The sequence below is a fragment of the Polyangium fumosum genome (genome assembly GCF_005144585.1).
GTDB classification, from domain to species: domain Bacteria; phylum Myxococcota_A; class Polyangia; order Polyangiales; family Polyangiaceae; genus Polyangium; species Polyangium fumosum.
Window position 1 is genome coordinate 57,672 of sequence record NZ_SSMQ01000037.1, and the last position, 57,671, is coordinate 115,342.

The following is a 57,671-nucleotide window of genomic DNA, read 5'->3' on the forward strand; positions in this document are numbered from 1 at the left end:
GGGAACACGACGGCGCCGGAGAGCCCGTCCGCGATGTTCTGGCCGGCCGGGCTCTTCGGCAGGTGCGTCGAGAGGTGCCCGAAATGCCGCCCCATGCGCGCGAGCCCGTCGCCCGCGACGAGCTTCGGCACGTAGCCCTCGATGCTGATCGGGATCAGATCCAGCCGCGCGACGTCGAAGCCGCCGCCCGCGAGCACGTCGACGTCCGCGATCGCGAGGATCGACTGGAAGGTTTCGTGGACGTCCTGATCGAAGACGAAGTTGCCGAGGGACATCAGCACGAAGCGCGGCGTCCCGCCCACGTTCACGAGGCCGATGCCCTGCGCGGTGTGCGTGTGGTGGGCGACGACCATCCCGGCGCCCCGGTTCGCGAGCGAGATGAACTTCGAGCGCATCGAGTTCGAGGGGAACTCGCTGTACTCCACGCCGCCGTGGATCATGGGGATCGCGAAGCGCTCGGGCGTCTCGTCGTCGATGAACGCGTTCATGTTCGCGCTCGACGCCTCGAGCGCGCCCGCCTTGTCCGGATCACGGGCGACGAGCAGGTAGTCGAGCTCCGACGAGCCGTCGGAGACGAGCTCGCTGAAGCCGAGCAGCGAGAGCGGCACGCTGTTCAGCGTGCGGAAGATCGTGGTGCCCTCGGCGTTCGTATCGTTCGAGCCCACGCCGCACCAGTCGAGCCCCGCGTTCGAGACGTGGAGCATCGAGTCGGTCACGCCGGTCGTGAGGTAGTCGAAGATGTGGTTGTTCGCGAGGTCGACGCCGTCGATGCCCGCGTACGTGATGCCCGCGAGCGTCTCGGGGTACGAGAAGAACGTGTAGTCCTTGTACGGATGCGGCGTGCTCGTGTCCGAGGTGATCGGGGACTCGAGGTTCACGATCGTGTAGTCCGCCGAGGAGAGGGCGTCGCGCACGTAGGAGAAGATCGCCTGCGCGTCGGCGGCGCGCGTCGCAGGGCGGATGAGGTCGCCCGCCTCGCCTTCGATGCCGTCTGCGTCGAGGTCGGTGAAGCGGCGGCCGAGCATGGTGTCGCCGCCGAAGATCAGGCGCACGCGGCCCGCCTTCGTCGGGTTCATGGAGATCGTGCCGGTGCTCGTGATCGTCTCGCTCGTCGGCCGGTGCAGGTCGACGGGGATGATCTCGCTGTAGTGGCCGGAGGCGGTGATCTTGAGCAGCACGTTCCGGCGCTTGAGGCCCGTGATCGTGAAGCCCCCGGACGCGTTCGTGGTCGCCGTCTTGCCCGCGTTCGTCACGCCGTCGCCCCAGGCGAGGACGGTCACCGTGGCGCCCGTGAGGGCCTGGCCCGCGCGGTTCTTGATCGTGCCGCTCAGGCTGATGGTGGTCTGCGCGTACGTCGTGTCGAACGTCGCTTCGCTCGTGTCGAACTGGTAGGGCTGCGCGTGCGCGACCGTCGGCGCGAAGGCGCTCGTGATGCCGAGGCACACGAGCCCAGCCCGAAGGTGTTTCCCAGTGATGTGGGTCTCCGCCATGGTCCTCCGTCCCGTCCTTGAGGGGTCGACAGGGGACCAGAGAGCGCTCGCGAGGGTGGAAAGGCCAGGTTCGACGCGAGCGCTCGCGGGCCCCGATAGCAAATTTCAGTGTTTTCCGGGTGGACCGAGCCCGTCAATCGTTGCCGGCGAGAACTCTCGTTCAGGGGGCGCCCACGCTACGGCCGCACGCGAAAAGGCATCCGTCCGCACAACGCGGTAGGAATTTTGTGGACGTGCTGCGAGGAGGAGGGACGGAGCTCAGGCGCGGAGCGTGGCGCCGAAGCGGGCGTGGACGGTCTCGAGGACGGACTTGTGTCGCCGGTCGACCTCCTCGTCCGTGAGGGTGCGCGCCTTCTCGGGATCGGTCGCGGCGCGCGGGTCGCGGTAGACGACGTGGAAGGCGAGGGAGCGATGGCCCGCGGGGATGCTACCGCCGCGGAAGAGGTCGAAGACCTCCACGGACTCGCAGAGCTCGCCGCCGGCCTCGCGGATGGCCGTGCCGACCGCGCCCGCCTCGACCTCGTCCGAGACGACGAGCGCGACGTCGCGCGTCGCGGCGGGCAGCGTCGGGATCGGGCGGTACTGCGGCCGCGCCGCGCCGACCTCGCCGAGGGCGCGGAGATCGAGCTCCACGAGGACCGCGGAGCCATCGAGGTCGAGCTTGTCGACGACGTCGGGGTGCAGGACGCCGAACGCGCCGACGACACGCCCCTTCACGAGGATCTGTCCCGCCGCGCGCGGGTGCAGGTACGGCGCGCGCGTCGCCTCGGGCTGGTGCGCGACGTCGGCCTTTTCGTGGGTGACGCGCTCGACGATCTCGAGGGCCACGCCCTTCGCGTCGTACACGTCGACCTCGACCGGTTTTTGCAGCGGCGAGCGACGGTAGCCGGCGAGCACCGCGGCGAACGAGGGGACCTCGTCGGCGAGCGGCGCGCGCGTGGGATCGGCGAGGAAACGTGCGCCGACCGTGAAGATCCGGATGTCGGGGACGCCGTGCCTGCGGGCGCGCCGCACGGCTTCGAGCAGGCCCGGGAGCAGCGACGTGCGCATCACGGAGCGATCCTGCGTGAGCGGGTTCAAGAGGCGGAACGGCGCCGGCGGCAGGCCGAGCGCTTCGATCTCCTCGGCCGAGACGAAGCCGTACGTGATCGCCTCCGAGAGCCCCACGGAGACGGCCGCGCCGCGCACGCGGAGCGAGAGATCAAACGTGTGGCGCGGAGGCTGCGGCCGCAGGGCCGGGAGCACCGTGGGCACGGTGCCGAGGCCACGCACGCGGACGACCTCCTCGACGAGATCCGCCTCGCCAGCGATGTCGGGCCGGTGCGAGGGCGGGATGACGTCGGCGTACGCTTGCTCGCCTTCGCCGTGCGTGCCGCGGACCTCGAACCCGAGGCGCGTCAGGATGTCGGTCGCCTCGGGGAGCGGGACGTCCGTGCCGAGCAGCGCGTTCATGCGCGCGGCGCGCAGGCGCACGGGCTCGCGGGCCGGGATCTTCGCGCCGGCGAGGATCGGCTCGCGCGCCGCCGCGCCGCCCGCGAGCTCCGTGAGAAGCGTGGTCGCATAGGCGAGCGCGTCTTCGAGCGAGCCGTGATCGACGCCGCGCTCGAAGCGGTGGCTCGACTCGGTGTGCATGCCGTGCCTGCGCGCGGTGCGCCGCACGCCGCGCGGCGCGAAGTAGGCGCATTCGAGGAGCACGCGCGTGGTGTTCGCGTGGATCTCGCTGTTCGCGCCGCCCATGATGCCCGCGAGCGCGGTCGGCCCCTCGGCGTCTGCGATGACGAGATCATCCGCGTCGAGCTTGCGACTTTCGCCGTCGAGCGTCTTCAAGGGCTCGCCCGGCGTGGCGCGGCGCACGAGGATCTGGCTGCCGCGCACGTCGTTCAGATCAAACGCGTGCATCGGCTGCCCGTACTCGAGCAGCACGAGGTTCGTCACGTCGACGACGTTCGAGATCGAACGAACGCCGAGGCTCTCCAGCCGGTAGCGCAGCCACGTGGGCGAGGGGCCGATCGTCACGCCGAGCACGAGGCCCGCGCCGTACTGCGGGCAACGCTCGGTGTCGTCGATCCGCACGGACACGTGGCGCGACACGGTCTCGCCCTCGGCGAAACGCGGGGGTTCGGGGGCGGAGCTCCGCTCGCCGGAGCGAAGCCCCCGAGCGTCGACCAACGCCTTCGGCGTGGGCTTTTTCCACGGCAGGTTGAAGAGCGCCGCGATCTCGCGCGCGAGGCCGATGTGGCCGAGCGCGTCCGGACGGTTGGGGGTCAAACCAAGGTGGAGGATGTAGTCGTGCACCTCGGGCATGGCCTCGCGGAGCGGCGTGCCCGGCGCGGCGAGGCCCTTCGGCAGGATCAGGATCCCCGCGTCCTCGTCCTTGCTCGCGACCGCGGAGAGACCAAGCTCGCGCTCGGAGCAGAGCATGCCCTCGCTGATGACGCCGCCGATCTCGCGCGGCGTGAGCGTCATGTTCACGGCCGGCAGGTGCGCGCCGAGGGGCGCGAACGCCACGAGGCCGCCCGGCTCGGGCACGTTCGGCGCGCCGCAGACGATACGTTGCTGGGGGTTCGGGGGCGCAGCTCCGCTTGTCGGAGCGGAGCCCCCGAGCGTCGACGAAACGCCGCGGTTGATCGTGACGAGCTTGAGCTTTGCCCGCGACGGGTGCGGCTCGTAGGCCTTCACCTCGGCCACGACGAGTGTCTTCGTGCCCTCGCCGAACTCGGTGATCGCCTCGACCTCGATCCCGGCGTGCGTCAGTCGCCGCGCGATCTCTTCGGGCGAAGCATCGAGACCGGGGATGAGCTCGCGAATCCAGCGGTAAGAGGCCTTCATGACCCCTGCGGCCTAAAACGCATGAAACGTCCGGTCAAGCTTTCTCGACCGGGGCCACAAAACGGCGAAGGCTCCCTCTTGCGAAGGAGCCTTCGTGTGTCCGGGACCTACCGGGCTCGGGTCATTCGAGCTCGGGGGGCGCGTCGTGGCCGTGGCCGTCGTCCGCGCCGTGCTCGTCCTTCTTTTCGTCCTTCTTCTTGTCGTCGGACTTCTCGAACTTGGCGCGATCCGCCGTGGCCCAGTCGCCCGACCACGACGAGATCACGTAGACCGTGCCGTCCCCGCCCTCTTTCTGGGCGAAGCGGCTCGATCCCTTGCTCGTCTTGCCGACCTTGACCGTGATGTCGCCGGCGTTGTCCTTGAGCTTGATCTGGACCACGCCGCCGTTCGTCTCGGCCGCGTCGACCCCGGCGTCCGATTTCTCGTCACCGAAATCCTCGGCGGTCAGGGACTTGTAGGCGCGCAGCATGTCCTTGACCTTGGCCTCGTCGAACTTCTCCCACTTCTTCTCGGGCTTCTCGAGCTTCTTGTCCTTGTCGCGCTTCGCGTACGAGCCCGCCCACTTCTCGTCGTTCTTCGAGAAGCTGAACTGGCCGTTCGCGTTGGTCACGGACACCTGGATCACGTTCGCGTCCTCGAACTTGAGGATCGACGTCTCGCGCCAGTTCTTGACCTCACGCGTGTAGAGGAAGTTCGAGTAGCCGCCGACCACCCACACGCCGTCCTTGCCGCCGACGCGCGCGAGCTGGCCACGAGAGCCGCTCTTGCCGAAGTAGGCGTCGAAGATCTTGCCGTCGCCCTTGTAGGCGAGGACATGGACGCCCTTCTCGTCGTCGAGCTCGTACTGCTTGTAGGTGCCCGTGCCGCGGTCGATGCTCTCCTTGACCTTGATGTCCTTCAAGTTGTCGAGGAGCGACCGCACGTTCGACGCGTTCGCCTTGGCGGACACGGGAGCCACGAGCTCCCATGCGTCGCCCTTCTTCTCCAGCGTGACGCTCGATTTGTCGGCGTTCTTGATCTCGATCTTGGTGATCGCCTCGACGTCGTCCTTCGCGGGCGCAAGCGCCGGGAAGTCGGCCGTCGCCGCGGTCGCGGAGTGGGCCGACATCTCCTTCTGCTTCGTCTGCCTCGTGGCGTAGAGGCCGCCGCCGAGGGCCGCGAGGACGCCGATCGCCACGTAGATCTTGTACTCGGTCTTCATGGGTGTCCTTCGTCTTCGTCGTCAGTCGAGTCGGATGGATTCCCGCGCGTTCTCACGCCGCCACCAGCGGAAGAGGCCGAACGCCGCGAAGAGCAAGGGGCCGAAGAGCGTGAGCGACCACTGCACCCGCGTCTGCGTCTTCTTGCGCTCGAGGCGATACTCCTCGGCCTTCTTCGTCGCCGTCGACTCGTCGTCGGTCGCGTCGATCTTCGGCGCCTCGATGTTCGCGTACGTGAGCTTGGGCTCCTGGAGGAGCTTCGCGCTCGTCGCGATGAGGTCCGAATCGCCGCTCATCCAGTCGAGGACGTTCTTGAACGCGAGGATCGTCGCCGTCAGGTAGTTCTGGGCGTACGGCATCGAGAGCATCTGCAGATCCTCGTCGCCGCCCATGCCGCCCATCATCATCATCTGCGGCGGCATCGGGGGCGCGTTGCCCGAACGCGCGTAGGGGTTCGCGAGGAACTGCGAGGCGCTGATCACGAGCAAGCGGCTCTTGTCCTTCGACTCGGCCGCCGTCTCGATGCCCTCACCCGCGCCGCCGAACGCGCTCTTGATCTTGCCCTCGAGCGCGACGGCCATCGCGCGCTGGCCGTACTCGCCCTTCGGCTTGGCCTGCGCGGAGAACTTGAGGTCGATCGCGTCGGAGGTGTCGATCGTGCTGCGCGGCGTGGAGCGAGCGACCACCTTCATCTGCGCGCCCGGCTGCTTCTCCGGGTGCGGGACGAGCGTCGACGGGAAGGGGAACGCGAGCTCCTCGATGCGGAAGAAGCCGGCGAACGACGAGTCGAGCGTCTGCTCCTTCTCGTCGAGGCCGTCGACGTGCTGCGCGTGCGCCATGCCGTAGCCGATGATGCCGATGACCTGGCCGGTCTGCGTCGGGACCGCGATGCGGACGGGGCGACCCCAGTCCATGATCGCTTCCTTCTTCATCTCGACGCCGTAGCCGTCGAGCAGTTTGTCCAGGCCGTGGAGGTTCAGCTCGGCCTTCATCGCCGCGTCGGAGGCCTTGAGGTTCACGGCGCCCGCGACCACCACGACCGACTTGTTCCCCTCCATGAGGAACTGATCGATGCGGCGGAGCTCCTTCTCCGTGTAGTCCTTGCCGGGCTGCGTGATGATGATGCCGGCGAGCTCCTTGTTGATCTCGGCGTCGCCGTTCTGCAGGTCGACCTCCTCGATCTTGTAGAAGGGCAACGCTTGGTCGAGGATCCCCTTCATCGAGGGACCGCCGCCGCGGCCGGGCTGCGCCGCCACGAGGTTCGTGTCGGTCAGCTTCATCTCGTCCTTGCCCGTGATGACGCCGTACTTCTGGTAGACGTTGTCGGCGCGGTCGCGGAGCTCCCGGATCTTGTTCGTGATCCAGAACTCGAGGCCCTGCGACTGGTCTGCCGACAGTATCGGGATCGCCTCTTTTTCGCTGCCGTACTTGAAGGCGATGCCCATGAAGCCGCGCGTGATCGTGGCCTGATCCTGGCCCGTCTCGCTGCCCTCACCGAAGGCCGCTTCCTGCAGGCCCGCTTCCTTCGCGGCCGTGCGCTGCTCCTCGGTCTTCGGCTCGATGAGCGTGTACTTGAACTTGCCGTTCGAGCCGCGCTCGTACTCGTTCATCAGGTCGACGAGGTCCTGGATGAAGGCCTCCTGCTTCGGGCCGCCGCGCGTCACGTAGACGTCGACCTGCAGGTCTTGCTTGAGGCCCTCGGAGACGAGGCGCGCCGATCCCTTCGACAGGGTGAACCGCTCGTTCTTCGTCACGTCGATGCGCTTGTTCTGGATGAACGCGATGACGTTCACGACGACGAGGATCGCCGCGACGAGGACGAGATAAACGCCGGTTGCCGCTTTGGCCTTGGTCTTGCGTTCCATGGCCTTCCTCCTACGCCCACTTCCGACGCTCGAGCGCGCGGAACGCCGCCATCAGGCAGCCCACCGCGATCGAGGCGAAGTAAACGATGTCACGGGTGTTGATCATGCCCTTCGCGAAGGGCACGAGACGGGTGTCGAAGCTGATGAACGAGATCGCCTCGCGCAGCCAGGGCGTCGGCATCTTGTCCGCCACGCTGCCGACCATGTGAAGCGCGAAGAGCACCACGAAGGTGATGAAAAACGCGACCGTCTGGCTCTCCGCGAGCGCCGAGATCAGAAGGCCGATCGAGACGGCCGCCGCGCTGTAGAGCAGCAGGCCGAGATACCCCGAGTAGACCGGGCCCATGTCGAGCGGGCCGAGATCCCAGGGCTTGAAGAACATGAGCAGCGGGTAGAGCAGCGTCGAGGCGACGAGCAGGAGCACGAGCCCCCACGCCCCGAGGAACTTGCCCAGGATCACCTCGTGATCCTTCACGGGCAGGGTGATCAGCATCTCGAGCGTGCCCGAGCGCTTCTCCTCCGCGAGGAGGCGCATCGTCACGACGGGGATGATCAGGAACGACAAACCCCGCGGCGCCTGCGCGAAGATCTGCACGAGCGAGGCCCGGTCCTGCTGCCAGAAACCGCCCCCGAACTCGAAGAACACGAAGCCCAGAAGGATCAGCCCGAGGCAGATCACGACGTAGGCCAGCGTCGAGTCGAAGTTCGAGCGGAACTCGCGCTTCGCGATGATGAATGTGGTGCCCATCGGCGTTCAGCCCTTCTTCTTCTTGTCGTCCTCGTCGGACTCGTCTTCGTCCTCGTCCTCGTCGGACTCGTCCTCATCGGACTCGTCTTCAGCGGACTCGTCCTCGTCCTCGTCCTCGTCTTCGTCCTCGGCGGCCGCCTCGGCCTCGTCCTCGTCGTCCTCGACGACGGGACGGCCGCGATCACGGCGCTCGTCGTTCTTCGTGAGCGCCTTGAACACGTCCTCGAGCTTCTGCGCCTCACGACGCATCTCGAGCAGGAGCCAGCCCTTCGAGACGATGAGCTGGAAGATCTCCGCGCGGATGTCGCCGTCCTGCGCGCCCGCGAGCTGGAAGCTGTGCGCGCGATCGTCCGTCGGCAGCTCCACGACGCTCGTCACGCCGGGCAGTTTTTCGAGGGCCGTTTGCACTTCCTCGGCGCTCGGCGCCTTCTTCGCGGGGCCTCCCTCGAAGACGCGCTTCTCGTGCACCTGGACCACGTAGCGAACCCGGCCGCTCTTCGCGCGGATCTCCTCGAGCGGCCCGTCAGCGACGATGCGCCCCTTCGAGACGATGATCGCGCGCGCGCACGCCTGCTCGACCTCGGACAGGTTGTGGGTCGAGAGGAGGATCGTGCGCTCCTTGCCGATCTCCTGGATGTACTTGATGACCTCGGCCTTCTCGTTCGGGTCGAGGTCGCTCGTCGGCTCGTCGAGGATGAGAATGGGCGGGTCGTGCACGAGCGCCTGGGCGAGGCCGACGCGCTGCCGGTAGCCGTGCGACAGGTCGCGGATGTCCTTGCCGAGGCTCGTCGCGAGGCCGCAGACCTCGACGATGTTCTTCATGCGCTTCTTGAACGTCGCCGTCTCGAGCCCACGCATGTCCGCGACGAAGGTCAGGTACTCCCAGACGCTCATTTCCCCGTAGAGGGGCGCGCGCTGGGGCAGGTAGCCGATCTTCTTCCGGACCTCGAGGGGATCGTCGAATACGTCGTAGCCATGCACCCGCGCCGTCCCGCCGGTGGCGGAAATGAAGCAGGTGAGAATACGCATCGTCGTGGACTTGCCGGCGCCGTTCGGGCCGAGAAAGCCCACCACCTCCCCGCGGTGGACCTCGAAGCTCACCTTGTCGAGCGCGCGAAACGCCCCGTATCGCTTGGTGAGCCCATTGGCCTCGATCATCACGTCGGTAGACAATCCGACCTCCTTCGGTAGAGCGCGCACCTGAGCGCCCTTTGTCGCTGCACGGTAAAACCAGGTGAGGGTCCGCCAGAGCCGCACGGCGGCGCCCCCTCGGCTCGGGATCTCGCGATCTTGGCGATCTAGCCCGAGCGAACGGCGCGCATCCTAGCGGTGGGCGGATCCGTGTCAACGCCATGGTGACGTCGATCGCGCGGCCCAAACCCCCATCGAACGGCTTTATTCCCGGTCCGATGTCCCAGGTTGTGTAGTTCGGCATACTCGATGCGGGCGGCAGGCGCGGAAGGGGCGAGGTGCGGGAAAGGGGCGGCGGGGCGGGAAGACGCGGGCGGCGCGGAAGCGGCGAGGAGGGCGGAGGGAGCCTGGACGTCCGGACCGACGGGCGGGGGGGAGGGGGCGGTGGTAGCCTCGGGGCATCTTTCTTCGGCGCGGCGAGCGGCGAGCAGGAGGTCCTTCATGTCCCTTCGTAAGCAGTGGTCTGTTCTGGGTACGAGCGCGGCGTTCGCGCTCGGGCTGTGTGTCGTCCTCTCGGCGGCGTGTCGGGCGGAGGAGAACAACAACCCCTCGGGCGGCGACGGCGGCAGCGGCGCGACCGGTCCCACGGGGCCGGGCTCCGGGGGCGCCGGAGGCGAAGGCGGCGCCGGGGGCGCAGGCGGCGAGGGCGGCGCCGGGGGCGCGATGTGCGACGGCAAGGAGGTCACGATCGAGCAGATCACGAACGCCAAGGCGGCCGGGGCGGTCGGGAAGGGGACCCCCGTGCGGGTGAAGGGCGCCGTCGCCATGAGCCACAAGTTCCTCGTCTCGCAGAGCAACGCGGGCAACTGCCTGTGGGGCGTGTTCGTGTCGGCGCCCGGCCTGACGGAGACGCAGGCGTACTCCGGGGTGATGGTGCTGAGCTACGGCGTGCCCGCGGCGATCCCGCCCGGCGGCAACAAGGCGTACTGCCCGAAGCTGTCGAACTACTACGAGGGCGATCCGCTGCCGGGCGACGCGATCCCGGACGACGTGAAGCCGGGCGACACGCTCGACATCACGGGCGTGGCCGATTCGTTCCTGCTCGCGGCCTGCGCGAACGAGATGAACGGGAGCAAGGTGCCGCAGACGCAGATCGCCTTCACGTGCTCGGTGACGCGGACGGGGACGGGACCCGTGCCGGCGCCGCACGCGTTCACGGACGAGGCGGAGGTGGCGAAGCTCGGCTCGACGACGGACGCGGACTTCCACAACGCGTGGGGCGGCGTGAAGGTGCGCGTTTCGAACGCCAAACCCGTGCCCCAGCCGAACCCGGCGCCGATGGGGATGGGCGAGGTCGTGGTCGGCGACTTCGGCGTGATCAAGCTCCAGGACTCGAACGTCGAGGTCGGCGACAAGATCTATTACCGCGGCTACGATAAAAACGGTTGCTACGCGGCGCCGGTGTTCTGGGACGTCAATATGACGTTCAATGCGATCGACGGCTTCAGCTACCTCAGCTATTGCACCTGGGGCCTGCAGCCGAACAGCAAATGCAGCGATTTCGATCCGAAGAGCGAGGACTGCGGCGGCTTGACCTGCCCGTAGCCGCATCGTCGGGCGTCGTCCCGAGCGGTCCTCGGCGACGCGCGCGCGTCGCCGAGGGCCGGCGCGTATCTCTTTCGCCCACGCCCCGATTCCGAGTACGCTCGGGCCATCATGGCCGCCCGCCGTACGACCGCCACGACAAGGCCGAGCCCCTCGCTCCAGGCGCTCCTCGGCCTTTCGGGGCTGCTCGCGCGCGGAAAACCCGGCGGCCTGCTCTCCGAGGCCCTCGCGCTCGTCCTCGAAGGCGTGGGCGCGCAGCGCGGCGCCGCCTATGAGGCCACCGAGGACGGACTCGAGCTAAAAGCCGACGTGGGGCTGCCCGCGACGCTGCGCGCCTACATCGGCACGTTCCCGAGCGCCGAGGTGCCCTGGTTTCCAGCGCAGACGGCCGCCAAGAAGAGGCGCATCACGACGGAGATGGACGCCGCCACGGCGCTCGCCGGGCGGATCGATCGGGAGCTCGTGAACAGCGCAGGCTGGGGCACGATCCTCGCCATGCCCATCCTGATCGGGAGGGACGTGCTCGGCGCGCTGGTCGTCGCCACGCCGTCGGCGGAGATGCTCTCGCCCGAGGCGCCGTTCGTGCTGGAGACGGCGGCGAACATGCTCGCGCTCTCGATGGCGCACGAAAAGGCGCAGGGACGCGCCGCGGCGCTCGCCGCCGAGGAGGTGAAGCCCGTGGCGGGCGCGCTCGAACGGCGGGGCGCGGACGCGAAGCTCGCGCGGCTGGCGATCCTGGGCTCGCTCGCGGCGGGGTTCGCCGACGAGATGCGCTGGCCGCTCTCGTCGCTCGGCACGCAGCTCGAAGAGCAAGAGAAGCTCATTGGCCACCTGCGCGTGCGGTTCCCCGGTGTGGCCTCGGCGCTCGACGATCTCGCGCGGATCCAGGACGAAGCCACGACGGCGCTCCGGTTCGCGCGGACCGCGGGGACACGGCTGCTCTCCGCGCTGGAGGATTCGAGCGCAGAGCCCGTGGATCTCGGGGATCTCGCGCACGAAGCCGCGGCCCTCGTCGAGCCCACGGCGCGCGCGCGGAATGTCGATCTGCTGGTGACGGCCGTGCATGGATCGTCGCCGATTGTCGTAGGAAAGCGGAGTGATCTCGGTCAACTCCTGCTCTCCTTGCTCACGAACGGGGTCGAGGCCTGCGCGGTCGCCGCGGAGGCGGGCACGAAGGCGAAGGCCGGCGAGGAGCCGCAAAAGCCGCTCGTGTGCGTGACCGTGACGCGCGACAAGGAGCAGGTCGTCGTGCGCGTGGAGGACGCGGGGGCAGGCGTCCCGCCCGACATGCGGGCCCGGATCTTCGACGCGTTTTTCACGACGAAAAAGGAGTCCCTCGGGCTCGGGCTCACGCTCGCGCGGCAGGTCGCGGTCGCGCACCGCGGGACGTTGGAGCTCGATCGATCGGATCTCGGCGGCGCGCTCCTCAAGGTCGTGCTGCCGGCCGCGCCGATAGGCGTGTCGGCGGCGCGGAACCACCCGCCGCCGCCCTCCCGGCGCAAGCCTTTGGGGTCGCCTTCCGTGCCTCCCGCCGGCCCGTCCACGGCCCGCGACGGCTGGACCTCCGCCCCGAGGGCCATCGAGCAAAAGACGCCACGAAAGCCCGTCCGCGCGCCCCTCCCGGTCGGCAATGCGCTCGTCGTCGCCGCGGATACGGATGTGTGCGCACCCACGCAGCGGGTGCCACGGACGCCGTCCGGAGGGCACGCCGCGCAGACGCCGAAGGTCCCGGCGGTCGTGATGTCGCACCGGTCGAGGACGGCGCCCCGCGTGGATATCGTCTCGTCGCCGAAAGGTTATGATTCATCGCAGATCGCGACGCAGAAGATCGCGCCGAAGCCGCCCCGGACGAGCACGACCCCCGGCGGGAGCGTGGTTCCGACCGCGCGGGTGCCCGAGGCGCCGAAACGGGCGCCGCGATCGCGGCGGTCGAAAGAATCGCCTCAATAACCCCAGACGTATTCGGCGCGGAAATAGGCGCCGATCATCTGATCGACGCCGCCCTTCGGGCCGAGGAGGAGCACACCGTAGCGGCCTGATACGCCGACGGTGAAGCTGCGGCTGACCTGGTAGTCGATGCCAACCGGCAACGAGAAGCCGAGGCGGCCGCTCGTGCAGCCCGTCTCGCCCGCCGCGCCGCAAGGGTCGAGGGCCGAGACCGCATACCCGCCGGCCATGACGCCGAACCAGGGGACCACGCGCAGGATATCGACGACGTATCCAATGCCCACGCTGCCGCCGGCGAGGACGACGGGCGTCGCGCCGGGGGCGAAGCTGCCGTCGACCTGGACGAGGAGGTTGAACGTGTCCGTGAGGCCGTATGTGCCGTGCAGCGCGGCGCCGAAGCCGTGGAGCGAGGTCGCCGTGGTGGGAATGCTCTCGCCGGGCAGGCCAGGCAGGACGAGGGAATACCCGAGCCCGCCGCCGACGTGCCACTGCCGCTCGTAGGCCTCGGCCGCGGGCGCGGCGGCCAAAATCGACAGGAACGAAGCAAGGAGCAAGGGCGCGCGGGACCGTCGCATCGGAGAGAGCGATAGCACCTTTTACAGGTCGAGGTGCCGCGCGAGCTCGATCCGCGTCGGATCCGTGGCCACGCCGCGCAAGAATCGATAACGCGCCTCCCAGCGCGTCGCAGCCTCGGCGTCGCCGCGGAAGCGCGCCGCGTCGGCCCGCGCGAAGGCATAGGAGCGGAGCGAGAAGCGGCGCAGGTCGAAGGCCGAGACTGCGTCGAGCCAGATCTCCACGTCCCCCTCGGTGGGCGCGAGCAGGCGCCCCGCGAGCGCGAGGTGCACGCCGAGCCAGGGCGGAGAATCGCCGCGATCCCGGAGCGCCGCCCAGCGCGCCGCGTGGCGGAGCGAGGGATCCGCGCCCGCGAGGCCTGCCCAGCCGTCGAGCGCCCGCGTGACCCGCGCCGATTGCGCGGCCGCGTCGCCGGCCCGGTACGGTTCGAGCGGGTTGCCAAAGCCGATCCACGAGACCGCCGTCCCGGCCTCGACGTCCGCCCACGGAGGCGGCGGCGGCGTCCTCGCACCGAGCGCGGCGAGCTGCCAGCGCGCCCGCGCCGCGAGGAGCACGTCGTGGCAGGCCTCGGCCCGCGCCTCCGCGCGTTCGGCCGACGCCCGCGCCTCGTCGCGCTTGCCGAGCGCCATGGCGAGCTCGGCCCGCTGCAGCGCGACCGCCGCCGGGACCCGCGGATCCGAGGCGGCCTTGCCCGTGCGCTCGTCCTTCGCCGGCGTGTCGTCCACGGCGAGCTCCGCGAACGCCTTCTCCCGATCCCCGGCGAGCCGGAACACGTTCGACCGCACGAGCGCGCGGCCGTGAGGTCCGAGGCCGAGCGCGGTCGCGGCCTCGTCCGCGGCGGTCGCCCCGGAGGCCGCGTCGCCCTCCCGCGCGAGCGCCGCCGCCGCTTCGAGCCAGAGCGCGCCTCGCGCCGCGACGAGCGCCTCGGCCGTCGCGCGTTCGGGGCCCACCTTGGACGCGCGGAGCTTTGCTTCGAGGCCGAGGACCCCGCGCGCCGCTGCCACGAACGTCGCCCCCGGGACCACCGGCGGCGGCTCCACGTCGCCGAGCACGGGCCGCCGCTCGGCGAGCCACTCCGTCGCGGTCCACGCGAGCGGCGCGGCGAGCGGCGCCTCGTCGTCGCGCGCGCGGGACAACCGAGCGACCTCGTCCGCGTCGAGATCCGCGCCTGCCGCGAGCACCGCCGCGAGGAGCGCGACCCGCCCACCCGGCCCACGTGGACCGTTCTCCAGGAGCGACCTCGCAGCCGCGATGGCCGCCTGCACGGGCTCCGTCGCCTCGCCGTTTGCGCGGGCCGCGGCGAGGCGCAGCCGGAGGAGCGCGCGTTGCTCCACCACGTCCGCGCCTCCCGCTTTCGGGCTCTCCGGCATCGGCGGCGGCGATTTTCCCGCGCGCGCGGCGCAGGCGACGAGCAGCGCGCGGACCTCGCCGAAATCCCGCGACATGCCCTCGTACCTTCGCGAGGCGCGATCCTCTTGCACGAACGGCAGCATCTCGAAGCCGCGCGTCACGTCCTCGCCCATGCAGAGCACCGCGGCGATCGCCGTGCGGTGGTCGTGATCCCGCGGATCGTAATCGGCGTACCTCCGCGCGAGGGCCTCGGCGCGCTTCGGATCGGCTTCGAGCAGGGCCGCGCGCATCGCCGCGATCCGCACGCGGAAATCGAGCCACATGTCACCCCGCGCGAGCAGCGTGCGGCGATCCCCCAGCGCGTCGGCTTCCCGCCCGAGATCCGGCGCGCCGACCGAGGGGCCGAGCTCGTCGAACGCGAGCCGCTGCGAGCCCTTTTTCACGACCTCGGCGTCGAGGTCGAGCGCGTCTGCCGCCTTGGCCAAGCGCTCGACCGAGGGCGCGCCGACGGCCGCCTCGACGTAGTTCGCGACCGCGACCCGTGCGTTGAGCTCCTCGGCCCGGTAGCGCGCGCGATTCGCGGTCCACGGCAGGCGCGCCGGCAGGAGCATCCACTCCATCGGCTCGCGGCAGGTCAGGACCTCCGGCGGCGCGGCGGACTCGTACGACACGAGGCACTTCTTCGCCTCCCGCGTCCCGTGCGCGAGCATGATCTCCGGCACGGTCACGAACGCGGCCGCGCCCGTGGCCAGGACGGCGACGCTGGCGAGCGCGACCTTTTGCGCCTTGCCGAGCTGCTTGTGCCGCGTCGCGCCCATCGGCGCCCTTCTTAGCTGATTTTCGGTCGCCGCTGCACGGGGGAGCGCGCCCTCCGAGGCTTCTTCCACGCCGTGTGCGCTTCAGATCACCGTCGACGCCACGGCGATCCCGGCTGCGATCGAGCCGAGGCCGGCGAGCGCTTGCAGGCGCGGTCCGAGGGAAGGGGCGACGCGGGTGAGCGAGCGCATCGGCCAGGCCACGAGCGCGGCGATGAGCGCCATGCCGATCACCGACGCGAGCCCGAAGACGCCCACGAAGACCAGCGCCGCCGTACGCGCCTGCATCGTGCTCGCGACGAGCAACGTGAGCGCCGCCGTCCCCGAGGCGCCGTGCACGAGCCCGACCAGCAGGGGCCGTTTGACCGTCTTCGGAGGCGCGCCGTCTTCCTCCACGGGCTTCTGCCGGCGCGACACGAGCGCGCCGATCCCGAGCCCGACCAGCATCACGGCGACGGCGATGTCGAGGGCGAGGGCGATCGCGGGGGGAACCGTCGCGCCGGAAGCCACGAGCGCGCCGCCGGCGAGGACCATCACGGCCCCGTGCCCGAGCCCCCACAGCGCTCCGGACCAGGCCGCCCGCGCGACCGTCCCTCCGCGCGCCACGAAGGTGCACACGGCTGCGACGTGATCTGCCTCGAAGGCATGCTTGAGCCCGAGACCCAGGCCGAGGACGCTCGCCGCCACGACGGACATGGCCGGCACCGTAGCACAGCGCATACCGGCTGTGTCACAGCGTGTGCGGCGCGCATCCTCACCAGGGAGGACGGCCCGAGGGCGGCGGCGGGGGCGGCTTGGCCGGGAACGACAGCCCGCAGTCCTCGCAGACGACCGCGATGTCGACCCCGTCGAGGAAGGGGTTGTTCCGTCGCCGCACAGGCATCGCCCGGCCGCCGCAGCGCGGGCAGCGATCGACCGAAGACGGGTCCGCTGCCGTCTGCGCGACGGAGATCTGGGGAGGCGGAGGCGAAGAAGCAGACCCCACGGATCCCGAGGATCGCACGAAGCGACCCCCCGCGGAATCAGCCGGCGGCGGGTTTTTCTTGCTCTGCGACGCCGGAAGAGACGTGGTCCCCCGCGAGCGTGGCTTCGAGATCGGACACGTGGGTGATGTCCTCGACGCGCGGGACGGAAAGTTCGAGCCCGCGCGAAAGGATCTCGTGACAGCCGAGCGCGAGATCACGCACGGCAGGCGCGCGGCCGACGAGCTCTTCGATCGACGTGACGCTGTGGTCGCGGAGCCCGCACGGCACGATCATCCCGAACGATTGGAGGTCCACGGACAGGTTCAACGCGAAGCCGTGCATCGTGACCCAGCGCGAGAGGCGCACGCCGATCGCGCCGACCTTCGCGATCTCGCTCGCCCAGGGCGCGCCGGCCCACTCCGCGGGTTTGGCGCGATCGGCCCACACGCCGATGAGCCCGTCGACGACGCCCGACTCGACCCCGAGCTCGCGCGCGAGCAGGATCATCACCTCCGCGAGCGAACGGACGTAGCGGCGCACGTCGCATCGATCCGGCTTGAGATCGAGGATCGGATAACACACGAGTTGTCCGGGCCCGTGGTAGGTCACGTCGCCGCCGCGGCCGGTCTGGACGAGATCGACGCCGCGCGCGGCGAGCAGCTCCTCGCCGAGCAGCACGTTGCCTGTGTCGGCGGCGCGACCGAGCGTCACGACGGGCTCGTGCTCGACGAGCAGGATGAGATCCTCGATGTGCCCGTCCGCGCGGAGCGAGACGAGGTGCTGCTGCAGCGCGTGGATCGGCTCGTAGCGCCGTCGACCGAGGAAATACGCCTTCGCCTGTCTCTCGCCCACTACTCCGGTACCTTGTCTCCGGCGCTGCGCCGTTCGTCGCGGTAGCCCTCGATGTTGTCCGTGAAGTTCGCGGCGACCTCGGGATCGAACTGCGAGCCGGAGCAACGCTCGATCTCGGCCAACGCGACCTCGTGCGGCAGCGCGCGGCGATAGGATCTGTCACTCGTCATGGCGTCGTACGTGTCGGCCACGGCGATGATGCGCGCGATGATGGGGATCTCGTTGCCCTTCAGCTTGAGCGGATATCCGCGCCCGTCCCAGCGCTCGTGGTGCAGGTGCACGCCCGGGATGAGCGGGTGCAAGAACTTGATGGGATCGAGGATGTCGCGCCCGAAGACCGGGTGCTTCTTGAAGACCTCGTACTCGTCCTGCGTGAGCTTGCCGGGCTTGTTGAGGTTCAAGACGCAGCCGATCTTGCCGATGTCGTGCATCAGCGCGCTCTGCCGGACGATCTCGACCTCGAACGCGGAGAGGCCGAGCTGCCTCGCGAGGAAGACGGCGTAGAGCGCGACGCGATCCGAGTGACCCGAGGTGTAGCGATCCATCTTGTCGATGGCCTTCGCGAGGCCCTGGATCGTCTGCTGGAACGTGGCCTGCAGATCCTGGTAGAGGCGCGCGTTCTCGATCGCGGCGGCGGCGCGCGACGCGATGATGCTGAGGAGCTTGCGTTGCCCCTCCTCGAAGCGCCGGCCCTTCGAGAACGAGCCGAGCGCGATGAAGCCCATGAACCGCTGCCCGATGCGCAGCGGCACCGCGACGAGCGAGTAGAGCGGCACCTCGGGCGGCGCCGAGAAGAACTTGAGCCCGCGCGGCCCTTGTTCGAGCAACGTCGCCTCCGCGCGCAGGTGCTCGGCGATCTTGTCGTGATCGAGCACGCCGATCGCGGCGTCCTCCGGCAGCGAAGATCCGCGGATGTGTTGCCGCTCGAAGAGCCCGCCCTCGCCGTCGTCGAGCCACGTCGACACGAGATCGCTGCGCACCTCGGAGAGGCAGCTCTCGGCCACGGTCTCGAGCACCTGATCGAGCGAGAGGCTCGCCTGGATGGCCTCGCTGACTTTGTACAGGCCGAGCGCCTCGCGCAGGCGCAGGTTCTCCGCCGCCATGCGCTGCTTCTCGAGGCCGCGCTGCACGACGTGGATCACCTCGTCGAGCTTGAAGGGCTTGAGCACGTAGTCGTACGCGCCGCGCTTCATCGCGTCGATCGCGGTCTCGACCGTGCCGAACCCCGTCATGATCACGGTCAGCGCGTCGGGCGAGGTCTTGCCGATCTCGTCGAGCAGCGCGATGCCGCCCATCCTCGGCATCTTCAGGTCGCTGATGATGAGATCGTAGTGCGACTTCGTCAGCTCCCCGAGTGCGGCGGAGCCATCCTCGGCGGTGCGGACGATGTAGCCTTCCATGCCCAGGAAATCCGCCAGCATGTCGCGGATCACCTTCTCGTCGTCGACCACGAGGATACGCGGGCGCTCTTCCGTGAGTTGAGACGGCACGGGCCGAGCCTACCAGATGTCTTGCAACTTTTCGGGCGAGATGAATCGCGCCGTCAGTCGTCGTCGGAGACGATCGCGTGGCGGATCGTGCGGGGCGACTCGTCGAGCTCGGGGACGTGCTCGGTCGGCGCCTCCGTGATGGTCGGCGAGGGGAGGCCGCCGGGCGGCGCGTACGAGGGCGGCTGCGCGTAGCCCGGCGGCGAGGCGTACGAGGGCGGCGACGCGAACGAGTCAGGCGACGCGTACGACATCGGCTCGGCGAGCGAGTCCGGCGGATACGAGGGCGGCGGCGGCGCGAGATCGGTCGGCATCGGGCCGATCGCTGGCTGCGAGCCGCCGCGATCGAGCGGCCGTGGCGGCGGTAAGGGCGCGCTCGCCGGTTCGCCCGGGAGCATCGACGAGGCCCGGTTCTCGCCGAGCGCGTGCTTCTGTTCGAGGAACTTGATCACGGACGAACCCGTCGCGCGCTCGAGCGACGCGCGCAGATCCCCCGGCAGCGTCGACTCGATGAGCAGCTTCGCGCCCGTGCGCGGATGCACGATCTCGATGCGGATGAGGTGCACGAACGAGCGATCGAGGCCGTGCTTTTCCTCGAAGTAGCGGTTCGTCGGCACGTGGCCGTACCGCTCGTCGCCGAGCACCGGGTGCCCGATCGCCGCGAGGTGGCGGCGGATCTGGTGCGGCCGGTGCCCGTCGGGGATCACGCGCAGGATCGAGTGGCCCGAGGCCACGGCGAGGCGGCGGTACCGCGTCCGCGCCATGTAGCTGCGGCCGCCCTCGCGCAGGTCGCGCGCGATGGCGCCCTTCGTTGGCGTGACGCCCTTCGCGGCGACGAGGTAGATGAGCCGACCGCTCGTGGCGAGCGCCGTCGTCCAGAGCTGCCGCGCCACCTCGTTCCGCGCGAAGATGCAGAGGCCGCTCGTGCCGGTGTCGAGCTTGTTCACCACCTTGAGGTTCGACACGCCGGGCAAACGCAGACAGCGCTGCATCAGCGAGCCGAGGTACTCCGGCTGGTTCTCGACCGGCTCGTGCGGGCCCTTCTCGACCACGATGACGTCGTCGTCTTCGTAGATCACGCGCGGCTGCGCGGGCGGCGCGCGCTTGAGCACCGCCACCGTCTCGACCTCTTCCGTGAGGGGGATCATGTCAATCGGGATGAGCTCGCTCGACGTGTAGCCGAGGCGGCTGAAGTGATCGAGGTCGCGCGCCAGCGTATCGGGATCACACGAGACATAGATGCAGAGCGGCGCGCCGAGGCGGGCGATGGCCTCGCGCGCCGCGGGCGAAACCCCGCGCCGCGGCGGGTTCATCACCACGGCGTCGAACTTCTCGTTGTTCGCGAGCAACGAGTTCACCACGTCGGCCGCGTCGCCGACGCGCGCGTCGAGCTTGCCGAGCCCCTGCGCTTCGGCCGCCGCGCGCGCGTTCTGCACCGCCGGCGCGAACGACTCCACCATCGTCACGATGTTCTTCGCGTGCGACAGCGCGATCGAGATCGCGCCCGAGCCGCCGTAGAGATCGAGCACCTTCGGCTGCCGCCGGTTCGTGCCCGTCTCGTCGATCAAGAGCTGCATGTCGAGCGAGGCGATCTCGCGCGTGATGAGCGCATGCACGCGCGACGCCTGGCCGCGGTGCACCTGCACGAACGATCCGAACGAGGCCACGTGGTACGTCGGCCCGATACGATCCTCGGCGTGCGGCACGCCGTCGAGCACCATCGTCTCCGGCCCGAGGATCTGCGGCGCGTCCGCCTCGTGCAGGTTCGCCGCGATCCCCACGACGCGCGGCAAGAGCGCCCGGAGCGCGCGTCCCGCCTCCTTGAGCTCGTCGCGCGAGGGGACACGATCACGCTGGAGCACGAACGTGAGCAGCACGCCCACGCGGTTGCCTTGTGCGGTCGTCGTCGTCTCGGGCAGCGACGTCGTGCCCGGCATGTGCACCTCGCGCAGATCGATCGCGCGGAGCACGCCGCCGCCGTGCGGATCGTACGGCAAGAGCAGCCCGCGGGCCTCCGGCGGCGGCGACGCGATGAGCCCGCGCAGGATCGTCGTCACCTCGGCGAGCGCGGGCGCGAGCACGCGGCAGTTCGGGATGTCGATCACGTCGTGGTTGCCGGAGCGACCGTAGAGCCCGATCCCGCCCGTCGGCGACACGATGAGCTTCGCGCGCCCGCGGTAGCCCACGATCTGGTCGCCGGGCACGACCTGGCGCGTGTACAGAAGCTCGAGCGCCGGGTAGTGCACGATCGCGCTCACCACGCGCGCGCGCTTCGTCGTGAGCTGCTGGGCGTAATCCATCCCGATGAGTGGACAGCCGCCGCATTGCTCGGCGTGTACGCACTCGATCATGGTCGACGGGATCTCGCCGGCTCGTAGGGTCCGACGCGTGGGATTCGAAAGAATACCCCGCCCGGTACCTGCGGCCCCGGGGGTGCCATCGGGACCATTCGGCCCGTTTTTCCCTGCGCCTGGGTCCATCAGCGGTAGATTACAAGCGTCGCTCGGGGACGTCGAAGCAGGAAAACTCGCGGCCCATCGTTTTCTTCTTCGAGCGGGGAATCTCACCACCGGGCGGTCGGGGCCGGACCCGGGGTCGGCCCCGGCGACCACCGGACGAGGGCGGTGGTAACTTTGTCGGCACGGCTGCTCGGGGCCGCGTAGGATGCCGACCGGCGAGGGTTCTAGCCGCCCGCGCGATCGACCGAGCCATGCCGAAGAGGCGTCCCAGCGCCGCAGGTCGCGACCGACGAACAGGCCCGGATCGTCCTCAGCCGACGTGGATCCGCCACCTGCTCGGGGTGGGTCTCGCCGCCGCCGTGGGGTGTTTCGTCGCGCCCGCAAGCGCCGCGCCCGGGGATGCGCAGGCGCAGAAGGGGATCGCCCTCGCCCGGAAGGGGGAGTGCGGCGACGCCGTCCCGCTGCTCGAAGAGGCCGAGGGCCTCCGGCACCGGCCCGAGACCGCGGTCGCGCTCGCGAGCTGTTACGAGATGGCGGCCGAGCTCCTCCAGGCGAGCGCCCTCTACGGCGTCGTCGCCGAGGAGCCGCCCGATCGGACCCACACCCGCGGCGACCGCGCGGCCATCCAGATCGCCAAGCGCAAGCTGCGCGAGATCGAGGACCGCATCCCCACGCTCACCTTCGTGATCCCCAAGGGCTACGAGGGTGTCGTCGTCACGATCGACGGCGAGCCCCTCGAACAGCCGGCCGAGCCGCAGAAGGTCGATCCCGGCGACGAGCTCGCGGTCGTGATGAAGGCCAAGGGCCGCAAGGAGCGCAAGGAGACGATCACCCTCGAAGAGCGCGAGCGCCGCATCGTCACGCTCGATCTCGCGCCGCTCGGAGCCGCGGCCGCGCCCGGGCCCATGGTCCCTTCGAAGGAGCCACGCCTCTGGCTCGGCGCAGCGTACCGCGGCTACGTCATCCCGCGTTTCGCCATGAACATCTTCGGCGACGGCGGGCGCACCGTGATCGCGCCGGGCGGCGCGCTGAGCCTCGTGCGCCCCGCGGGCAACCTCGACATCACCTTCACCCTCGGGTACGCGGCCTTCTTCCTGCCGCCCACGCCCTTCAAGCCGCGCGGCACGCCCGACACCGAGTACGAGATCGTCTCTGCCGATCTCTCCTCCCTCCAGGCTTCGTTCGAGCTCGTATGGAACGTCCCGCTCGATCGCCGGCAGCGCTTCCGCTTCCGCATCGGCGGAGGCCTCGGCGTCGGCTACACCTTCCTCGGCGGCCTCTACCGCACGCAGGCGTATCCGCCCGGCTTTTCGCCCGCGGATCCGTACACCTACCGGCCTTGCACGGCGCCGAACGATCCGCCGGGCAGCTTCCGGTACTGCAACCAGCTCGACAAGGACGTCGACCATTACGGCGGGTACGAAGAGCCGAGCTGGTTCTCGGGCGGCGTGCGGCCGCTCGTCTACCCGTGGATCGTCTTGCCCCTCGTCGGCCTCTCGTTCCGCCCCACGCCGGGCGTCTCGATCGATCTCGACGTCGCGCCGACCCTCTCGGGGATCCTCACCGGCCTCGGCGTGCGCTTCGGGCTCTGATCCTTCGAGCCCCAACGAACCCGAGCGCCACGAGCGCGAGCGCCGGCACCGCGGCTCCCGCCTCCTTCGTGCCCGCCCCGCGCCCCACGCTGCAATCGCCCTCCGTCTGCTTCGCCGCGCACTCCGGCGAGAAGCCGTGGCGGGGCAGGGGATTGCAGCGCGCCGTATCGACGGGCTCCTCCGCGGGCGGATACGCCTCGCAGATCGCCGCGATGTCGTCCGCCGCGAGCGTGCGCGGCAGCAGGCTGCCCGACGTGTAGTTCGGCCACATCGTCGCGTTCGCGTCCTCGGCGTGCGCGAGCCCGAGGAAGTGCCCAGCCTCGTGCGTCATCACGGAGAGCAGATCCGTCTGCACCTCCTCGAGGTTGTCCGACGTCGTGAACGGGAAGCCGTGCGTGTTGACCTCGATGTCCGCGTCGTAGATCTCGCCCGTCCGCGTATCGAACGTCACGGTCGTCAGCGCGATGTTGTGCGGCCCGTCCGGGTGCGTCCACGTCGCGTCACGGAACACCACCACGTTCGCGTTGCCCGCGTTCGAGTTGTACTCGATGCGGTTGCACAAGATCGGCCCGAGGTTCTGCACGTGGATGTTCGGCGGCCCAGGCACCGCCGTCTCGCAGACCGGCTGCTCCCACGCCCGGAACGACTCCTCGACGACCCCCACGGCCAGCGGATACGGCACCTCCTCGGACGCATCCACCTGCACGCTCACGCCCACGCACGGCCGCTTCCAGAGCAGCGGCTTGCAAGCCGGATCGTCCCACGGCGGCGGCCCGCAGAGCTGGCCCTCGGCGCACGTCGAGGCGCGGCAATAAGCGTGTGCGTTCGAAGCAGCGCTCGTCACGAGCGCCATCCCGATCACGAGCACGAGACCGAGGCGAGGCGTCGAGCGCATGGCGGCTCCTCCGCGCTCAGGGGGCGAGCTCGATCGTCCTGCCGAGCTTGCGCGAAAGCACGGCCTGCACGGTCGTCCACAGCTCTGCGCCGTCCTTCGAAGCGTGCCAGCTCGCGCCTCCGGCGCGTGGATCGAAGTGCCAGGCGTTCCGCTCAGCGGCCATCCAGATTTGCCGCGCCGCGCGATGGCTGTTGATGACGTACTTGGTCCCGTCCTGGAACTCGACCGTGAGGACCCCCATCTGCAGATCCACCTCGATCCCGTCCAGGTCGCCGAGCGCTCGCTCGAGCTTGCGCAGCGTGTCGTCCGCGGCGCGTTCGAACTCCCGTTCCGAGATGCCCTCGGTGCTCATGGGTCGAACCTACCTCGGGCGAAGGCGACCGCCAAGCCGCCGCGCCCCGCTTTCGTTTGGCGTCCAGATTGACTAGGATGGGCTGCCACCCGAGGACGCCTCGCGCATGCCGGAGAAGAAGAAGATCACCCCCGGCCTGGTCATCGCCGGCCGGTACAGCGTGATCCAGGAGATCGGCCGCGGCGCGGTCGGCTCCGTGCACCTCGTGCAGCACATCCACACGGACGAGCAGTTTGCCCTCAAACTGCTGCACGACCCGGCCGCGGCGAGCCCCGAGAAGATCGCCCGCTTCCGCGTGGAGGCGCGCGCCCCGGCGAGGATCGACAGCGACCACGTGGTTCGCATCACGGACGCCGACGTCGCGCCCGAGCTGAACGGCGCGCCCTTCTTCGTGATGGAGTACCTGCGCGGTCGTGACCTCGGCGCCGAGCTCGACATGCGCGGCCCGCTCCCCGCCCCCGAGGTCGTGCTCTACATGCGCCAAGCAGCACGCGCGCTCGACAAAGCGCACGCCCTCGGCATCGTCCACCGCGATCTCAAGCCAGAAAACCTCATCCTGATCGAGCGCGACGACGGCGTGCCATGCATCAAGCTCGTCGACTTCGGCATCGCCAAGCTCACAGGCGACGCAGCCACGATCGCGCAGATCGTCTCGCGCACACAGACCGGCCGTATCTTCGGCACGCCGCTCTTCATGTCACCCGAGCAAGCCACAGGCCGCGTCTCGCTCGTCGGTCCCGCGACAGACGTGTGGGCCCTCGGCCTCGTCGCGAACCGCCTCCTCACGGGCCGTGATCATTTCGAATCCGACACCGTCGCCGAGCTGATCGGCAAAATCGCATACGACCCCATCCGCCCCCCAAGCGAGCTCGGCACGATGCTCGGCCCTGCCTACGACGCCTGGTTCCTCCGCTGCTGCCACCGCGAAATCGGCAAGCGCTTCCGCTCCGCAGGCGAAGCCGTCACCGCGCTCGCCGCCGCCCTCGGCGTCGAAGAGGGCGACGCGCTCATCGACGCCGTCATCTCCTCACGACGCGCACTCGGCGGCATGGCGTACAGCGAGACGATGCGCGCGCCGCCCTCCTCAGGCCGCGACTCCATCGACATCCTCCTCGACGCCCTCGAATCCAAAGGCCCCCCCGCGCCATCCGTGCCCGCGAGCGCATCCACATTCCCCGCCATCAAGCCTCCCCCCGTCCCCAAGCTCCCCGCCACACTCTCAGACCCCGAGCTGCCCGCGCACCTACGCCCGCCGCCGAGCACGACCGCCGTCACAACCTCCGCCGACGTCACCGTACAGCCAACCCTCGACCCCCCACCCGCACCCCGCGCCTCACGCGGCGCCCTCGTCGTCGGCCTCGTCATCGCCGCAGCACTCGCCGCAGGTCTCGTGATCGGTCTCGGCTTCGTCGGCTCAAGCCGCACGAGCGAGCCCCTCACCACAACAAGCGCCTCGCCCGCCACCTCAGGTCTCCCCTCATCCGTCCGCGCAGGCGTCACGCCCCCACCCTCGACCTCTCGATCGACCCTCCTCCCCGCCACCACGATCGCGCCAGCCCCCTCCGCCTCGGTCGCGCCCAGCGTCCCTCCGCGAGGCACCGTGCCCCGGAAGGATCCGCTGTACGGTCGACACTAGAGGCAGGTCTGGTTGGGGCCGTGGCGCCGGGGCGCTGCCCCGGTCCCCGCGGGGGCTCTTCGCCCCTCGACCCGAACCAGGGCCAGCCCTGGACCCTTTGGGGAAGAACTGCGCGATGCGCAGTTCTTCCCACAGGCCGTTGGGACCGCGTTGCCGGCTGAACCGTCAGCGCTGTCGTCTTGGCTGGCGGGGTCGCTCGTGGTCTTGACTCGGCCCGTTCGATGAACTGCGCGATGCGCAGTTCATCGAGCCTGGGTCCAGCGCCTCGCTGGTCCGGGTCCCGGGGCGGATAGCCCCGGGTGGGGCCTGGGGCAACGCCCCAGCGAAGCGCTTCCCAGATGAGACCAATGCTCAGGGCACGGCCTGGACCGAGGTGGAAGAACTGCGCGATGCGCAGTTCTTCCAGCGAGCCGGTGGCAAGACCATGGAGGTGGATTTCAAGCAGGCGACGGGCACCGCTCGGCCTCTGCGCGCTCGCAGCGCAGTCGCTCTCGCTCAGCCCTCGTTCGTCGGCGTCGTCTCCTCCAACCCGCTCCCACCCGCCGCCTCCTCCGGAAGCTGCTCCTCCCCCGTCTTCGGATCCACGTCCGGCGTGCTCCTTCGCGTGCGGATGTTGTGTCGGATGGCCTCATTTTGCTTCACGACGGGCGCGAGCAGCGCGGCACGTTTTTCTGCGTGGTCGCCCGTCGGCTCGTCGTATGTGCCGAGGATCCTGGCGACGATCCGCAGGAGGTAATTCTGTCCGGCCTCGCGCGCGGCTTTCACGGTGCCGAATTCGAGGGTATCGCGTCAAGCCGCACGGGGCCCCTGGAGAGCCCTCCGCGTGTTGGAATCTTGCGTGCAGGAGGGCCTCGGAGGGTTTCGTCTGGCCGAGGGCGCGCGTGCAGGCGGGCCTCGGGGGGCTCGTCGCGGCCGCGATCGGAGATGCAAGCGCCGCCGAAGGGCTCGCATGCGCGAGGGGGCGCCCGGTTCGAATGCGAGGGGGCCTCGAACGACCGCGCGCCGCGGCCGAAAGGAGGGCGCCACCTCGCGAAACGACGGCGGGCGGCGCGCGTGCGTGGGCCGGTCAGGGCTTCGAGGACGAGAGGGCGCGGCCGAGGCGGGGCCTCCCGGAGGCCAACGCGCGGGCGAGAGAGCCCGAAGCTCGGGTCCCGGGAGGCCCATGCATGGCGAAGGTCGCGGAGGGCGAAGGCGCTTCGAGGCTTCGGGGCGGCGAAGGTCGCGCGAAGGCGGGGCACCGGGTGGATTTTGTACACGCGGCGCGGTGAAGCGGAGAGCAGCTCATGCCTTCGGGGCGGGGGAGCGCGGCGGGAGGGAAGGGGGCGATAGGGTTTTGTGTGGCGGAGAGGCGCGAGGTCCCGAAGCCTCGGGGGGGAAGGCATGCGCGGGGGTCGTGAAAACATGAGGGGGAAGGGCTGACGAGGGGAGCGCGTCGCCCGAGTTCTCGCCCCCAGAGGGCCTTTGCGTCGAGCGGCGCGGAGAGGGCTCGACCCCCGGAAGGCCGATGCTTCGGGCGCGGCGGCGAGGACGACCCGCGGAGCATCGAGAAGCGCGTCGAGAAGTATCGCATCCGGAGCGAGAGCCCGCCCGACGAGCCGAGGCGACCGAAGAACAACGTCCACGGCGTGCTTTCGAACGAGCCGCAACGACCGTCCTCGACGGGCATTTTGAGCGAAGAAGGCGTCTTGCCCTCGCGCGACGAGGTGCATCCGCGGAAATGCATAGACGAGCATTGCACGCTCGTGGATCGAGGCGGCGCGCTACCGGAATACGCATTCCGGCAGGGGGCGCCGGTCATGAGCGTGGTGCCGCATGAATGCGAAGAGAAGACGACGCATGGAATCGTCCATGTCTCGGACGCCTCCGGCAGTGGCCGCGACTGCGACCAGGAGCAGATCGACTGCTTCCGGCGCTGCTGGCGGGTGAAGCCACCGTGGCCGATGAAGAAGGGCACGTGGGCTCACTACCGTTACTGCCAAACCAAGTGCCTTGCAGCGTACATGGACTGTTTGGCAAGCGAGGGGCTTCGACGAACATTCGAGACGATAGCAGAGGCTGCCGCTTGGCTGAAGCGCCATCCGGAAGTCGCCGCCGGGACAATCGTCGTGATCGGTGGCATTGTGTACGTGGTATCGACCGGCGGGGCGGGCGCGCTCGTGCTCATCCCCCTGGGCGCATGAGCTTGCTAGCGGGAGGAACAACAATGAGCCGTGGCCATCCGAACTTTTTGCCCGACGAGACACTGAGGACGCTGGAGGTCATTGCAGAAAAATATGACGAAGGCTCACCTGAGCGCGCGGCGCTCGAGGTCGCAGCCAAGGGACTCCTGTTCATACACGCTGCTGAACATGGGAATGCATTCGTCACATACCTCGAACAGTTCGACGCCGAGCTCATGGAAGAGCAGCGTCGGCACCTGGAAAGGATGGGTCTCCGCTAGCAGCCTGTGGAATTATCGTCGCGAGCGCCCCGAAGCTAGGGCGACGGAGCGAGGAATCCTGAAGGATTTCGAGCGATGTCGACCGACGATTCGGGGCGCGCAGCAGATAAGTCCACAGGCTGCTAGGGCCAGAGCACCCGCATTGCTCGATGCCATCCGACCGAACAACGACCGCATTCCCGGGGGACCCCAGGCAGTCCTTGGTCCTGCCGGGTGTGGGCCAGATGTGGCAGTCCTCGACGAGGTCGCAGACGCAACCATCATCACCCTGGATGAGAGGGACGAACGGTTGTCACTCCCCCAGAGCCTCCTCGAGGAACGCCGCATCCGGTGTGCGCCGGGCATATCCCCACCTCGACCCTCCTGCTAGGATCCGAACCGTTGCCTCCCGATCGCCTCATCACCCTCCTCGTCGTCGCTGGTTACCTCCTCGCGCTCATCCTCGCCGGTGCCTACGTCACCCGACGATCGAAGGGCTTCTCCGATTACGTCACCGGCGGCGGCAAGATCCCCGCGTGGATGCTCGCCCTCTCCTTCATGGCGAACTTCGTCAGCTCGAACTCCTTCGTCGGCCACGCCGGCAAGAGCTTCGAGGTCGGCCTCGGCTGGTGTGTCGTCGGCGGCTTCCTCGTCGTCGCCTGCACGCTCTCCTTCCACCTCTTCGCCCCGCGCTTCGCCGAGTTCGCGCGGACGAACGGCGCCCTCACCCTGCCGGACTTTTTCGAACGCCGCTTCGGATCCCGCCCGCTCGCAGTCTTCGTCCAATGGATCGTCGTCCTGACGACCCTGCTCTACGTCCTCGCCGTCTTGCGAGGCACGGCCCTCGTCGTCGCGTCGGGCCTCGGCCTCTCGTATTCCGCGGCGCTGCTCGTCGTGTACTTCGTCACGATCGTCTATTGCCTGCTCGGCGGCTTATGGGCGGATGTGCTCACGGACGTCGTGCAATCGGTCGTCCTCCTCGGCGGCGCGGTCCTGCTCTTCGTCGCGGTCCTCTCCGCCTCGCCCGAGCCCTCCGCGCCCGCGCCTCCGCCGATCCGTCCCCTCTCCGTCGCGCAGCTCGTCGCCGTCGGCCTCTCGGGCGCCGTCAAACTCGTCGCCGACCCCAAGCAGGTCATGGTCTTTTATGCCTTCGGCGACGGCGCGCAGGCCCGCCGCTTCCGGCACTTCGCGCCCCTCCTGCTCCTCCTCGTCCTCGGCTGCCTCTTCCCCGTCGGGTATTTCGCGCGCTCGCTCGTCCCCTTCGTGCGTGACGTCGACGAAGTCGTCCCCCGCCTCGTCTTCGAGCGGGGCCTCCTCGGCGCGGCCTTTGGCCCCATCTTCCTCGTCGCGCTCCTCGCGGCCTCGATGTCCTCGCTCGACTCTGCATTGCTCGTCGTCGCCTCGTGCCTCGAAAAACACGTCGTCGCGGCGCTCGCCCGACGCGAGCCGAGCGAGCGCCGCACCCGCGGGATCCTCTTCCTCGTCGCGACCCTCGTCCTCCTCCTCTCCTTCCGCCCCCTCGGCGACATCGTCTCCCTCTCGACCCTCGCGGGCGCCCTCCTCGGCGCCTCGCTCCTGCCCCTCCTCTGTGTAGGCCTCTTCGGACAGCCGATTCCCCCACGCGTCGCATACGTCTCCCTCACGCTCGGCCTCGTGGGAGCCCTCGCCGGCAAGTTCGTCCCGCTGGCGCTCGGCGTCCGCTCGCCCTGGCTCCAGGACATTTTCGTCGGCCTCCTCCTCGCGATCTTGCCCCTCGCCATCCATTGGGCCCGCCGCCCCCGCGTCTCCGCTTCCGTTCCCGGCTGATGGTCCCTCCGGCCGCGACGCATGGAGGCGTCGCCTGGACGAAGACCTGTTTTTCGCGGACGTACAAAGCGCGCTGAAATTCGAGAAAAGCCCCAGGTCTGCCGTGGAGGTTCCGTTTTTTACGGGTCAGACTCCTCCCCGGAACATCTGACTTCTTTCTGGGGGGCTTACATGGACACGAATCGAGCATTCGTGGCGGGCGCCATGCTCTTGGCATGGGGAGCGCTCGCCGCGTGTCGTGGCTCGGATGCGATCGAACAGAGAACGGGCCCCGGGGGTGCGTCGGACGAGGTCACCACGAGCACCGGCGGGAGCGTCGGCGCCGCGACCGTGGGCGCCGGCGGCGCCGGAATGGGCGGCGCGGGAGGCGATACGAACGGGACCGGCGCAGGCGGTTCCCTCGGGGAAGGCGGAGGCGGAAGCGGAAGCGCAGGCGCAGGCGGAAGCGGAGGCGCAGGCGGAAGCGGAGGCGCAGGTGCAGGCGGAATCGATCCCACCGGCGTCGGCGGTTCCGGCAGCGCATCGGCCGGCTGCTCTGCCGAGCTCGATTGTGACGACTTCATCGACTGCACCCTCGACAAATGCGTCGCCGGCGAATGCAACCATGATCCGGACAGCGCGAAGTGCGCCGACGAAAAGATTTGCAACGGCGTGGAGACCTGCGACCCGCAGTTCGGCTGCACGAGCGGCGCGCCCGTGAACTGCGACGACGGCATTGCCTGCACCTACGACCTCTGCCACGACCCGACCGGCACCTGCGTCCATGACCCGCGGGACCACCTCTGCGACGACGGCGCCTTCTGCAACGGCGTCGAGGTCTGCCATCCGCTCCAGGGCTGCATCGAGGGCACGCCCGTCACGTGCAGCGACGGCATCGCTTGTACCGACGACGTCTGCGACGAACGGCTCGATACCTGCAAAGGCATCCCGAACCACGCCCTCTGCCCCTGCAACCAGACCTGCGACCCGATCCAGCGCGGCTGCGGCGACGTCTGCAACGTCGTGACGTGCCAAGGCGAGGTCTACGCCTGCGGGGACTGCGTCGACAACGACGGCGACTGCAAGACCGACACGGCCGACGAACAATGCCAGAGCCCCTGCGACGACACCGAGCAATGAAGGCGCCGCGCCCCGCCGCTTGCGCAACCTGATCGAATGGCCTTGCGCGACTTGCGCAAGGACCTCTTGCGCAAATCGCGCGCCGTGAAACCCGCCCCGCCCGCGAACTCCCTCGTTTCGCGCCAATACCCTCTCCGTCCCCGTGTGGCACGGTCGCTGCTCTTGCGGCCGTCGAGCCCGCGGGGTGGGCTCGAGGGAGGTCCACGTGAGACGGCCGAATCGAGTATTTCTCTTCTGCGCGCCGGCCCTCGCCACGGCGATCGTCTGCTTCGGCAGCGATGCGCTCGCGCAGGGCAGCGCCACCGTGCAGGGCAAGGTCATCAATGCCGAGACGAACCAGCCGGTCCCGAACGTCGTCGTTACGGCCACCTCGCCCGCGCTCCAGGGCGAGGAGCTCGTCGTGACCGACAAGGCGGGCAATTACCGCATCCCGAGCTTGCCGCCCGGCGACGCCTACGTCATTCGCGCCGACGGCGGCAGCGGCTTCCGGCCCTTTGCCTCCAAGCCCTTCACGCTCCGCGCGGGCGGCTCGGCGCTCGTCCAGATCCAGATCCTCCCCGAGACCATGGAAACCGGCATCGTGATCGTCGTGGAAGCCACCCCGCCGGTCATCGATTACACGACCGGCGTCAAGACCAGCGTCGGCCCCGAGTTCACCCGGCGCGTCCCGACGAACCCGCCGACCGGCAAAGGCGGCGCGACCCGCTCCTTCGAAGGCCTCGCCACCATCGCCCCCGGCACCTTCACGGACACCTACGGCGTCTCCGTCAATGGCACGACCTCCCCGGAGAACGGCTTCGTCATCGACGGCCTCTCCGCGAATGACGCCGCGTTCGGCATCCTCGGCACGCCGCTCTCCAGCGAGTTCGTCCGCGAGGTCAACGTCATCACGGCCGGTTATCTGCCCGAATACGGCCGCTCGATCGGCGGCGTCATGGATGTCGTCACGAAGAGCGGCTCGAACGCGTTCCACGGCTCCTTCTTCAGCGCCATGACGCCCGGCGCGCTCGAAGGCGAGCGCACCCGTATTCCCCGCGTGGGGAGCACCATCCAGACGAACCCGAGCCTCGCGACCATCCAGGACATCGGCTTCGAGCTCGGCGGCCCCATTCTGCAAGATCGGCTCTGGTTCTTCACCGGCATGAGCCTCGCGATCCAGAAGACGCGCCTCGAACGCTCGCTGAACAAGCTCCTCTACGTCGAAAACCCGGACGGCACGCCCGCCGTGGACTCCATGGGGAACCCCATTCCGATCCGCGATTCCGAGACCGGGTTTCAGCAGACCTCGCTCCTGCCAGGGACGAAGACCACCCAGTACGCCACGAGCCGGACGTACCAGTACATCGGAAAGCTCACGTTCAAGGCCAACCAGGACCACAACATCTCGCTCTCGGTCTTCGGCGTGCCGCAGACCTCGGGCGGCGCCGGCGATTATCCGTTCAACCTCCAGACCGGCGGCTCTGCGCCGAACCTGCAAGGGCCGTACTCGGCGTTCGGCGGGATCAACGAATCGTTCTCGAACAACGTCGTCCTGAAGACCTCCTCGTCCTTCAAGGAGAAAAAGTACCTGCTCGATACGACGATCGGCTGGGTCCATGGCTCGATCACCCAGGCCGCCGCCGACGGCAGCGGCGTCGCCGACATCGGCTCGCCGGGCACCATGGCGGGGATCCCGAACGTCGGGTGGCGCAGGTCCTCGGGCGGGCGGTATCCGATCACCGAATTCGAGAACCTGCCGGCGGCCGCGCGCGAGGCGTGCGCCCCCGGCGGCAGCGCGGAGATCGCCTCGCTTTATTGCCCCGTCGTCAACTACGCCACGGGCGGCCCCGGCCTTTTGCGCCAGGCCTCGCAGAACCGCATCCAGGGCCGGGCCATCTTCACCGCGATCGGCAGCCTCCTCGGCCAGCACATCCTGAAGGCCGGCATTGATTTCGAGGCCCTCGATTACACCAGCGCCCGCGGCGTGAGCGGCGGCAATGCGTTCCGCGAGACCCCGGACGGCGCCTTTTTCCTCGACGCCCGCCGCTTCGGCTTCTTGGAAGGCCCCGACCGCCCCGTCTTCTTGAACTCGTTCTCCACCACCTCGCGCTCCTATACCGTGGGCGGGTTCGTCCAGGATAGCTGGAACATCCTCGACCGTGTCACGTTGAACCTCGGCGTCCGGTACGACGCGCAGGTCGTCACGGGCAACGACGGTCGCATTGGCATGACGCTCCCGAACCAGTGGTCGCCCCGCGTCGGCGTCATCTGGGATCCGACCCAAAAAGGCAAAGCCAAGATCTTCGGCAATTTCGCGCGGTTTTACCAGGCCATCACCCTGAACCTCGTCGACCGCTCCTTCCCCGGCGAGCTCCAGATCTACTCCCTGCGCGGCTCGAACGTCTGCGATCCGCGGGATCCCGCGCAGGTCCGCGGCGCTTGTGACGACCCGCAGAACCTCACCACGATCAACGGAAACACCGATCCTACCCGGAAATTCGGCGCCACCGGCTCCGACCGTGTCCCCGTCGATCCGGACATCAAGCCCCAGTCCTCCGACCAGCTCGTCCTCGGCGGCGAATACGAGCTCTTCACCGGCGCGCGCATCGGCGGCGCGTACACCCACCAAACGCTCAACCATGCCGTCGAGGACATGAGCCGGGACGAGGCGAACACCTACTTCATCGGAAACCCCGGCCACGGCATCGCCAAGGACTTCCCCGAGGCCGTCCGCGATTACGACTCGTTCATGATCTTCTTCGAGAAGGCGTTTGCGAATCGCTGGCTCGCGCAGGCGAGCTACACCGCGGCCTATCTGCGCGGCAACCTCGCCGGCCTCTTCCGGCCCGAGACGCAGCAGCTCGACCCGAACATCAACTCCGATTTCGACCTCATCTCGCTCCTGCCGAACCGCGAGGGCCCGCTCCCCGGCGACCGCACCCACTCCATCAAGGTCTTCGGCGCCAAGGAGTTCGTCCTGCCGGGCAACGTCAGCATCAGCGTCGGCGGCAGCTACACCGCCCGCTCGGGCACGCCCATCAACGTCCTCGGCGCGCACCCGCAATACCTCACGGGCGAGGTCTTCATCTTGCCGCGCGGCGAAGGCGGCCGGACGCCGTGGGTCCATTCGATCGACACGAACGTCACGGCCGGCTTCCAGCTCGGCAAGGACAAGAGCGTGACCTTCGGCGTCGACATCTTCAACATCTTCAACTTCCAGGCCGTGACCGGCGTGGACTCGAATTACACGTTCGCCGACGTCCGCCCCATTGCCGGAGGCACCATGGACGACCTCCCGGCGGCGAAGGGCAAGCTCGTGTACTGGGACGGCCAGCCCTTCAACGACGTCGACAAGAATCCCAATTTCGGAAACCCCAACGCATTCCAGCTCCCGAGGCAGGTCCGCTTCAACGCGCGGGTCACCTTCTGAGCGCGCCGACGAGGAGACGAAACCATGAAACAACGTCATTCCTTCCTCGCCGCCGCGGCCCTCGGCCTCGGCCTGGCCTCGTTCGGCGGCGCCTCGTGCTCGCAGCCCCCGATCCAGTGCGTCGTCGGGCACGGGCCCTTCATTGCGAAATACACGCTCGTCTCTGGGACGGGCGCGTGCGCCGACCTCGTCGGCGAGGAGATCGGCCTCTCCACGTTCCTCGCGCCGAACGAAGATCGGACCCTCGCCGATTACGACAAGCGCAGCATCGCCGTCCAGTCCGACACGTTCGGCGGCCTCGTCCGGGAGCGCGAGGGGCTCGGGGCAGGGGAGGACGACATTCCTTATGCGCTCGGCGCGTCCACGACGAACCCCGACGAGCGGGATCTTTGTTTTGCCGGCGGCGCCGCGGGCACGACCGCGCTCGCGGCCGCGGAGCTCGATCTGCCGGAGGCCGAGATCATGGACGACATGGGAAACCCCGTCACGTTGCCCGCGAAGCGGCTCCGACAAACGTGGGAGAACCTCTCCGTGTACGTGACCGCCGCCGCGCCGGGCACGCAGATGGTCGGCACGATGACGTACGAGGACCTCATCGAGGGCTGCTCGGCGACGTACACGTTCGTCGCGCTCTTCCCGGCGGTCCACTGCGCGAAGGCCGACGCCGACGGCAAACCCACGAACGAGCCGGACGACGCGCTCTGCGCGACCACCGGAAACGCCGCCGAAGGCGTCACGCCCTCCGGGATCAACCCCGATTACCGCGTGAAATGTGATCCCACGCTGCTTTATTGCGTGCTCGACGAGACGCCGCGCGCCGCGCCCTGATCCTCAGGCGCTCGCAGAGGCCCCGAACGGACTCACGCTCCGCACCGCGGGTGTTCGCTCCCGCGCCTCGCGCGCGGCCGGCTCTTCGAGATCACGGCTCTCGGCGAGCGCGTAGATCGCCACGATCTCCGAGAGATCGAAGCTCCGATCCCGCGGCGGATTGAGCAGCACCTCCAGCCGCTCCCGCGCCTTCTCGTCCACGGTCCGCCGCTCGATCGCGATCGGAATCACCTGCCGCGGCGCGAGCGCCTCCCGCAGCTCGTCGAACCGCACGGCGCCCTTCGCCTCCGCCGCGTGGTCCCCCGGCTCCAGCCGCACGATCTCCTGGCCGTATTCGCCGAGGATCTCGTCGTAGAGCGCGGTCACGCCGGGCACGAACGCGCTGTGCACCATGAAGTAGTTCTTGATCCGGTCGGTGCTCACGAGCGAGAGCCGCAGCCTATCCGCCGACGCGAACCCGCATTTCTTCGCGTCCACGAGCCTGCGCGCGTGCTCGCCCTTCTGCACCGAGGCGAACTCCGCGAGCACGTGCAGCCGCTCGCCCCGCGCGAGCTCGCCGCGCTCGAGCGCCGCCACGAACCGGAGCAGCCGCATCGTCGTCCGCGCGTCCCGATCCACCGCGTCCGGCTCGCTCAGGAAGATCACGGCGCCCACGGGCCCGCCTTTCTTCGCGCACGCCACCGCGAACGACGCGAGATCGTGCCCGCGCTGCGTGTACACGGTCACCCGCCCGCCGTGCTCCAGCGGCATCGTCACGCCCTCGCGCCCCGGCGGCGGCACGTCGCGCTCGATGCCGATGCCGAGCGACGCGAGGCGCGCCGCGAGCGGCATCCGCTCGTCACCGCGCTCGCCGAGCACGAGCGTCGCGTCCACGCCCGGCATGAACCGCGCGAGCTCTTGCACCATCGACGGCAGCGCCGGGCTGTAGCCCACGACGAGCACGCGCGAGAGCAGCCCCCGCGCCATGTGCGTGTCCTCGGCCCACGTGTGGACCTCGGGCCGCGGCGCCGCCGGCGGATCCACCCGCGTGATCCCGCGCCCCATCACGAGATCCCGCCCGTACCTGCGCAGCGGCGCGTACGTCGCCGTGACCCCGATGATCCCGCGGAGCAGCTTCGTCGGGATCTGCCCCGCGCGCGCCCCGAGCTTCCACGCGCCCGAGCCCACCTCCGGATCCCGCAGCGGGTTCAGCCATTGCTCCAGGTTCGCCACGGGCACGAGCCCGCGTGTCCGCCGCGGCGTCGTCTCCCCCAGGAACACCCCGGTGAGCAGCACGCCGCGCTCCTCGTACGCCGCCCGCGCGAGCCGCTCGAACGGGACGAGACCGTCCTCGCCGCCGAGCGCCTCGATCGCCTCGACCTCGCCGGGCTCCACGAACATGTGCGTGTAGAACTCCGACCCGTCGGCCGTCATGAGGTCCGTGTAGAGCGCCTCGACCCCCGGCGTGACGAGGTGCTGACACAAAAAAAGACCGAGGAAACGCGGCATGTCGAGCGGGAACGTAGGAGGTCCACCGATCGCCATCACGAGCGCGCGGTTCTCGCTCTCCACCACCTCGACGAAGACCTGCGCGTCGTGGTTCTGCGCGCGGAACGACGCGAGCGTCATCGTCGTCACCGCGTCCGCGTCGGGCCCCGCGTCCGCGCGGGAGAGCAGGATCGCGCGTTTCGCCGTCGCCGCCGACACCCGCGCGAGCGCGTCCGGATCCCAGCCGTCGCCCTCGCGGTACATCACCCACCGCATCATCGGCTCGTAGAGGTACCCGGGCGGGTTCTCCGTCGTCCCGAGCAGCGCCATCCGCGGCAGGGCGTGCCGGCGCGGCATCGCCCCGCGCCCGAGCATCCATTGCAGGATCTCCGCCGGCCGGAAGAAGCTCCGCAGCATCCGGTTTCGCTCGTAGAGCCGCGCGAACTCCCGCACGAGCATCTCCGCCTCGTGCACCGGCCCGATCACCAGCGAGTGCTCGTCGTAGTCGACCGTGCGCCGCCGCTCGGCCCGCACCACCTGATCGACGATGTTCGAGCCGATGCCGATGATGAACGACACCATGAACACGCCGACGAGCGTGAGCCCCAGCGAGAGCAGCGCGATCGGCGCCGGCACGTTGATCGTCCCGACCAGGTTGTCCGCGCTCTCGAGCTGCCGGAACGCCCACCACACCCGATCGAAAAAATCAGCGTCGGTCCCGACCCCGTCGCCCGTGTAATCGTAGCGGATCGCCAGGTGATCCAGCACCACGGCCGCGCCGAACGCGAGCGACCAGACCGCGACCGTCACGAGCCCGAACTGCTGGAGCTGCTCGCGCCGCGTCACGATCGCGTACACATCGGCCGCGAGCTCGCGGGCGAAGCGCAAGAGGAGCAAGAGCCGCGCGAGCCGGAGCGAGAGCAGCGGAGCGACGTACCTGGGATCGCCGATCTGCTCAAAGGGCACGAAGCTCAGGAGCGCGAGCAGATCGACGACCAGGAAAAACCATTCGAAGCGCTTGATCTCCTCTCGGGGCCGGCGCAGGGCGATCCAGCGCAGCGCGAGCTCGACCGTGAAGACCGCGAGGAAGACGGGCCGGAGCGCGTTCTCCAGCCGGGGCAGGGGCAGGAGCGAGACGAGGATGCTGATCGCGAGCGCGATCTTCACCGGCCGTTTGTCGAGCAGCGCGGCGACGCGGCGGGGGAGGCTCGGTGCCCGGGGGGCCATCACGCCCGAGCATAGACCCCCGGACGGCCGCGTTTCCAGCGGCCTCCGCGCGCCGCCGTCACGACGAGAGCAAGGCCTCGCTCGTCGCTTCGAGCTTCTCCCCCGTCGCCTCCACGACCTCCAGCGCCCGCACGTCCTCGCTCGCCTCGGCCGCGTGCGCCGTGTCGGCGAGCAGGTACGCGCGCCGGAGCGCCGCCACGTGCGCGCCGATGCGTTGATCCACGCGCCGCGCCACCGCCGCGGGCGCGTCCGCGAGCGCGCCCTTTCCCCCGGCGCGCGCTCGTTCGAGCCGCGCGCGCGCCTCGCCGAGCCGCACGAGCGCCTTCCAGCTCGCGCGCACCTCGCGCGCCGCCGCCGCGTCGAGCAGCCGTTCGTCCACGTGCCTCCGCAGCGCCGCGCCTTCCCGCAAGGACGCGCCCGCCTCCTCGCCACCATCCTCCGCGAGCCCGTCGAGCGCGTACGCGACCGGATCATCCGCCTCCACGAAGAGCGGCAGCGCAGCGAGCACGGCCGCGACGAGCGACGCGACCACGCGGATCGACGCGGAGCCGCTCCCGTACGCCGCCGTGATCGTCCCCGCGAGCGCGCCTGCGACGAGCGCGCCGCCCACGTGCACGAGCCGCGCCGCCCCGGCCTTCACCCGCGTCGTCCGCTCCGCGTACGCGAACGCCACGAGCGCCGCGCCGGCCGCGGCCGGGGACGCCGGCCCCACGAGCGCCGCGGCGAGCGCCCCGAGCGCCCCGCCTGCCGCGGCGAGGCCCTCGATCGTCGCGCTCGCCGCGATCGAGAGCAGCACGCCCAGCGCGAGCAGCGCGATCGATCCGGTGACGAGCCCGAGCCGGCCCGCGAAGGGCCACAAACCAAACGCCGCCGCGGCGGCCACGAGGAGGGCGAGCTTCCGCATGATTCCTTGCATCTCCAACGGGTTGTCGTTCAGTACGAGGCCGCGCGGCCGAGGTTCGAGAACTCCTTGTCGGCCATGCTCCGCGCCGCCGCCTTCGCGCCCGCGCTCTTCGGCGGCGCCGCGTGGATCTCCTTCTTCGCCCGCTCGTACGCGTCCACCTGCGCCTGGATCGCCGTCGCGGCCGGCGCGGGCGCCGCCTCTGCCGCGGCCTTCAGCGCGCCGATGTTCTCGTCGACGATCCGCTGCGCCGCCTGCATGTCGCCTTGCTCCAGCGCCGCGGCCGCCTCGATCTGTCGGCTCGACGCGAGCGCGCTCGTCGCCTCCGCGAACGCCGCCCGATCCACGCTGCGCTCCGCCTCCCGCGTGTCGGCCGTCCCATGCACATCGAGCGGCGACAGCGCCACGCGCGTCCGCTCTCCGCCCACGAGCGACCAGCCCACCTCGCCGCCGATCGAGAGCTTTTGCCCTGCCTCCGCGTTCGCCGCGAGCTCCACGACCACGCGCCGCTCATCGCCCGCGAAGAGCGAGCCGATCCGCAACCGCACCTCACGCCCATCGTTCTCCGTCCGCGCCTCCGCGCCGATCGCCCGGACGAACCGCACGCCCTCGGGGAGCACGAGCTGCGCCTCCGTCGCCTCGACCGTCGTCGCGGCCGTCTCTTCGAGCTCGCGGCGCAGGAACGTCCGGAGGGCCGCGCCGTCCTTCACGAACGCGAAGTTGCCGCGCCCTGCCTCCGCGACCCCGCCCATGTACCCCGGATCGAAATCGAGCCCGATCCCGAGCGACGACACCGTCACCCGATCCTCCACGCCGTCCCGCGCGATCCGCTCGGCCGCGATGCGCCCGCTGTCGAGCCCGTCGCTCACGAGGACCACCCGCTTCACGCGCCCCGGCGAGGCGTTCGCCAGCGTCCCCATCCCTTGCGAAAGCGCCGGCGGGATGTTCGTCCCTCCGCTCGCGGAGAGCTCCGAGATGTTCGCGAGGAGCCGCTCGCGCACGTCGCCCACGCGCGCGAGCGGCTGCAGGACCTCGCTGTCCGACGCGTAACGCACGAGCGTGATCTGATCGTCGTCGCGCAGCTCGCGGATGAGCTCCGCCACGGCTTCCTTGGCCTGCTTCATCTTGCTCTCGGTCATCATCGAGCCCGACGTATCGAGCACGATCGCGAGCGCGAGCGGCGCCCGCTCCCGCGTGTCCGTAGGGTCGGCCTTGATCCGCAGCACCGCCGAGACCCGCGCCTCGCTCCCGCCGAACACGCGCGATTGCGTCAGCGTGATCGACCCGCGCGCGCCGGGCCCCGAGAACGTCGCGCCCGCGCCTCCTTCGCTCGGGCTCGCGAACGCCACGTTCGTCCGCGCGCCGAGCGGCGCCCTGTGCAGGATGAGCCCTCCTGCGCAGAGCGCGAGCAGGCTCGCGGCGAGCGCGCGGCGGGTGCGGGGGACACGGAGCCATCGGTTCGTCATGACACACTTCTCCCGGTACGCGCTGGACGCCCGGCGCGTGGAAACATCGCCCCTCGGGCGCTCACGGGGGGGAGCGCGCGGGGCGACGAACGTCAGTGGCGCACGTCTACGGACGAGCGGGCGGTTCGGTCTAAATGACGTAGCGTCACGTTTCGAGACGTGCGAGAGTCCCGGCCGATCGAGGGAAACCGATGAATCTCAGTGAACCGCTCAAGCAGCGTATCGAGGCGCTCGTCCGGTCCGACCGTGTCGTGCTCTTCATGAAGGGCTCGCGCCGATTTCCGCAATGCGGGTTCTCCGGCGCCGTCGTGCAGATCCTGGACGCCGTGCTGCCCAGCTACACGACCGTGAACGTCCTTGAAGATCCCGAGATTCGCGAAGGCATCAAGGCCTACGCGAGCTGGCCCACGATCCCGCAGCTCTACATCGACGGCGAGTTCGTCGGCGGGGCCGACATCATCCGGGAGATGCGCGAGAGCGGCGAGCTCGCGCAGAAGCTCGGCGGGGCCGCGGGCGGCGGCGGCGAGGTGAAGGCGCCGAAGATCACGATCAGCGAGGCGGCGAAGCGCGCGTTCACCGAGGCCGCGGCCGAGGCGCCGGGCGAGCTGCTCCGCTTCGAGGTGAGCCCGCGCTTCGAGTATGGGCTGTTTTTCGGGCCGCGCGCCGAGGGCGACATCGAGGTCGACGCAGGCGGCCTCACGGTCCTCGTCGACCCGGCGAGCGCGCGTCGGGCCGACGGCGTCTCCATCGATTTCGTGGACGGCCCCGAGGGCGCCGGCTTCCGGATCGAGAACCCGAACGAGCCGCCGCGCGTCCGTCAGCTCTCCGTGCGCAAGCTGAAGGAGATGCTCGACGCGGGCGAGCGCTTCGAGTTCGTCGACGTCCGCACCGACAAGGAGCACGCCATTGCGCGGATCGCGCAAGCGAAGCTCCTCGATCAGGCCGAGCTCGAGCGGCTCGAAGCGCTGCCCAAGGACACGCCGATCGTCTTCCATTGCCACCACGGCGGCCGCAGCCGCTCGGCGGCGGAGGCGTTCGTAGGGCGCGGTTTTTCCAAGGTATACAACCTCGAGGGGGGCATCGACGCCTGGTCGGTCGCGGTCGACCCCTCGGTTCCGCGGTATTGACGAATTTCGGAGGAAACGCGCGTGTCCTACCACATGACCACGTTCCAGGGCTCGATCCCGGCGGCGATCGAGAAGGCCATCAAGGAAAAGATCAGCGACGCCGTGGTGGAGGTGCAGGGCGGGGGAGGGCATTTCGAGATCTCCGTCACCAGCGCCGTCTTCGCGGGCAAGAACACGCTGGAGAAGCACCGCCTCGTCCTCGGCGCGATCGCGCACCTCATGGCGGGGAACGACGCCCCCGTCCACGCCGTCGACAAATTGAATACGCGCGTCCCCTCCTGACGCTGCGCATGGGTAAGCGCCGTGCCGGGGCGCTGCCCCGGACCCCGCGGGGGGCTGTCCGCCCCCTCGACCCCGGACCAGCGAGGCGCTGGACCCAGGGTTGAAAAACTGCGCGGTGCGCAGTTTTTCAAACAGGCCGACGAAGAACCCAGGTTGCCGGCCGAACCAGCAGCGCGGCTGTCTCGGTGGGCAACGCCGCTGCCGGTCTTGACCGGGCCTGTTCGATGAACTGCGCGGAGCGCAGTTCATCGAGCTTGGGTCCAGCCCCTGGCTGGTCCGGGTGCAGGGGCGGACAGCCCCTGCTGGGGCCTGGGGCAAAGCCCCAGCGAGGCGGCTTCACGCTGAGACCCACGCGACCTCGCGCTGCTAGAGTGGGCGTGATGTTCCGAAGCGCCTTCTTCGCGGCGACGCTCGCGCCCCTGGTCCTCGGCTGTGGGGCTTCCCCCGCGCCTGCCCCGCAATCACGACCTCCCGCGGATTTCGTGTTCCTCGGCGGCGCCGTCCGTACGATGGATCCGGCGCGCCCCGAGGCCAGCGCGATCGCCGTGCGGGGCGATCGCATCGTCGCGGTCGGCACGGACGCCGAGGTCGGCTCGTTCATTGGGCCGGAGACCCGCGTGGAGCGCCTCGCCGGCCGCGCTGTGATTCCTGGCCTCGTCGACGGCCATTGCCACCTCCACGGCCTCGGCGCCGCGCTCGAGAGCCTCGACGTGCGCGGCGAGAAGAGCCCCGAGGACGTCGCCCGGCTCGTCGCGGCGGAGGCAAAAGGCCGCGCCCCGGGCGAATGGATCACGGGCCGCGGCTGGGATCAAAACCTCTTTACCCCTGCGGCGTTCCCCACGCACGCCCCGCTCGACGCCGCCGTCCCCGGAAGGCCCGTCGCGCTCACCCGCATCGACGGTCACGCGTTATGGGCCAATGCAGCCGCCCTGCGGATCGCCGGCATCGACGAAAAGACCGCCGATCCCCCGGGGGGCCGCATTCTGCGTGACGCCGCCGGCGCGCCCACCGGCGTCTTCATCGACAATGCCATGGACCTCGTCACGGCGAAGATCCCCGGCGAGCCTCCCGAGGTCACCGAGCGCCGCATCCTGCGCGCCTCCGAGCGCGCGCTTTCGCTCGGCCTCACGGGCGTGCACGAGATGGGCATCGGCGAGGCGACCGTCGCCGTCTACCGCAAGCTCGCGGCCGAGGGCCGGCTCCCGATCCGCGTGTACGCCTATCTCGCGGGCGGACCGAACCTCTCCGCCTTGTCGCGACGAAAACCCGACATCGACCCGCAAGGCACGGCCATGTTCGTCCTGCGCGGGGTCAAGCTCTTCGCTGACGGCGCCCTCGGCTCCCGCGGCGCCGCGCTCCTCGCGCCGTACACCGACGAGCCGAAGAGCGTAGGCCTCTCGATGGCGGACCGGACCACCCTCACCGAAGCGGCCCGCATCCTCGCCGACGCGGGCTACCAGCTCGCCGTGCACGCCATCGGCGACCGCGCCAACCGTGACGTGCTCGACGCCTTCGCCGCGCTTGGCGAGGGCCGGGCGCGCGTGCTTCGTTTTCGTGTCGAGCATGCGCAGATCCTCGCGCCCGAGGATCTGCCGCGGTTCGCCGCGCTCGGCGTCCTCGCCTCCATGCAGCCGACCCACGCCACGAGCGACATGCCCTGGGCCCCGGCGCGCCTCGGCCCCGAGCGGTTGCGCGGCGCGTATGCTTGGCGCTCGCTGCTCGACAGCGGCGCGCGCCTCGTCTTCGGCTCGGATTTCCCCGTCGAGGAGCCCTCGCCCCTCCTCGGCCTGTGGGCCGCCGTGAGCCGCCAGGATCCCTCGGGCGCACCGCCGGGGGGCTTCTTGCCCGAGCAACGCATCTCCCTCGACGAGGCGCTCGCCGCCTTCACCACGGGCCCGGCTTACGCCTCGTTCACCGAGGCCACCCACGGCCGCATCGCCCCCGGCTACGTCGCCGATCTGACTGTCTTTGCAGGCGCGCTCGCCGCGGATCGATCGCTGCTCGACGTGAAGATCGACCGCGTGATCCTGGGCGGCAAGGTGGCGTTTGGCGCCGCGCTCTCGAAACCGGAGGCCCCTTGACGAACCTCGTCCTTCGCGTGCTCCTCTTCCTCGCCCTCGGATTCGCGCTCGGCTGGGCGCATGCAAAGGCCATCGCCGAGGGCGAGCGAATTCACCACGAGACGGGGGAGCGCGCGCGCCCCACGATCATCTTCGTCCTCCGCCTCGTCCTCCTTTGCGTCGCGTTTGGCTTGATTGGAAAGTCCGGCTCGATGCCGCTCCTCGCGTCCCTCCTCGGGTTCGTCGTCGCGCGGCTCGTTCGCCGCCGTGGAACGAAGCTGCCACACAAGTGACGAGCTCTTCGCGACCGAATCCTTCTGTACGGCCGCCCCGGATCGTTCTAAGGAACGATCCTCGGGGAGGGGTCCTAGCCATCGATGGGGGAGAATGGACGTCCAGGAAATCCAGCGATTGCAAGAGGAGACCGAGCGGCTCCGTGCGCGCGTGACCGAGCTCGAAGCGGCGCTCCAGGCCGCGAACCATCGGGCGGACCTCTACCAGGCATTCTTCGAGCATTTGCCCGTCCCGGCCGGCGTGCACGACGCCGAGGGGTGGCTCGTCGAGATCAACCGGGTCGACCGGGAAATGCTCGCCATCCCCTCGCGTGAGCTCGTCGTCGGCAAACACAACCTGTTCGAGGACCCGGAGGCCGTGGCCCGGGGGTATACCGCGCACCTCGAGCGGGCCCTGCGTGGGGAGACCGTGGTCATGCCGCCCACCTCGTACGATACGGCGGAGGCGGGAATCGAGCGCACCGAGGATCGGAAGGTCTGGACGCAGACCTCGTTCCAGCCCGTCGACGTCCACGGAAAGCGGTACACGGTCGAGGTGAACCTCGACGTGACCGAGCGGATCCGGGCGCAGCGCGCGCTGGAGGAGAGCCAGCGGTTCTTGCTCGGGATCGTCGAGAACGCGCCCTCGCTCGTGTACGTGAAGGACCTCGCGGGCCGTTATCTGCTCGTCAACGGCCAGGCCGAGCGTTTCTTCGGGGCGAACCGCGCGCAGCTCCTCGGCAAGACCGACGTGGAGCTCTTCTCGCCCGGGATCGCGGAGGCCTACATGGTCTCGGATGCCCAGGTGATCCGGACCGGCGAGCCGCTCGTGCGGGACGACGTGATGCCCCGCGAAGGCGGCGTCGCCACGTTCGTCACGACGAAATTCCCCCTCCGCGACGCCGAGGGCAAACCCATGGCCGTGTGCAGCATCTCGGTCGACGTCAGCGAGCAAAAAGAAGCGGAGGCGTGCGCGCGGAAGCTCCAGGAGGAAATGCTGCGCCTGCAGGACGCCACGCTCCGCGCCCTCTCGACGCCGCTCCTGCCGATCGCCGAAGGCGTCGTGGTGATGCCGCTCATCGGCACCATCGACGCCCGCCGCGCCGATCAGGTGCTCGAGACGTTGCTCCCCGGCATCGCGGAGAACCAGGCGTCGATCGTCATCCTCGACGTCACGGGCGTGCCCGTCGTCGACGAGCACGTCGCCAGCGTCCTCGTGCAGGCCGCGCGCGCGGTCGAGCTGCTCGGGGCCGAGGTCGTCTTGACGGGCATTCGGCCGGCGATGGCCCGCACCCTCGTCGAGCTCGGCGCCGAGCTCGGACACATGCGCACCCGGAGCACGCTCCAAGGCGGCATCGCCCTCGCGCTCGGCCACGGCCACGGCCGCGCCAAACGTTAGTTCGTCGTGTCCTTCGCGGCGAGCGCCTCGTTCGCCATTTCCTCGTACGACATGCGCCGGACGCGCGTGAGCTCCGTGTCGTCGTATTGCCGGGCCATGAACTCCTTGCCCACGCCCCCGACGCGGCCGAGCAGATCGCCGAGCAGCCTGCCCGTGATCGGGTGATCGACCCCGTCCTGCAAGACCCGCAAGAACCGCGTGAACGGCCGCCGCGGCGTCTCCTCCTTCCGCCCGAGGAGCTGCATCCGCTTGAACGCGTCGCGCAGCCGTTTGCCCTCGGGATCGACGAAGTTCATCGGATCGAGGAACACGTCGCGGATGAACGGATGCGCGGAGTGCAGCATGAACACGAACGCCTTCGCGCCCCGGGCCCGCTCCACGAGCGAGAGCTTCGTCTGGCGCTCGGCCATCCGCCGCTCGTACGCCTCGGACCCGTAATACTCGGCCATGTGGTAGTCGATCGCGATGTGGCGCGACTCGTCGCGGTTGATGAGCGTCATCGCCGCCTGGCTCATCTCGTCGTGCACGAAATCGTTGATCGACCGGAGGAGGGCGATGTCCAGGATGAGCTCCCCGGCCACGATGTACGCGTTCGCGACGTCGTCGCTCAGGTAATGGATCGCGTCCACGAAATGCGGCGCGAACGCCGTCAGGCTCGGGCTCTGCCGATACAACTTGTAATGGTGCACGTCATAAAAGTCCGCGAGCATCTGCGCCGCGTGCGCGTGCCGCACCTCGTCGATCACGAACGTCCGGAAGATCGCCTTCAGCGTCGGATCCTCCACGCGCCGCTCCTGCTCGCGGAAGAGCGCGCCCGCGAGCCGCTCGATCCCCGACATGTCCGTGAAGAGCTGCACGATCGCGATCTCGTCCTCCCGCGACATGGCCCGAGGCTTCCGGCTCCAGTCGAGGTCGCCGACGCGCCACTGATCACGCCGGCAGTTCTCCAGCATCCGTACGAGGTCCATGCCCGCCAGGATACCCGTCGTTATCGGCCCGGTAAAGCGCCCGACCGAGGACGCACACGCGCCCGGGGCACCAGGCTTGCGTTCGTCGGAGCATGCCCATCTCCCGAACCATCGAAAGGACCGCAACGGAGGAAAAATCGTCTCCCGGTCCGTCCAAGCGACCCGAAGCGCCGCCGCCGGTCGAAGACCCCCACATCCGCAAGGATCCGATCGAGGAGCCGCGCATCCGCAAGGGCCCGATCGAGGAGCCGCCGGCGCCGAGCCCCGTCCCGGGCGAGCCGCCGCCCGCGCCGCCCGTCATCCGGGATCCTCCGGCGCCCACCCAGAAACCGAACGAGGTGATCCGGGTCGCCTGAACGAAGCGCGCACGAGCACCTTGATGCCGCGGATGTCCTTCGGGCATCATCCGGTCCCATGCGCACGGGAGACGTCGTTGACGGACGCTTCGCCATTCTGGAGCGCGCCGGCGTCGGCGGCATGGGATCGGTGTACCGAGCGCTCGATCGGCAGACGACGAAGCTCGTCGCGATCAAGGTCCTCCACGCGCCGGACATGACCTCGCAGGCCCGCTTCCTCAAGGAAGCCAAGGCCCTCGCAGGGCTCGAGCACCCGCACGTCGTCCGCTACGTGACGCACGGCATCTCGTCCGATAGCGAGCCCTACCTCGTGATGGAGTGGCTCGAAGGCGAGAGCCTCGATCGGCGCCTCACGCGCGAGCCCTTGCGCCTCGAAGACAGCCTCGACCTCGCACGCCGTATCGCCGTGGCCCTCGGCTCCGCCCACACACGCGGCATCGTCCACCGCGACGTCAAGCCGAGCAACGTCTTCCTCGTCGACGGCGCAATCGACAAGGTCCGGCTCCTCGATTTCGGCATCGCCCGCCTCGACGACGCATCGAGCGGCCTCACCCGCACCGGCAACGTCCTCGGCACCCCCGGGTACATGGCCCCCGAGCAGGCGCGCGGCGACAAACGGTACATCGACGCCCGCGCCGACGTCTTCTCGCTCGGCTGTCTCCTCTACGAATGTTTGTCGGGTCAACCTCCTTTCCACGGCCCGCACCCGATGGCCATCATCACGAAGCTGCTCGCCGAGGACGCCCCGCGTCTGCGCTCGAGCCGGCACGACGTCCCCGAGGCCCTCGACGCCCTCGTCGCCCGCATGCTCGCGAAGGAGCCCGGCGCCCGCCCCGCCGACGGCGCCGCCGTGGCCGCCGCGCTCGACGCCCTCTCCAACCTGAAGAGCGTCGAGCCCCCGCCGCCCTCCATCCGCTCCCGCACGTACGCGGACGTCTTCCCGTCCATCCCGCCCTCGGCCCCGCCCTCCTCGGACCCGACGATCGGCATGGCGGCGACGATGCCCGGCCTCTCCTCGTTCCGCGAGCTCTCCGAGCCCGCAGCCCAGCGCCCCTCGTCGCCGCCACCCGAGCCCCGATCGAGCCGGATGGTCGATCTCCCGCCGCCAAGCGTCTCACCCGCGAGTGATCGCCGCTGGTTCGAGCGTCTGCCGCGCCCCGCGGGCCGGAGCCCATTCCGGGTGAAGGGCATCGCCTACAAGGGCATGCTCCATTATGTCTCGACGCGGCTCGACGGAGGGATGCCGTCGCTCACGAATACATTCCGTGATCCGATCCTGCGCGAATACCTCACCCAGCCCTTCCTCGCGTCGAGCTTCTACGATTTCTTCCCGCTCGTGGCAGCGAGCGCCGGGTGCGCCTCGCTCGCGAACGTCCAGCTCGAGCTCTTCGCGCAGGGCCAGGGCCGCGCGCAAGCAAAGTACGACGCCGATCACGCCTATCGCTCGTTCGTGCAGGGCCGCTCGATCGACGATTTCCCCTCGCGCTTCCGTCTCATCGCCCAGCGGTATTACGATTTCGGCGAATGGGAGGCGAACTCGTTCTCGCCAGGCACGATCACGTTCGTGCAGCGAGGCATCCCCGCGTGGGCCATTCCCTGGTACTCCCCGCTGCAATCAGGCTACATCTCGACGCTCGTCGACCTCGTGTCGAACAAGCGGACGTCCGTGACCGTCTACCCGACCCGTCGCGACGGCGTGATCGAGGGCATCCAGACGGTCATCCTCGAAATGGACGTCTCGTACTGAATGGACGTGAGGGGTGGGTATCGGGGGCCGTGGCGCCGGGGCGCTGCCCCGGACCCCGCGGGGGCTGTCCGCCCCTCGACCCGGACCAGGCACGGCCTGGACCGAAGGGGGAAGAACTGCGCGATGCGCAGTTCTTCCCACGGGCCGGTGGCAAGACCCTGGAGGTGTCTTCCAAGCTGGCGACGGGTACGTTGCCAGTTGAACCTGCGGCGCTGCCGGTGCTGGTTGGCAGGGGCGTTGGCCGTCTTGCCAGCGGCTGTTCGATGAACTGCGCATCGCGCAGTTCATCGACCCTGGGTCCAGCGCCTCGCTGGTCCGGGTCCAGGGGCGGACAGCCCCTGGTGGGGCCTGGGGCAAAGCCCCAGCTCCGCGCTCCCAGGCATTGAGATCAGCCGAGCACGCGTCCCACGAAGAAGGGCCCCATCTGGCTGATGAACTCGCTCGTTTGCCGTGTCTTCCGCATCGACTGCACGATGTGCGAGAGCGGGTGCAGCTCCTTGCCCACGAGGCCGATCACGAATTCGTTGTCTCGCGCGTCGAGCCCGTGGCATGCGAGCCGGATGTCGTGCGCCAGGTCCTTCGCTCCGTAGGCTTTTCCGATCGTCCCGTGCTCGCGCATGATCGAGCCCTGCTCTCGCGGCTCGAGCTTCGAGAACGCCCCGCTTCGCCGCAGCGGATACCACACTGCCCACGGCCACGCTGGGTTTGCCGCCGTCTCCGCGGGACGCCGGAGCAGCCAGTACTCGAGATCCTGCTCGTAGCCCGACGAATACGTGCGCCCGAGCATGGTCATGTCGGGGCGCAGCTTTCGGGGCGGGCCGATCGTCTCGATCGCGGCGGGGTGCACGACCTCCACAAAAGCGCCGGGATCCTCGCTCCACGTGAGCAACCCGAGGCCCCACGGGTCGTTCACGTCCGCGTAGACCACAGCGCCCACGCCCTTGGCCTGGATGGCCCGGCGCAAGGTCACAGCGAAGTCTCGCACCGTACCCAAGCCCGCTGCCTCTTCGCACTGGAACACCAGGAGCTGCATGAACAGCCGCCGATCCATCGTTTGCGGCTGCCCGTCCCGCGGCGCGCCGCGCTCGCTCACGTCGATCGAGGGCAGCTCTTCGCTGCCCTGGCCATGGCCGTGTCCGGCGGGCCGGCCGCCCGGGGTCGCTTCGCTCATGCTGCAAGGGCTACCTGCCTCGGCGGCTGGCTGCAAGGCCGGATCGGCCGCCGCGGCGGCCCCATGCTAGAAGCCTTCGATATGGAGACGAGCACGCTCAAGGCGGCGCTTCTCCCCGAGCGGGAGAACCTCATCGAGACCTTGATCGGCGAGATCCTCGAGGTGGCCCCGTTCTACAGCGCGTTTCCACGAAGCGCGCAGCTCGCCATGGCCGCCCGCTTGATCGACCTCTACCTCGACGCCCTCGACGAGGTGAAGCCCGAGGCGCTGCGCACCTACGGGATTGAAGTCTACACGCGCAGGCAGGAGCAAGGCGCGTCGCTCCTGGAGGTCCTCCACGGCATCTCCATCGGCCGCCGCGCCATGTCCCGTATCGCCCTGCTCCGCGTGCCCATGGCCGAGCTTGCCGGGGAGATCCTCACGCGCGTCGAGCAGGCCTCGGACGAGCTCGTGCGCGTCGCCGTCGCTGTCTACGAGAAGCGCCGCGACACCGAGCGCCGCGCCTTCGAGGCGCTCGAACAGCGCTACCAGGACCTCTACCAGCGCACCCCGGCCCTCATGCACTCGCTCGATCACGAGGGCCGCCTCACGACCGTGAGTGATCGCTGGCTCGAGTTCCTCGGTTATACCCGCGACGAGGTCCTCGGCCGCCGCTCGATCGAGTTCGTCACCGAGGAGACGCGCAAGCGCGCCCTCGCCGAGCATTTTCCGCGGCTCCGGCGCGAGGGGCGCGTCGACGGCGCCGACGCCCAGTTCGTCAAGAAGACCGGCGAGGTCGTCGACGCCCGCTTGTCGAGCGTCGCCGTGCGCGACGAGCGCGGCGAGATCCAGCAGATCCTCGCGGTCTTCGAGGACGTCACGGCCGAGGTCCAGGCCATACGGGCGCTGCGCGAGAGCGAGGAGCGATGGCGCGGGCTCACCGAGCTCGCTCCGCTCCCGCTCGCCGTGCACAAGGGCGGCGTGTTTCTTTGGGTCAACGAGGCCCTCTCGCGCCTCCTCGGCCTGCCGCGCGACGAGATCGTCGGGATGAACGTCCTGCGCATCGTCCACCCCGATGACCACGCGCTCCTCATCGATCGCCTGCGAAAGAGCAAAGATGGCCGCATCGCGCTCCCGCCGATCGAGGAGCGGTACCTCCACGCGGATGGCAGCGTCATCTACGCGGACGTCGCCGCGCGGCCCATCCTCTTCGAGGGCGAGGAGGCCACGCAGATCGCGGTCGTCGACGTGACGGCGCGCAAGCACGCGGAGCACGTGCAGCGGCAGAACGAGGCCCAGGCGCGCCTCATCGAGGCCCAGGAAGAGACCCTCCGCGCGCTCTCCACGCCGCTCATCCCCATCGGCGCGGGCATCCTCGTCACGCCGCTCATCGGCCGCATCACGGGCGATCGCGCCGCGGGCATCCTGGAGACCATCGCGGCGGGCGTGGTCGCCCAGGGCGCGCGTGTGGCCATCGTGGACGTCACGGGCGTCCCCGAGGCCGACGTGTCCGTCGCTGAAGCGCTCGTCCGGGTCGCGCAGGCCATCCGCCTCCTCGGCGCCGAGGTCGTCATCACGGGCATCCAGCCCTCGATCGCCCGTACGCTCGTCGACCTCGGCGCCGATCTCGGCAGCCTGGCGACACGCGCCACCCTTCGTGATGGTATCACCTACGCCCTCCGGCACTCGTCGCGGCGGCGCCTATGAACACGACCGACCTCTTCCTCTCGCTCACCCCGCACAAGGTCCTCGAAGCCGTCGAGGACGCGGGCTTCCCCGTAAACCCCCTCTGTTACCCGCTGAACTCGTTCGAGAACCGCGTCTACGAGGTCGAGCTCGAAGATCGCTCCCGGCTCGTCGCGAAGTTCTATCGACCGGGCCGCTGGAGCCCCGAGCAGATCCTCGAAGAGCACCTCTTCCTCGCGGATCTCGCCGAGGCCGAGGTCCCGGTGTGCCTCCCTCGAACGCTGCGCGGCGGCGGCACCCTCGGCACGATCGACGGCATCTCGTATTGCCTCTTCCCGCGCATGGGCGGCCGCGCCCCGGACGAACCCGACAGCGACCTCTTGGAGCGCCTCGGCATGCTCGCCGCGCGGATCCACAACGTCGGCGCCGCGCGGCCGGCCGTGCACCGCGTCCGCCTCGACGCGGATGCGTTCGTCCGGCAGAACGTCGCCTTCCTCCGCGACAAGGGCTCGATCCCGGCGCGCCTCCTCGCGCGGTACGAGCGCGCCGCGCGCACGATTGCGGACTTCGTCGACGAGGGCATCCAAGGCACGGCCGTCCACCGCATTCACGGCGACCTGCACCTCGGGAACCTGCTCCTGCGCGACGGCGTGCTCTCGGTCGTCGATTTCGACGACATGGTCGTGGGCCCGGCCGTGCAGGACCTCTGGTTGCTCTTGCCCGGCGAGGGCGTCGAGGCGCGTATCGCGCTCGAGAGCTTCCTCGAAGGGTACGAGGTCCTCCGCGCCTTCGATCGGAAAAGTCTGCGCCTCGCGACGCCGCTCCGTGGCTTGCGCCGCGTCCATTATGCCGCCTGGATCGCCCGCCGCTTCCACGACCCCATTTTTCCGCGCACGTTCCCCCATTTCGGCACCGAAGCGTACTGGGAGGAGGAGACGCGGGATCTCGAGCTGATCGTCCAGATGATCACCCAGGAGCGCGGGGGCTTCGAGGCATGACCACGTTCGTCGTCTTCGATTTCGAGGCCATCCTCGACGCGGGCAACCCGCTGCCCGAGGGCACCGATCCGGATCGCGTGCCCGCCGTCTCCCACCTCGCGATCGTCTCCGGCGCCACCCTGGCCCTCGTCGTCGAGGACGGAGGGGTCCGCGTCTTCGCGCCGCGCCTGCTCGGCGGGCCAAACGGCGGCGACGAGCCGGCGATCGTCCGTGATTTCGTCAAACGTGTCGGCGACAAGCGCCCCGTGCTCGTCTCGTGGAATGGCCGTGGCTTCGACCTGCCGCTCGTCCTCGCCCGCGCGATTCGCCACGGCGTCGTCGCGCCCTGGCTCTGGAACCGCGACTTCGAGGATCGTTATCGCGGGCAAAACCACCTCGATCTCCAGGACGCCGTCAGCATGCGCGGCGCCGGCCGGGCCTCGCGTATGGCCTCCTTCGCGTGCCTCTGCGGCTGGCCGGGCAAGCTCGGCGTCGACGGCTCCGACGTCGAGGGCTTATGGGCGAGCGGCGAGGAGGGGCGCGAGGCCGTGCGCCGCTACAACCTCGCCGACGTCGCCTCCGAGGCCGCGATCCTTTTGCGCCTCCTCGTTTGCCGCGGTGATCTCACGCTCCACGAATACCGCGACGCCGCCCGCGCGCTGCTCGCGCACGTCGACGGGGACGAGCGCCTCGCCGTCCTGCGCCCCGCCATCAACCGTGAGATCTTTCTTCTTGCCGATGCCGCGGACGGCGAGGGGCAGGGCGCGATCTCGAATCCGGAAGGCGAGCCCGCCGCTCACGCCTTCCGATAATGCTCGACGCTCTTGTACCGCATCGCATACGCGCCGAACGCGAGCGCGAACACGAACGCGAAGCCTGCGAAGAAGAACATCTGGAACGCGGTCGTCGACAGGCCCGTTGCTTCCGAGATGGCGCTCGTGAGCCGCTCGTTCTTCATGCCGGCGTTCACGAGCAGCACCCATAACCCTCCGACCGTGACCGAGAGCGACCAGAAGCTCATCAGCGTGCCCTTCATCTTCGCCGGCGCCTGGCTATAAGCGAATTCGAGGCCCGTCGTGGAGACGAGCACCTCGCCGACCGTGAGGATCGTGTACGGCAGGAGCTGCCACAGGATCGAGACCTTCTCGCCCGCGTCGATCCATCGCTGGAGCACGCCGATCACGATCCACGAGACGCCCGCGATCGCGATGCCCGCCGTCATGCGCCGGAGCTGCGTCGGGTTCACCCCGAGCTTCCGGAGCAGCGGATACAAAACGGCATTGTTGAAGGGAATGAGCAGCATCACGAGCAGCGGGTTCACCGCCTGCATCTGCGACGCCGTCTCCAGGATGCTCCACCCGGGCAGCACCATCGCCTTGCCCTGGATGATCCACGTCGACGCTTTTTGATCAAAGAGCGACCAGAACGGCGTCACCAGCGCGAAGACCACGAGCACCTTCATCACCGAGCGCACGCCCTCGACGTCCTCGTCCGGGTGCGCCCCGCGCGCCGCTTCGAGCGAGAGCATCACCCCCGGGCCCGCGAGCACGAGGAAGACCACGAGCGCGAGGCAAAACGACGCGACGAACCCGAGCGTCGGAAGGAGAAAAAAGGAGCCAACGAACCCGAGCGCCCCGAGGACCGCGAGCACGCGCCCCACCCCGCGGCCCTGTTTCAGCGCCGTCCACGCGATGCTGCCGAAGGAATGGGGATCGGCGGGGGAGGGGGGGACGACGACGTACTCCTTGCGCCCCATCCAGAAGATGAACGTCGCGAGGAACATCAGGATGCCCGGGATCCCGAACGCGATGGCCGGCCCCCAGTGCTTGAGGGCCCTCGGCATGAGCTGCGAGGCGAAAAACGAGCCGAAGTTGATCACCCAGTAAAACGCCTCGAACACCACGCGCGCCAGGTGCTTGTTCGACTGGTCGAACTGGTCGCCGACGAACGACGACACGCACGGCTTGATGCCGCCCGAGCCGAGCGCGATCAGGAAGAGCCCCGCGTAAAACCCCGTCTTGTTCCCCTCGAAGACCGCGAGGCAGCCGTGCCCCACGCAGTAGAGGAGCGAGAGCCAGAAAATCGTGCGGTACTTGCCGAGGAAGCGATCCGAGATCCACCCGCCGAGTAGCGGGAAGAAATAGACGCCCATCACGAAGATGTGGAAGACCTCCTTCGCGGCCCCCGCCCGATCCTTCTCCACGAGGTCGAGCAGGAGATACCCGATCAGGAAATCCGTGAGGATGTTCCGCATCCCGTAGAAGCTGAAGCGCTCGCACGCCTCATTTCCGATGATCGACGGGATCGACTTCGGGTATTTTCCGTTTTGGGTGGTGATCCGGGGCTCTTCCGAAACTTCGGTCGTCATCGTGCGCGGCGCGTATCCTTCCGGGGATCGCCGCCCGAGACAAGCACATTCGATTGCAGCGCGCGGTAGCGCTCCCAGAACACCTCGTTCGGCTCGACGCCCTGTTCGTCCCGGCTGAGCGCCGGCAAGATGCGCTCCAGGAAATACATGTCGAGCTCGCCCTTGCCCTTGACCGACACCGCCCCGCGCGCCGTCAGCTCGAAAAAGTCCTTCACCCGGTCGTACGTCATGCGCGAGACGTTGATGCGCCAGAGCTCCCCCGACGACTCCATGCGGCTCGCCGTGTTCACCGTGTCGCCCCACACGTCGTAGGCAAACTTCTTCGCGCCGACCATGCCCGCCATGACCGGCCCCGAGTGCACGCCGATACGCACACCCTGGAAACACGCGTCATGCCCCTCCACGTCGCGCCGGATCCGGAGCGCGAACAAACAAGCATCAACGGCGTGCGTCCGCGTCGGCGCCGGCAGCCCCCCCGCGGCCATGTACGCGTCGCCGATCGTCTTCAGCTTCTCCACGCCCGAGCGATCCGCGATCGCGTCGAAGCGACAGAAATACGCGTCGAGCGTGGCGACGAGCGCCTCGGGCGGCATGGTCGCGGCCTTCGCCGTGAAGCCCACGAAATCGGCGAATACGATGGTCGCCTCCTCGTGGAAGACGGGCTTGACCGAGCCCTCGCGCGTGAGCTCACCGGCGATCGGCGCCGGCAGGATGTTGCAGAGCAAGGAGTCGATCTTCGCCTTGTCCCGCGCGATCTCCTCGGACTGATGCTGGATCGTGCTCCCCTTGGCCCAGCCTTGCCGCCGCAGCCGGTCGCTGAGGTGCACGAAGACCCCGGAGACGAGGGCCGCGGCGCTGAGGTCCTGGAGCGAGTAGTTGCGCTCGGGCCCCTCGAAGTCCATGCCCGCGAGTTTGCCCGTCCCCCAGAAGACGAGAATCGCCGCGCCGAGCATGCCCCACGCATACCGCCGCCGCAGCGGCGCGAGCGGCACGAGCATGAGGACGAACAAGAACCCGCCGAGGTAGGGGCTTTTGCCGCTCGTCAGCCCCGTGATGAGCCCCGTCGCGCACTCGAGGCACAAGCAGAGCGCGAAGAGCGCGCGGCTCGCGTGGCGCGGCGCCGAGGGGAAGAGCGAAAAGAGGATCGCCAGGAGGCCCGCCATGGTGAGGCTGAGGCGAAGGAGGAAGAGCGACGGGATCTCGGGGTGGAGCGCCTCGTCGAGCCGCAGGTAAGGCAGCCAAGCGAGCGCGCAGATGAGCCCCGAGACCCGCAGGATCTTCCACGACTGAAAGGCAAGCTCGGCGTCGAACGACTCCGGGTAGCCGCCCTGGCGCTCCCCCGCGCCGAAGAGCCACACGAGGGCTTTCTCCGCGCCCGCCATGCCTCGACCCTAGCAAGCCGAAGGCCGCCTCCGCAACGACCATCGTACACGCCTTTCTCGTTTGGCAGGGCAATCCCCATGGGGTGCCGCACGGAGCTGGGGCGTTGCCCCAGGCCCCACCAGGGGCTGTCCGCCCCTGGACCCGGACCAGCCAGGGGCTGGACCCAAGCTCGATGAACTGCGCGATGCGCAGTTCATCGAACAGCCGGTGGCAAGACCGGCGACGACCCTGCCCACCAAGACCGCAGCGCTGACGGCTCAACCGGCAACGTGCCCGTCACCAGCTCGAAACCCACCTCTATGGTCTTGCCACCGGCCCGGTGGAAGAACTGCGCATCGCGCAGTTCTTCCCCCTTCGGTCCAGGCCGTGCCTGGTCCGGGGTCGAGGGGGCGGACAGCCCCCCGCGGGGTCCGGGGCGGCGCCCCGGGCGAGGCGGCCCGGCCAGACGGAGGTTGACAGCCACGGTGCATCCGTCTTCTTTTGCACCCACCATGTCGCGAACCTCGCTCGCCGTCCTTGTTGCCGCCGTCGTCGCCTCTGCTGGGTGTGGCGCGGCCACGCCGGTGTATCCGCCTCGCCCGCCGGCCACGCCTGGCGAGCCTGTTTCTGATCCGGTTCCTTCGCGTGTCGTCGTGCATGCGACGATCACGGGGGCCCACCTCCAGCGTGAGCTCGAGACGGCCGTCCCGCGCACGGGGGAGGGCACGTTCCCGATGCTCGGCAACGAGCGCAGGTACACGTGGAACCGCGGGGGCATCACGGTGCGCTTCAACCAGGGCCGCATCGCGCTCGACCTGCACGTCGACGCGAACGCGGAGATGCCCATTGGCAGCCTCGACGTCCCGCTCGAGTTCTCGATCCTCGCCGAGCCCGTGGTCACGAGCGAGTACAAGGCGAAGCTGCAATCCCTCGAGGTCACCGTGAAGAGCGATGACCGCGTCATCAAGGCTGCGGACGCGGCGGCCGACATCCTCGGCAAGGTCAAGGCGGCGGTGAAGGAGAAGCTCGAGGCGTTCGAGTACGACCTGTATCCGACGCTCGCCGAGGCCCACGGCCGCTTGTCGCGCCCCATCGAGTTGCCGCTCGGCGACGCGAACGGCTGCGCGGCGCTCCAGGTCGTCTCTGTCGAGGCGGGGCCGACGGTCCTCGCGGGGGGCTTCGAAAAAGACCTCGCGCTCGTCGTCGCGCCTTCGGTCACGATCCCCTGCGCGCCGCCGAATCCCGACGCGAAGCTGCCGCCGCTCGCCAACGTCGCCACGCTCCAGCCGGGCCCGTTCACGGTGACGGTGCCGATCGTCGCCAAGTACGACGAGCTCGCGAAGGCCATGGGCCTCGTCTTCACCGACGGGAAGTTCTTCTTCTCGAAGGAGCACCCGAAGCTCTACATGGAGAAGCCCGAGCTCTATGCCGCGAAGGATCAGATCGTCCTGAAGCTCCACATCGCGGGGCACGTCGACAACCCCG

General features: G+C 69.4%; 44 protein-coding genes (2 of these 44 cut by a window edge). 21 read left to right on the top strand and 23 right to left on the bottom strand.

The window, feature by feature from the left end:
- The 6 genes from E8A74_RS30115 to E8A74_RS30140 all read right to left on the bottom strand — a co-directional run.
- A protein-coding gene (locus tag E8A74_RS30115) for a CapA family protein (RefSeq protein WP_136932548.1) crosses the window boundary here: on the bottom strand, positions 1–1,490 show its 5' portion. It extends 793 nt beyond the left edge of the window; the window shows 1,490 of its 2,283 coding nt (coding positions 1–1,490); its start codon is at positions 1,488–1,490; the stop codon falls past the left edge of the window.
- A 258-nt stretch (positions 1,491–1,748) separates the two neighbouring features.
- Positions 1,749–4,319, bottom strand: coding sequence for a phenylalanine--tRNA ligase subunit beta (gene pheT, locus E8A74_RS30120; RefSeq protein WP_136932549.1), 2,571 nt, complete (start codon positions 4,317–4,319; stop codon positions 1,749–1,751).
- 121 nt (positions 4,320–4,440) lie between these two features.
- Entirely contained in the window at positions 4,441–5,520 is a 1,080-nt protein-coding gene (locus E8A74_RS30125; protein WP_136932550.1) for a DUF4340 domain-containing protein, read from the bottom strand.
- 21 nt (positions 5,521–5,541) lie between these two features.
- A complete protein-coding gene (locus E8A74_RS30130) occupies positions 5,542–7,383 on the bottom strand; it encodes a GldG family protein (protein WP_136932551.1) in 1,842 nt (613 codons plus the stop codon).
- Between the two features lie 10 nt (positions 7,384–7,393).
- Positions 7,394–8,131: an ABC transporter permease gene (locus E8A74_RS30135; protein ID WP_136932552.1), complete on the bottom strand. Its 738-nt coding sequence runs from the start codon at positions 8,129–8,131 to the stop codon at positions 7,394–7,396.
- 6 nt (positions 8,132–8,137) lie between these two features.
- Positions 8,138–9,304, bottom strand: coding sequence for an ATP-binding cassette domain-containing protein (locus E8A74_RS30140; RefSeq protein ID WP_232379812.1), 1,167 nt, complete (start codon positions 9,302–9,304; stop codon positions 8,138–8,140).
- A 459-nt stretch (positions 9,305–9,763) separates the two neighbouring features.
- Between E8A74_RS30140 and E8A74_RS52870 the strand changes: the two genes are divergently transcribed.
- Both E8A74_RS52870 and E8A74_RS30150 read left to right on the top strand, forming a co-directional pair.
- Positions 9,764–10,867: a hypothetical protein gene (locus E8A74_RS52870; RefSeq protein ID WP_170229480.1), complete on the top strand. Its 1,104-nt coding sequence runs from the start codon at positions 9,764–9,766 to the stop codon at positions 10,865–10,867.
- A 111-nt stretch (positions 10,868–10,978) separates the two neighbouring features.
- On the top strand, positions 10,979–12,817 hold the full coding sequence (locus tag E8A74_RS30150; protein WP_136932553.1) for a GAF domain-containing sensor histidine kinase: 1,839 nt from the start codon (positions 10,979–10,981) through the stop codon (positions 12,815–12,817).
- Here the strand turns inward: E8A74_RS30150 and E8A74_RS30155 are convergent.
- From E8A74_RS30155 to E8A74_RS30180, 7 genes are all read right to left on the bottom strand, one after another.
- Positions 12,811–13,389 (bottom strand): hypothetical protein, encoded by a 579-nt coding sequence (locus E8A74_RS30155; protein ID WP_136932554.1) that lies wholly within the window; start codon positions 13,387–13,389, stop codon positions 12,811–12,813. The two genes, E8A74_RS30150 and E8A74_RS30155, sit on opposite strands and share 7 nt — an antisense overlap.
- Before the next feature lie 21 nt (positions 13,390–13,410).
- Positions 13,411–15,555 carry a hypothetical protein gene (locus E8A74_RS30160; RefSeq protein WP_136932555.1) on the bottom strand — a complete coding sequence of 715 codons (2,145 nt, stop codon included), beginning with the start codon at positions 15,553–15,555 and terminating at the stop codon, positions 13,411–13,413.
- Between the two features lie 81 nt (positions 15,556–15,636).
- Complete coding sequence (locus tag E8A74_RS30165; protein ID WP_136932556.1) at positions 15,637–16,248, bottom strand: hypothetical protein; 612 nt, start codon at positions 16,246–16,248, stop codon at positions 15,637–15,639.
- Positions 16,249–16,306: 58 nt separating this feature from the next.
- Positions 16,307–16,435 (bottom strand): hypothetical protein, encoded by a 129-nt coding sequence (locus E8A74_RS55650; RefSeq protein WP_269749896.1) that lies wholly within the window; start codon positions 16,433–16,435, stop codon positions 16,307–16,309.
- Positions 16,436–16,574: 139 nt separating this feature from the next.
- Positions 16,575–17,369 (bottom strand): lipoyl(octanoyl) transferase LipB, encoded by a 795-nt coding sequence (gene lipB / locus E8A74_RS30170; RefSeq protein ID WP_136932557.1) that lies wholly within the window; start codon positions 17,367–17,369, stop codon positions 16,575–16,577.
- Complete coding sequence (locus tag E8A74_RS30175) at positions 17,369–18,859, bottom strand: HD domain-containing phosphohydrolase (RefSeq protein WP_232379813.1); 1,491 nt, start codon at positions 18,857–18,859, stop codon at positions 17,369–17,371. Before E8A74_RS30175 ends, lipB begins: the two co-directional genes overlap by 1 nt.
- A gap of 53 nt (positions 18,860–18,912) precedes the next feature.
- Positions 18,913–21,207 (bottom strand): pseudouridine synthase, encoded by a 2,295-nt coding sequence (locus E8A74_RS30180; protein ID WP_232379814.1) that lies wholly within the window; start codon positions 21,205–21,207, stop codon positions 18,913–18,915.
- Between the two features lie 359 nt (positions 21,208–21,566).
- Here E8A74_RS30180 and E8A74_RS30185 point away from each other — a divergent pair, with 359 nt between their 5' ends.
- Entirely contained in the window at positions 21,567–22,907 is a 1,341-nt protein-coding gene (locus E8A74_RS30185) for a hypothetical protein (RefSeq protein WP_136932559.1), read from the top strand.
- On the opposite strand, the gene E8A74_RS30190 is transcribed toward E8A74_RS30185, so the two are convergent.
- Both E8A74_RS30190 and cyaY read right to left on the bottom strand, forming a co-directional pair.
- On the bottom strand, positions 22,876–23,802 hold the full coding sequence (locus tag E8A74_RS30190) for a matrixin family metalloprotease (RefSeq protein WP_136932560.1): 927 nt from the start codon (positions 23,800–23,802) through the stop codon (positions 22,876–22,878). The two genes, E8A74_RS30185 and E8A74_RS30190, sit on opposite strands and share 32 nt — an antisense overlap.
- A gap of 16 nt (positions 23,803–23,818) precedes the next feature.
- Positions 23,819–24,154 carry an iron donor protein CyaY gene (gene cyaY / locus E8A74_RS30195; protein WP_136932561.1) on the bottom strand — a complete coding sequence of 112 codons (336 nt, stop codon included), beginning with the start codon at positions 24,152–24,154 and terminating at the stop codon, positions 23,819–23,821.
- A 106-nt stretch (positions 24,155–24,260) separates the two neighbouring features.
- On the opposite strand from cyaY, the gene E8A74_RS30200 reads away from it, so the two are divergent.
- Positions 24,261–25,790 (top strand): serine/threonine protein kinase, encoded by a 1,530-nt coding sequence (locus tag E8A74_RS30200; RefSeq protein ID WP_136932562.1) that lies wholly within the window; start codon positions 24,261–24,263, stop codon positions 25,788–25,790.
- Between the two features lie 495 nt (positions 25,791–26,285).
- On the opposite strand, the gene E8A74_RS30205 is transcribed toward E8A74_RS30200, so the two are convergent.
- Positions 26,286–26,555, bottom strand: a complete 270-nt coding sequence (locus E8A74_RS30205) for a hypothetical protein (protein WP_136932563.1) — start codon at positions 26,553–26,555, stop codon at positions 26,286–26,288.
- Positions 26,556–27,475: 920 nt separating this feature from the next.
- Here E8A74_RS30205 and E8A74_RS55050 point away from each other — a divergent pair.
- The 6 genes from E8A74_RS55050 (at position 27,476) to E8A74_RS30235 (ending at position 35,371) form a co-directional block, all read left to right on the top strand.
- On the top strand, positions 27,476–27,970 hold the full coding sequence (locus E8A74_RS55050) for a hypothetical protein (RefSeq protein ID WP_232379815.1): 495 nt from the start codon (positions 27,476–27,478) through the stop codon (positions 27,968–27,970).
- Between the two features lie 23 nt (positions 27,971–27,993).
- Positions 27,994–28,230, top strand: a complete 237-nt coding sequence (locus E8A74_RS30215; RefSeq protein WP_136932564.1) for a hypothetical protein — start codon at positions 27,994–27,996, stop codon at positions 28,228–28,230.
- Positions 28,231–28,611: 381 nt separating this feature from the next.
- Positions 28,612–30,015 carry a sodium:solute symporter family protein gene (locus E8A74_RS30220; RefSeq protein WP_136932565.1) on the top strand — a complete coding sequence of 468 codons (1,404 nt, stop codon included), beginning with the start codon at positions 28,612–28,614 and terminating at the stop codon, positions 30,013–30,015.
- Between the two features lie 171 nt (positions 30,016–30,186).
- Positions 30,187–31,134 (top strand): hypothetical protein, encoded by a 948-nt coding sequence (locus E8A74_RS54135; protein WP_211365476.1) that lies wholly within the window; start codon positions 30,187–30,189, stop codon positions 31,132–31,134.
- A gap of 205 nt (positions 31,135–31,339) precedes the next feature.
- The gene (locus tag E8A74_RS30230; RefSeq protein WP_232379816.1) at positions 31,340–34,543 is read left to right on the top strand and encodes a TonB-dependent receptor; all 3,204 of its coding nucleotides are present in this window, start codon (positions 31,340–31,342) and stop codon (positions 34,541–34,543) included.
- Between the two features lie 24 nt (positions 34,544–34,567).
- A complete protein-coding gene (locus E8A74_RS30235) occupies positions 34,568–35,371 on the top strand; it encodes a hypothetical protein (protein WP_136932566.1) in 804 nt (267 codons plus the stop codon).
- Positions 35,372–35,374: 3 nt separating this feature from the next.
- Here the strand turns inward: E8A74_RS30235 and E8A74_RS30240 are convergent, their stop codons facing one another.
- From E8A74_RS30240 to E8A74_RS30245, 3 genes are read right to left on the bottom strand one after another with little or no spacing between them, the layout of a single operon-like run.
- The gene (locus E8A74_RS30240; protein WP_170229481.1) at positions 35,375–38,065 is read right to left on the bottom strand and encodes an ion transporter; all 2,691 of its coding nucleotides are present in this window, start codon (positions 38,063–38,065) and stop codon (positions 35,375–35,377) included.
- 58 nt (positions 38,066–38,123) lie between these two features.
- Positions 38,124–38,969, bottom strand: a complete 846-nt coding sequence (locus E8A74_RS52875; RefSeq protein ID WP_170229482.1) for a hypothetical protein — start codon at positions 38,967–38,969, stop codon at positions 38,124–38,126.
- Between the two features lie 29 nt (positions 38,970–38,998).
- Positions 38,999–40,432, bottom strand: coding sequence for a vWA domain-containing protein (locus tag E8A74_RS30245; protein ID WP_136932568.1), 1,434 nt, complete (start codon positions 40,430–40,432; stop codon positions 38,999–39,001).
- A 191-nt stretch (positions 40,433–40,623) separates the two neighbouring features.
- On the opposite strand from E8A74_RS30245, the gene grxD reads away from it, so the two are divergent.
- The 5 genes from grxD (at position 40,624) to E8A74_RS30270 (ending at position 45,572) form a co-directional block, all read left to right on the top strand.
- Entirely contained in the window at positions 40,624–41,559 is a 936-nt protein-coding gene (gene grxD / locus E8A74_RS55855; RefSeq protein WP_136932569.1) for a Grx4 family monothiol glutaredoxin, read from the top strand.
- A 21-nt stretch (positions 41,560–41,580) separates the two neighbouring features.
- Entirely contained in the window at positions 41,581–41,841 is a 261-nt protein-coding gene (locus tag E8A74_RS30255; RefSeq protein ID WP_211365477.1) for a BolA/IbaG family iron-sulfur metabolism protein, read from the top strand.
- A gap of 380 nt (positions 41,842–42,221) precedes the next feature.
- Entirely contained in the window at positions 42,222–43,922 is a 1,701-nt protein-coding gene (locus tag E8A74_RS30260) for an amidohydrolase (protein ID WP_136932570.1), read from the top strand.
- Entirely contained in the window at positions 43,919–44,194 is a 276-nt protein-coding gene (locus E8A74_RS30265) for an N-ATPase subunit AtpR (protein ID WP_136932571.1), read from the top strand. The genes E8A74_RS30260 and E8A74_RS30265 overlap by 4 nt, the downstream gene beginning before the upstream one ends.
- Positions 44,195–44,288: 94 nt before the next feature.
- On the top strand, positions 44,289–45,572 hold the full coding sequence (locus tag E8A74_RS30270; protein ID WP_136932572.1) for a PAS domain-containing protein: 1,284 nt from the start codon (positions 44,289–44,291) through the stop codon (positions 45,570–45,572).
- Here E8A74_RS30270 and E8A74_RS30275 read toward each other — a convergent pair.
- Positions 45,569–46,540 (bottom strand): hypothetical protein, encoded by a 972-nt coding sequence (locus tag E8A74_RS30275; protein ID WP_136932573.1) that lies wholly within the window; start codon positions 46,538–46,540, stop codon positions 45,569–45,571. The two genes, E8A74_RS30270 and E8A74_RS30275, sit on opposite strands and share 4 nt — an antisense overlap.
- Before the next feature lie 92 nt (positions 46,541–46,632).
- On the opposite strand from E8A74_RS30275, the gene E8A74_RS30280 reads away from it, so the two are divergent.
- Together E8A74_RS30280 and E8A74_RS30285 are read left to right on the top strand one after the other, a co-directional pair.
- The gene (locus tag E8A74_RS30280; protein WP_136932574.1) at positions 46,633–46,896 is read left to right on the top strand and encodes a hypothetical protein; all 264 of its coding nucleotides are present in this window, start codon (positions 46,633–46,635) and stop codon (positions 46,894–46,896) included.
- 58 nt (positions 46,897–46,954) lie between these two features.
- Positions 46,955–48,643, top strand: a complete 1,689-nt coding sequence (locus E8A74_RS30285; RefSeq protein ID WP_136932575.1) for a serine/threonine-protein kinase — start codon at positions 46,955–46,957, stop codon at positions 48,641–48,643.
- Positions 48,644–49,031: 388 nt separating this feature from the next.
- Here the strand turns inward: E8A74_RS30285 and E8A74_RS30290 are convergent, their stop codons facing one another.
- Positions 49,032–49,814, bottom strand: a complete 783-nt coding sequence (locus E8A74_RS30290) for a chlorite dismutase family protein (protein WP_136932576.1) — start codon at positions 49,812–49,814, stop codon at positions 49,032–49,034.
- An 81-nt stretch (positions 49,815–49,895) separates the two neighbouring features.
- Here E8A74_RS30290 and E8A74_RS30295 point away from each other — a divergent pair, with 81 nt between their 5' ends.
- From E8A74_RS30295 to E8A74_RS30305, 3 genes are read left to right on the top strand one after another with little or no spacing between them, the layout of a single operon-like run.
- Positions 49,896–51,500, top strand: coding sequence for a PAS domain S-box protein (locus tag E8A74_RS30295; protein WP_170229483.1), 1,605 nt, complete (start codon positions 49,896–49,898; stop codon positions 51,498–51,500).
- Positions 51,497–52,477, top strand: coding sequence for a serine/threonine protein kinase (locus E8A74_RS30300; protein WP_136932578.1), 981 nt, complete (start codon positions 51,497–51,499; stop codon positions 52,475–52,477). Before E8A74_RS30295 ends, E8A74_RS30300 begins: the two co-directional genes overlap by 4 nt.
- Positions 52,474–53,268: a ribonuclease H-like domain-containing protein gene (locus tag E8A74_RS30305; protein ID WP_136932579.1), complete on the top strand. Its 795-nt coding sequence runs from the start codon at positions 52,474–52,476 to the stop codon at positions 53,266–53,268. The genes E8A74_RS30300 and E8A74_RS30305 overlap by 4 nt, the downstream gene beginning before the upstream one ends.
- Here E8A74_RS30305 and E8A74_RS30310 read toward each other — a convergent pair.
- Positions 53,253–54,824, bottom strand: coding sequence for a POT-type proton-dependent oligopeptide transporter (locus tag E8A74_RS30310; RefSeq protein WP_136932580.1), 1,572 nt, complete (start codon positions 54,822–54,824; stop codon positions 53,253–53,255). The genes E8A74_RS30305 and E8A74_RS30310 overlap by 16 nt on opposite strands.
- Positions 54,821–56,206, bottom strand: a complete 1,386-nt coding sequence (locus E8A74_RS30315) for an adenylate/guanylate cyclase domain-containing protein (RefSeq protein ID WP_136932581.1) — start codon at positions 56,204–56,206, stop codon at positions 54,821–54,823. Before E8A74_RS30315 ends, E8A74_RS30310 begins: the two co-directional genes overlap by 4 nt.
- A 492-nt stretch (positions 56,207–56,698) precedes the next feature.
- Here E8A74_RS30315 and E8A74_RS30320 point away from each other — a divergent pair, with 492 nt between their 5' ends.
- Positions 56,699–57,671, top strand: the 5' portion of a protein-coding gene (locus tag E8A74_RS30320) for a DUF4403 family protein (RefSeq protein WP_170229484.1). 365 nt of this gene lie beyond the right edge of the window; only the first 973 of its 1,338 coding nucleotides appear in the window; the start codon lies at positions 56,699–56,701; its stop codon lies off the right edge, out of view.

Bases quoted from the DNA above. Each gene is read 5' to 3' on its own strand.
- E8A74_RS52870 (WP_170229480.1), top strand. From the start codon at position 9,764: ATGTCCCTTCGTAAGCAGTGGTCTGTTCTGGGTACGAGCGCGGCGTTC.
- E8A74_RS30160 (WP_136932555.1), bottom strand. From the start codon at position 15,555: ATGGGCGCGACGCGGCACAAGCAGCTCGGCAAGGCGCAAAAGGTCGCG.
- pheT (WP_136932549.1), bottom strand. From the start codon at position 4,319: ATGAAGGCCTCTTACCGCTGGATTCGCGAGCTCATCCCCGGTCTCGAT.
- E8A74_RS30185 (WP_136932559.1), top strand. From the start codon at position 21,567: ATGCCGAAGAGGCGTCCCAGCGCCGCAGGTCGCGACCGACGAACAGGC.
- E8A74_RS30270 (WP_136932572.1), top strand. From the start codon at position 44,289: ATGGACGTCCAGGAAATCCAGCGATTGCAAGAGGAGACCGAGCGGCTC.
- E8A74_RS30180 (WP_232379814.1), bottom strand. From the start codon at position 21,207: ATGATCGAGTGCGTACACGCCGAGCAATGCGGCGGCTGTCCACTCATC.
- E8A74_RS30280 (WP_136932574.1), top strand. From the start codon at position 46,633: ATGCCCATCTCCCGAACCATCGAAAGGACCGCAACGGAGGAAAAATCG.
- E8A74_RS30125 (WP_136932550.1), bottom strand. From the start codon at position 5,520: ATGAAGACCGAGTACAAGATCTACGTGGCGATCGGCGTCCTCGCGGCC.
- E8A74_RS30295 (WP_170229483.1), top strand. From the start codon at position 49,896: ATGGAGACGAGCACGCTCAAGGCGGCGCTTCTCCCCGAGCGGGAGAAC.
- E8A74_RS54135 (WP_211365476.1), top strand. From the start codon at position 30,187: ATGGACACGAATCGAGCATTCGTGGCGGGCGCCATGCTCTTGGCATGG.
- E8A74_RS30200 (WP_136932562.1), top strand. From the start codon at position 24,261: ATGCCGGAGAAGAAGAAGATCACCCCCGGCCTGGTCATCGCCGGCCGG.
- E8A74_RS30165 (WP_136932556.1), bottom strand. From the start codon at position 16,248: ATGTCCGTCGTGGCGGCGAGCGTCCTCGGCCTGGGTCTCGGGCTCAAG.
- E8A74_RS30135 (WP_136932552.1), bottom strand. From the start codon at position 8,131: ATGGGCACCACATTCATCATCGCGAAGCGCGAGTTCCGCTCGAACTTC.
- E8A74_RS30285 (WP_136932575.1), top strand. From the start codon at position 46,955: ATGCGCACGGGAGACGTCGTTGACGGACGCTTCGCCATTCTGGAGCGC.
- E8A74_RS30305 (WP_136932579.1), top strand. From the start codon at position 52,474: ATGACCACGTTCGTCGTCTTCGATTTCGAGGCCATCCTCGACGCGGGC.
- E8A74_RS30190 (WP_136932560.1), bottom strand. From the start codon at position 23,802: ATGCGCTCGACGCCTCGCCTCGGTCTCGTGCTCGTGATCGGGATGGCG.
- E8A74_RS30240 (WP_170229481.1), bottom strand. From the start codon at position 38,065: ATGGCCCCCCGGGCACCGAGCCTCCCCCGCCGCGTCGCCGCGCTGCTC.
- E8A74_RS30260 (WP_136932570.1), top strand. From the start codon at position 42,222: ATGTTCCGAAGCGCCTTCTTCGCGGCGACGCTCGCGCCCCTGGTCCTC.
- grxD (WP_136932569.1), top strand. From the start codon at position 40,624: ATGAATCTCAGTGAACCGCTCAAGCAGCGTATCGAGGCGCTCGTCCGG.
- E8A74_RS30155 (WP_136932554.1), bottom strand. From the start codon at position 13,389: ATGCGACGGTCCCGCGCGCCCTTGCTCCTTGCTTCGTTCCTGTCGATT.
- E8A74_RS30310 (WP_136932580.1), bottom strand. From the start codon at position 54,824: ATGACGACCGAAGTTTCGGAAGAGCCCCGGATCACCACCCAAAACGGA.
- E8A74_RS30245 (WP_136932568.1), bottom strand. From the start codon at position 40,432: ATGACGAACCGATGGCTCCGTGTCCCCCGCACCCGCCGCGCGCTCGCC.
- E8A74_RS30150 (WP_136932553.1), top strand. From the start codon at position 10,979: ATGGCCGCCCGCCGTACGACCGCCACGACAAGGCCGAGCCCCTCGCTC.
- E8A74_RS55650 (WP_269749896.1), bottom strand. From the start codon at position 16,435: ATGCCTGTGCGGCGACGGAACAACCCCTTCCTCGACGGGGTCGACATC.
- E8A74_RS30130 (WP_136932551.1), bottom strand. From the start codon at position 7,383: ATGGAACGCAAGACCAAGGCCAAAGCGGCAACCGGCGTTTATCTCGTC.
- E8A74_RS30300 (WP_136932578.1), top strand. From the start codon at position 51,497: ATGAACACGACCGACCTCTTCCTCTCGCTCACCCCGCACAAGGTCCTC.
- E8A74_RS52875 (WP_170229482.1), bottom strand. From the start codon at position 38,969: ATGCGGAAGCTCGCCCTCCTCGTGGCCGCCGCGGCGGCGTTTGGTTTG.
- E8A74_RS30290 (WP_136932576.1), bottom strand. From the start codon at position 49,814: ATGAGCGAAGCGACCCCGGGCGGCCGGCCCGCCGGACACGGCCATGGC.
- E8A74_RS30235 (WP_136932566.1), top strand. From the start codon at position 34,568: ATGAAACAACGTCATTCCTTCCTCGCCGCCGCGGCCCTCGGCCTCGGC.
- cyaY (WP_136932561.1), bottom strand. From the start codon at position 24,154: ATGAGCACCGAGGGCATCTCGGAACGGGAGTTCGAACGCGCCGCGGAC.
- E8A74_RS30275 (WP_136932573.1), bottom strand. From the start codon at position 46,540: ATGGACCTCGTACGGATGCTGGAGAACTGCCGGCGTGATCAGTGGCGC.
- E8A74_RS30315 (WP_136932581.1), bottom strand. From the start codon at position 56,206: ATGGCGGGCGCGGAGAAAGCCCTCGTGTGGCTCTTCGGCGCGGGGGAG.
- E8A74_RS30215 (WP_136932564.1), top strand. From the start codon at position 27,994: ATGAGCCGTGGCCATCCGAACTTTTTGCCCGACGAGACACTGAGGACG.